Below are 57,671 nucleotides of genomic sequence, written 5' to 3' on the forward strand. Positions count from 1 at the left end.
AAAGCTTCCGTTTGCAGACTTCCATCTTTAACTCCTGGATGAATTCTTTTTTGAGGTACAGAAAGCGCGATCATTTCATAAATATACTGCGCAATATCTATCTCATGTTCACCATGTGGTAAAATCAACAATTCTTCATTATCATTATTGAACTCATCTCCAAAGCGAACAATTAACTTCATTTTTCCCTTTATAGGTAAATCAAAATCTTCGCCTGTTAGATCACAAGGCACATTTACTGTTCCTTTATGTTTGAATTCTAACTCTAACATAGTACTCTTCTTTTCGAAAAGCAACTTGACTTTAATATCTGAACTTTGAAACTCTTCATAATCAAAATTCTTAAAAAAATCATTATTTATCTGATACTCAAAATGGTGTTTTCCTAGTTTTAATCCTACGAAAGGAATTAAAAATTCTTTTGTTTTGCTCATTTCAACATCAATTTGAACAATTCAGTTCTAAAACTAGATATCTGAATTGGGGTGCAAAGATATAAAATTATTATAAATCTAATAATCTTATTCACCTTTTTTTGTTTATAACTGTTTTTCTTTTATTTTAAGAGGTTTTTGGCTAATCTCCTCATACTGATTACGCGAGCGAAAAATATCGATCGCAAGATAGACTGCTTCTTTAAACGAATTGTAATCTGCCATATCTTTTCCAGCAATATCGTAAGCTGTTCCATGATCTGGAGATGTTCTTACTTTATCTAAACCTGCTGTATAATTGACTCCTTTTCCAAAAGACAAGGTTTTAAACGGAATTAATCCTTGATCGTGATACATGGCTACGATAGCATCATATTTCTCGTACTGACCACTTCCAAAAAAACCATCCGCCGGAAATGGCCCAAAAACCATTGTTCCTGAATCGAATATTTTCTTTAATGTTGGTTTTAAAACCAAATCATCTTCTTTTCCAATCACACCACCATCTCCAGCATGCGGATTCAATCCTAAAACTGCTATTTTCGGTTTAACAATACTAAAATCCTGAATCAAAGATTTTCTGATCGTTTCTATTTTTTTAGTAATTAATTCTTCTGTTAAATGAGAAGCCACTTCATTTAAAGGCACATGATCTGTTATCAATCCTACCCTTAAATTATCCTGCACCATCATCATCAGTGCATTTCCTTCTAATTGCTGATCCAGATAATCAGTATGTCCTGGAAATTTAAAATCTTCCGATTGTATATTGTATTTATTTATTGGCGCTGTGACCAACACATCAATTTCACCTTCTTTCAATGCTTTCGTTGCGGCAACGAATGATTTGATCGCATATTCTCCAATCTTTGGATCATTGGTTCCTAAATTAATATCTACTCCTTCTCTCCAAAGATTTAAGACATTTACTTTTCCAGGAATAACCTGCTCCAGCTTATCAACTCCATGAAATTGAACTGTAGAAGCAAAACTTTTTCTAACAAAAGAAAGAATTTTAGCATTTGCAAAAATAACCGGCGTGCATAATTCTAACATACGAGAATCTTCGAATGTTTTCAATATAACTTCGCTTCCAATACCGTTTAAATCTCCTACTGAAATTCCAACAATTATATTTTCTGCTTTTTTATTCATGAGCTCAGTGTATTTATTACTAATTTTGATGTGCAAATTTAGTAAAATAAAACCACAATGTTCACAGGAATTATAGAAACACTCGGCAGGATCCACGAAATTCAGAAAGATCAAAACAATCTTCATATAACAGTTGACTCTTCGATAACACACGAATTAAAAATAGATCAAAGCGTTTCGCATAACGGAATCTGTCTTACAGTAGTAGCCATTAAAGATTCTCTTTATACTGTAACGGCTATTGACGAAACGATCTTAAAAACTAATATTGGCGATTGGAAGGTTGACGATATCGTTAATTTAGAAAGAGGAATGAAGCTGGGCGATCGTCTGGACGGACATATTGTACAAGGTCACGTAGACCAAACCGGAACCTGCATTAAAATCGAAGAAGCAAACGGAAGCTGGAATTATACTTTTGAATACAACAAAGACCTAAACAACATTACTATCGAAAAAGGTTCAATTACTGTAAACGGAGTAAGTTTAACCGTTGTTAATTCTAAAACAAATGAATTTAGTGTTTCCATTATCCCTTATACTTTTGAACACACTAACTTTAAAGATTTCAAAGTTGGAACAAAAATCAACCTTGAATTTGATGTAGTTGGGAAATACATTTCAAGACTGTATTCAATCAACAAATAAGATATTTTTTCTCCACAAAAAAAGCTTCAAATTAATTTGAAGCTTTTTTTGTTTGGTTTCTATAAATTACGGTAGCTCCTAAAGCTAAACCGCCAATTAACAACATCATTATATTCTGATCGATTGGCAAACGCTCACCTCCGCCTCCTATTCCGTCGTCATCTAGATCATCAGTAGCATTTTCAGAACCTGCATTACGAGCCGACGCACCTGGAGGTGGCGGATTATTGTAAGCAGATACAATCGAAATGTTTAATAGTATTAATGCAAATGCTAAAAATGGGGCTTTTAGATTTTTCATAAATTCAAACTGTTACTTGGAGCAGGCTTATAATTATTTTACAAACTTATTTAAATAGAAATTTCGTACAAATTGCATTTTACCTGCAAAATCTTCGACAAAAGTAGAAGTTTTTTAAACAAAAGCAACTTTTAAAACAAAAAACATCCAACAAATTTTAACATTTTCTCTCTTAACCATCTCAATCCCTTTCAGAAAACGTTGTAGACCATAAAAACCTCATTTTCACGACTCTCTACAAATTTTATTTCGTTATAAGAAATTCCTGATTTAAAAAAAAAAACTCTCTTTGTATCTAAAATGAAATCTCTTTTTTTAAATTACGAAATAAATTGTTTTTTGGATCTTTCACAGTCCATTTTCCATGCATTTTATCAAAATTCAAATACTCAAAAGCATAATAGCTCCTTCAATTCTAGCCACACACACTTCTAATTCCTTCTCAATTTGCTTACTCCAAAATCTTAAAACCGTCCAATCTTCTGAAACAAGAAAAGCATTCACTTCTTGATCTCTTTTTATATTTCTTTCAATTTTAGGAATCCAATAGTCACGATTGGATTTAATTCGCAATTGCTGCGTTTCCCAATCTTTTCCATGAAAAAATTCGCTGTCGACAAAAATCGCAAGTTTGTATTTAGCAAAAGTTATATCAGGCCGGCCAAACACTTTTTTATTATTCTTCCGATATCGATGCCCGAGATTCCATAAAGCTTGGGCAAGCCGTACCTCGCCCTTTGTTCCAGTGCTTTTTATGGCCTGCATATTCTTACTCCTTTGAGGAGGAGTTAAATTATCCATCTTAAGATTAAATTTGTTTCTGATAGATAAAGTTACATTATTTTTAAGGAAAGGAGATTTTATTTTGAAAACATCCAAAAACAAAAAAGCCTCTACATTTCTGTAAAGGCTTTCTGTTTCTAAATAAAAGTGGTCCCACCTGGGCTCGAACCAGGGACCACCTGATTATGAGTCAGGTGCTCTAACCAGCTGAGCTATAGGACCGGTTTAGAGGATGCAATATTACTACTATTTTTCATTCACTCCAAATATTTTAAGACATCATTTGAATTTAATTTTAAAACTTTTGTTGAATCCGAAAAACGAAATTGATTTTCAACATCTTATTTAAAAATTAAAATGACATTTTTTTATTTTATTTCTTGGCAAAGCTCCACTAAAACACCATTTGTGTTCTTTGGATGCAGAAAAACGACTAGTTTATTATCGGCTCCTTTCTTCGGAACTTCATTGATCAGTACAAAACCTTCCTTTTTCAATCGGGTGATTTCTGCTTCGATATCATCAACATCAAAAGCGATATGATGAATTCCTTCTCCTTTTTTTTCTAGAAATTTAGCAATCGGACTTTCGGGATTGGTCGCCACCAAAAGTTCGATCTTATTGTTTCCTGTCTGAAAAAAAGAAGTCAGCACTCCTTCGCTTTCTACGGCTTCCATTTTATAAGATGGAACGCCAAGCATTTTTTCGAACAAAACATTGGCGTCGTCAATGTTTTTTACTGCAATCCCGATATGTTCAATCTTATTTACCATCGTTTCAAATTTATTGATTCACATACGTATTAAAATAACCGCATTCCGCAATTACATCCTGATAATATTTAGTATCTGAATAGTCTTTTTTCAAAGCCTTGAATGAGTTCCAAGCTATAAAATTAACCTTATCATCTTGAATTTCCCAATAACTATTTATCGCGCTATATTTTTTGTTGTAATAATCATTACGTTCACATTTCGAAATCAGATACAAACATTTTGCTTTTTGTTCTTTGTTGGATGCCGCTTCAAAAGCTTTTTGATAATACATTTTTGAAACCGAATTATTAGTAATCATTTCTTTCATCGGATTTCTAAACGAATAAGGACTCGATCCGTAACCTACAATACTAATTTCGTAAAATGTTCTTCCGTTTCCAAAATGAGAGATATTATAAAATGCATTTCCAAGCAAAAGACTGTTGGTATAAACATCTTCTTTCTTTGCTAACTTATCCTGCATTTCTTTTATGGTTGTCAAGAAATCCATATAAGTGTATTTTCTTTTTTGATAAGCGACATGATCACAATCGTGGCAATCTTTAATGCTTCCGTTAAACGGATTTCCTAAAAACTTATAATATTGAACTGAGTCGGCTTGTTTCATAAACTCAATTGCCTCTGGGATTTTATTTTTGAAAGTAGCTTGAACTGCTTGAAAATTATTAATGTCTTTTAATTTCAAACTATAAATCCCAGCACCAATTTTCTCGATTTCGGTTTTATTCGATTTCTCCATAAAACTTTTCATAGCCAATAAATCTTTTTCATTATCATAAAATGTGTTTCCACTATTCCAATAACTATAAGGCGATTCACTAAACAATTCCGTCATTACAGGATTTGATTTTGATTTGTATAAAGCAGCCAAATAGTTTTTACTCCATTGCGAAGCATTTTGATAACGGAATTCACTTCCTTTATACGTTTTTGGCAATTCAAAATAAAGCCAGTTCAAATCGGCTAAAACGGTTTTGACATTACTATCATCCAATTTATCTATTTTGCTCATATTATTTACAAAACGAAGCAATCTGATTTGATAACGCGCCAACTCCGTTTTCGGAAGTGTTTTTTCTGCTTTAGTATAATTTTTATCTGCATTAGTATAATCTCCTTTTAAAGTCTGAAGATAACCAATCGCAATATCCCACAAATACGGTCTCTGCGTATTTCCTGCAGCCGAAATTTTAGCAATTAAATCTAAAGCACTATTATCAATTTTTGATTTGTTTTCAGTTTTGTTTTCGGCAATACTCTGTGGTCTTCTCGGCTGGTCTTGACTTCCATCCTTTTGAAACGAATTATTGATTTTTTGTTCTAATGAATTTACCAAACGAGTTCCTAAATAATTTAAATGCTCGCTTTTTGGATCTATTTCATAAATCTTTTCAATGGCTTGTTTTTCATCTTTATAATAACCGTGAATGGCCCAAAGCGCCGCTTTTTCATTATTATTTTTCGCCATTGCTAAAGCTTTTGTCCAATCGGATTCGTTTTTCGGTCGAAAACTATATGCTGTTACCACACGCAATTCTGGACATTTATCAAAAACCTGCGCATACAAATAATTCGAAACCGCATATTTTTTCTGCTTAAAATTGATTCCCGCTACATAAGCCAAAGCACGATAATACAAAGTATTTTTGGCAACAGAACTCTCTGTTTTATTAAAAAAGTCAATCGCTTTTTGTTTGTCATTGCTATAAAAACGAGCTTTCATGGTTAAAAACCAATATCTGTTTTTCAAGAAAGGATCAGACATCGTATTATATACATTTTCGATTGACTGAATCATTTTGGCATCCTTGAACGTTTTCTCCACAACTGGATCATAACTCCAATAATCTTGACCAATAGATACCGTTTCTATTTTTTGAGCCAAATACAAAAACTCGACAAAGTTTTTAATTTTATCATCTTTCAAATTGATCTTTTTTCCCCATTTTAGAGAGCTCTTATTCTCTTTCTTGGTTTTATAAAACACATGAAGATCTTCAATTTCTTCTTTGTTTTTGATTGTATTTTTATCATCAGAATAATAGCTTGGGCGCTCATCTCCGATCAAGAAATAATTTACCGTCGTTGTATCAGCCTTTCCTTTAAGATAATCGGCCCAATCTGATTTTATGTTTTTATTGAAACGAGAATTGTGCTGCGTATCAAAACCAATTCCGTAAAAAATTCCGCCTGATAAAAATAAAGGCGAATAGGATTTGTCTGCAAAAGTTTCAGGCGTAAAATTAGAATTGTAGCCAAAGAAATCCCAATCGTCTCCGCCAGCGCAGGCATAAATGATTCCGTATATCGAAAGTAAAGCAAGGCTAAAACTTAGAAATAACTTGTTCAAAAATATTCTTTTCATAATGGTTTAAATTGAATTCGTCTAAATCGTAAAATATAATTTCGTTTGGTTTTGCAGGCAGATTTTCATCCAAATCTTCTGCCATTTCTTTTAAATCTTTTGTTGCAATTTCTTCTATTTTCAACAGATCGTTTTCTTCATAGAAAATTCCGTTTTTATAATTAGACTTTTTAACTCTAAAAAAAATAGAATGTGTTTTTTCAAAATTTGAATCTTGTAGCAACTCTTTTGTATTCATTTTAGAACGCAGTCCGATTACTTTATTATTTCTAATGTGAACTCCCCAAGAATAAATCGGCAGAGCCAAATCAAGATGAAGCGGATATTTTTTTAAACTACTCAAATATTTTTCAGCGACTTTTTGATCGTAAATTGAATTTAGAGAATCCGATGCAATTGATCCCATATTGTAATACATTAAAACGCCTGAATCGACATTTGGAATTTTTGTCTTTTTAAAATATTTAACCTGATGGAGTCGAATTGTAGCCGAAAGTTTTTTCTTCGAAAGTTTCTTAAAAACTTCTATAAACTTTAAATAATTCTCTTTACTTTTTAATGTCCAATCGCAGTCAATTTGAATTTCCTGACACACAATTTTGTTTTTCGAATTGATTTGTTCTATAAAACCAAACGTTTTCTCTGCCAGCTCATTTACATCTAAATTCGGCTCAAGCATTACTTTATTCTGAATAAAAACGACAGGAACAATCGTAAATCCGTTTAGATTTTCATCAAAGCGTATCGGACTAATTGGAATAGGCTGTTTTGTTTCGGGTTGAAGTCCAATATCAAAATAACGGACATAAAGTTTTTTAACCTGATTATCTTTCAAAACTTCTTTCTCTTTTTCAGAAAATTTGAAGATTGTTTTCCAGTAATAAAAAGAAATAACTGGATTTTCGGTTTTACTGCACGATAGCAGTAAAAAGAAAAATAGAACTGGAAAAATTCGTTTTAACAAAACCTAAAAATTACATTTGAAATCAAAAGTAAGAAATTATGCCGTTTTAAAATATTCGAAACGATAAAAAAACCGAAGAAATACAAAAGTCTTAAATCCTAATAAATGGATAAAAAATTTCAATTAAAGCAAATATAATCGTTATTTTGTGCAATCAAATTTGAAAAACCGTTATGTTGAAAAACGCTCTAAAATACATTTTATTTATAATTCTAATCTCAGTAGTAAGCTGCGCCAAAAGAGGCAGTATTACCGGCGGTTTAAAAGACACACTTGCTCCTGTTTTGATATCAAGTTATCCAGAAAACTACAGTACAAATTTTAAAGGAAATACGATCACTTTGAATTTTGACGAATATATCAAACTTAAAAACACGAATAAGCAATTAATTATTTCTCCGCCTTTTAAAAATGAACCGATAATTACGCCTACTTCGGTTAGTAAATTTATAAAAATTGAAATCCGCGATACTTTACAGCCAAATACAACTTACAGTTTGAATTTCGGACAAGCGATTCAGGACAACAATGAAGGAAATGCATTGAATCAATTTAAATACGTATTTTCTACAGGCCCATATATCGATTCGCTTAAATTGAATGGTAGAATCAAAGATTCATACGAAAAATATGTAGACAACTTTGTTTCTGTGATGCTTTATGAAGTCAACGACAAATTTAAAGATTCTGTTATCTACAAAGAGTTTCCTCGTTATATCACGAATACTTTGGACAGTATGAGAACTTTTCAATTCGAAAATCTGAAAGAAGGAAAATATCTTTTGGTCGCTCTAAAAGACAAAGGCAGCAACAATAAATTCAATCCAAAAGACGACAAAATTGGGTTCTTAAAACATTATATCACGATTCCAACCGACACAGTTTACGAATTAGAATTATTTAAAGAAACATTGCCTTTAAAGACTTTCAAACCTATTCAAGCTTCTGGAAACAGATTATTATTGCCGTATGAAGGAAAACAGAATTTCAAAAATGACAAACCAAAAATCGTCCTTAAAAACGGAAATGAAACCCTAGAAACCATTGTAACACAATTTCCTAAAAAAGATTCGCTTCAGGTTTGGTTTAAGCCTTTAAAAGCCGATTCGTTATCAATGGAAGTTTCAAAAGAAAACTACGACAAGAAATTTTCTTTTAAAATTAAAGCTCTGAAAAAAGATACGCTAAATATCAAAGCGGTGCAAAATGGGCAACTTAATTTTAGAGAACGTTTCACTTTAGAAACCGAAACGCCTTTGGTAAAATTCGACAAATCTAAAATTACATTAGTCAACAAAGATTCTACAGCTGTTGATTTCACAACAGAATATGATGAATTTGACCAAAAGCTATATGTTGATTTTGAGAAAAAACCTTTAGAAAAATACAATTTCACTTTTCTTCCAGGTGCTTTGACTGATTTTTACGAAAAAACCAATGACACATTATCGTATAAATTAACCACCAAAGAATTCGAAGATTATGGAAATTTAATTCTGAATCTGCAGAATGTAAAACGTTTTCCAATTATTGTGGAAATAACCAATAAAAAAGGAGATAATGTATTGGCCAGCGCCTATTCTGAAGGCGAAACCAAAATCACATTTAATTTACTGGTTCCCGAAGAGTTTACTGTCCGTGTAATTTACGATGACAATAAAAATAAAATCTACGACACTGGAAGTTTCTTAAAGAAAACCTATGCAGAAGAAGTATTTTATTATCAAAAAGGCATAGATGTCCGGTCTAACTGGGATGTAGACCAACCTATTGACTTGAGTATACCATTTAATCCAGAGGTCGAGAAAAAACAAGAAGACAAAAAGAAAAAAGAGGCAGAAAAGAAACGGAAAGCTTTTTAAAGTTTAAGTTCAAATTGGTCTCTATCGCCTAGAAAATTCAATTTTCTGCGAGTTTCCAACATTATATTTTTATCCAATTCAGCCACAAAAACTCCCTGAGTTTCTTGTGGCTTTATTATATAATTGCCCCAATAATCGATTAATTGGGTATGACCGTTATGCTCAAAATCATTATCATCAAAACCTACTCTGTTTACTCCAGCAACATAACATAAATTCTCAATTGCACGGGCGCTTAACAAAGTATCCCAAGCATTGGTACGAACTTTTGGCCAATTGGCAACATATAAAATCAGATCATAATTTTCGACATTTCTCACGAAAACTGGAAATCGTAGATCATAACAAATCTGTAGGCAGATTTTCCAATCTAAATAGTCTACAATTACTTTCTGGGTTCCCGAAGTGTAAAATTGATCTTCTCCTGCCAGCGAAAATAAATGACGCTTATCGTAATACTGAAAATCTCCTGACGGAAACACAAAAAACATTCGATTATAAAACGATCCGTTTTCAGTAATAATGACACTTCCTGTTATAGCAGTATTTTTTTGTTTTGCTTTCAGCTTCATCCATTCAAGGGTTTCTCCCTGCATACTTTCAGCAACATCCGAAGCATTCATTGTAAATCCTGTAGAAAACATTTCCGGAAGCACAATCAAATTGATTTCAGAATCGATTTCATTAATTTTTGAGTCGAAATTTTCTCGGTTTGCAGACGGATTTTCCCAAACAAGATCAGATTGAATTAAAGCAATTTTCATATCAGCATATTTTTAGTTAAAGGTAGAAAACATTGACGTAACCTTCATTCATAAGCAAGTATTTTTAACATTATCATTGCAAAAAAAACGCAGTTTTTGCAAAAAAAATGCGAAGTGTAAAAATATTTTATATATTTGGAATTCCAACCACAATTATAACTAACTAAAATCCAACCACAAACCATGAGCATTCTCATACTCACTGCGTGCATTATTTTTTTAATTCTACAGATTGCCTGGTTTAAAATTAATCCGTTTATCGCGTTTATCATTACGTCACTTTTGGCCGCGCTTTTTTTGGGATTGCCAATAGAAACGATTTCTCCTGTTTTGCAAAAAGGCCTAGGTGAAATGCTTGGTTCCATAACTTTAATTATTGTTTTCGGAACTTGCATTGGTAAATTAGCTGTTTCCTCTGGCGCAGCAAAAGTGATTGCCAAAACGGTCATGAATTGGACTGGAAGAAAATATGTTCGTTTGGGTTTAATGATAACTGGTTTCATCATCGGAATTCCGCTTTTCTACAGCGTTGGATTTGTACTTTTAGTGCCGCTGATTTTTTCAGTGGCGCATCAATTTAAATTATCTAAAGTTTATTTAGGAATTCCCATGCTGGCTTCACTTTCTGTTGCACACGGATTTCTGCCACCGCATCCTTCACCAATGGCTTTGAGCAGTATTTTAAAAGCAGATATTGGTTTGGTTTTGATTTACGGAATCATAATCGCGATTCCAACCATACTAATTGCAGGTTTATGGTTTTCAACCCGCTTTAAAAACATCAAAACCGAATCGGATCATGAAATTTTAAATGTCGAAGAAATAACCAACGAAGGTAAACTGCCTAGTTTTGGTTTAAGTTTATTCTCTGCCCTATTTCCAGTTTTTGGTTTAACAATTACGTCTTTATTACCGCTGATTTCAGATAATGAAAAACTAATTTCTATCTGCAAAATCATCGGAGATCCAAGTATCATAATGTTATTATCACTTTTACTCTGCACTTACACTTTAGGAATTAAAATGAACAGAAGCATGTCATCTGTTATGGATGATTATACACAAGCCATAAAAGATGTTGCACTAATTGTTTTAATTGTTGGCGGTGCAGGATGCTTAAAAGAAGTTATGATTGTAAGCGGTGTAAACGAAACTATTGTCGCTACCTTAAACCAAGTTAATATTCATCCATTTTTGCTGGCATGGATTATGGCCGCAATAATTCGTATTTGTGTGGGTTCTGCGACTGCTGCAGGATTAATGACTGCCAGCGTTTTATTACCTTTACTACAATCCAACGATCTCGATCCCAATCTGTTTGTACTTTCTGTTGGAGCTGGAAGTTTAATGTGCTCGCATGTTAACGATCCGAGTTTCTGGATGTTCAAAGAATATTTTAATATCAGTCTAAAAGACACTTTTAAATCCTGGACTGTAATGGAATCTTTGGTTTCTGTTCTGGGAATTGTATTTATATTTATTTTAAACGCTTTAATACATTAAAATCATGAGTTTAAATCCGCAAGAAAAATTCGAAAGTCTTGGTTTATCCCTTCCTCCCGCTCCACAGCCTTTGGGAATTTACAAACCGTATTTGGTAGACGGAAAATATCTATATCTATCAGGTCACGGCCCTGTGCAAGATGATAAGTCATTAATTATTGGACGTATTGGAGAAGACATGGATATCGAAGCAGGAAAATTAGCTGCAAGGCAAGTTGGACTTACTATGCTTTCTACCATTGTAACCAATTTTGGAAGTTTAAGCAAAGTAAAAAGAGTCATCAAAGTTTTGGGAATGGTAAACTGTACTTCAGATTTCTTAAGACATCCTTACGTAATAAACGGTTGCAGTGAATTATTTGCAGAAGTTTGGGGGCAAGAAAACGGAATTGGCGTGAGAAGCGCTGTCGGATTTGGATCTCTTCCTGATAATATTCCTGTCGAAGTTGAAGCGCTTTTTGAATTGTATTAATTAGATTTTTTTAAACACATAGAAACATAGTTTTTTATGCATTTAAGATTAAGCAATAATTAGATCATCAAGCATAGTCTATGTTTTTTCATTCAAAGTGAAACGCCTTTCAACAGTATCCAAATCTATGTTTCTATGTGTTTAAAAAAATATGTTCAACGTAATTACAATTAGCAAAAAAAACAGTAACCATGCAAAAAAACTGGTGGGAAATAAATTCTGAAACTCTTATCGATACTCCGTTTTTAGCAGTTTACGAAGATCGGGTAAGACAAAATATTGAAAAACTTATTTCTTATGTCAAAGGCGACACGCAACGATTGCGTCCGCATATTAAAACGCATAAAAATGCCGAAATTTTAGAGCTTTTTAAAATTTATAATATCAAGAAAATAAAATGCGCTACAATTGCTGAAGCTGAACTGGCTTCCAATCAAAATATCGAAGACATTCTTTTGGCGTATCAACCGGTTGGGTTAAAAGCCGAACGATGGATTTCATTAATTAAAAAGTTTCCTGAAATTCATTTTTCAACCATTGTAGACAATATTAAAACGGCTTCAGATTTAAATGAAATTGCCAAAAGAAACAATCTGATTTTGTATGTTTATTTAGATTTAAATACCGGAATGAACCGAACTGGTTTTTCAATTTCAGAAAATTGGATTGGGTTAATTGACCAAATTTCACAATTAAAAAATATTCAATTTGAAGGAATCCACATTTATGATGGTCATATAAAAGGAAGTGTTGAAGAAAGAAATTTAGAAGCCTCTAAGTCTTTTGAACAAATTATCAATAAAGCAGAAAATTTTAAAGTTGTTGCAGGAGGTTCTAATACTTTTCCTTTTTATGCCTTACAGGAAAATGTAGAATGTAGTCCGGGAACTTTTGTTTTTTGGGATTCTAATTATCAAAATAACTTGCCTGAACAGGATTTTAAGCCCGCATTGGTAATCGTTGGAACCATTATTTCTAAGCCCGCAAAAAACACAATTTGTGTCGATATTGGTTATAAAGCCGTTTCGTCTGAAAATCCGATTGACAAAAGATTGGTTGTTTTAAATGATGAAAATCTGATTCCAACCGCACATTCTGAAGAACATTTGATTTTTGAGAATAACGGCTCATATGAATACCAAATCGGCGATATTATTTACGCTGAACCGTATCATGTCTGTCCGACTGTTGCTTTATATGATACTCTTCAAGTCGTCAATAAAAAACAGCAAATTTATACACAATGGCCCGTTGGTGCGAGAGGCAGAAAAAATACTATTTAATTTTTAATCTGAATTATGTTTATACTAGACGCACATTTGGATCTCAGCATGAATGCGATGGAATGGAATCGTGATCTGAGAAACGATGTTCCAACTTTACGAAACTTAGAAAAAGGAATGACAGACAAACCCGACCGCGAACGTGCGACGGTTTCTTTTCCTGATCTTCGACGCGGAAATATCGGAATTGTTGTTGCCACTCAAATTGCAAGATTCGTAAAGCCAGACAGTATCATTCCGGGTTGGAATTCACCAGAACAAGCCTGGGCGCAAACTCAAGGACAGCTGACTTGGTACAAATCTATGGAAGAAGCCGGCGAAATGACGCAGATTACGGATAAAAAATCGCTTCTAAATCATTTTGATTTATGGAACAATGGAACTCCAAACGATAAGAAACCAATTGGGTATATTTTAAGTTTAGAAGGAGCCGATTCAATTGTAAATATTTCCTATTTAGAAAAAGCATACAATTACGGATTGCGAGCCATTGGCCCCGCACATTACGGCCCAGGAAGATATGCCAACGGAACCGATGCAACCGGAAAAATGAACCAGAACGGAATTGATTTATTGAAAGAAATGGAACGTTTGAATATTATTCTCGATGCGACACATTTATGCGATGATGCTTTTTGGCAGGCTTTGGATCATTTTAACGGAGCAGTTTGGGCAAGCCATAATAATTGCAGGGCTTTAGTTGATCATAATCGTCAATACAGCGACGAGATGATTAAAGCTTTAGTTTCCAGAGGAGCTGTTATTGGCGGTGCTTTAGATGCGTGGATGATGGTTCCGAATTGGGAAAGAGGAATTTCAGATCCGAAGAAAATGAATTGCAGTTTAGAAACCGCTTTCAAACACATGGATCATATTTGCCAGCTGGCAGGAAATGCAAATCATATCGGAATTGGTTCTGATCTGGACGGCGCTTTTGGAACAGAACAATGTCCGTATGATTTAGACACCATTGCTGATTTACAAAAGTTAGTTTTGATATTTAAAAATCATGGTTATACTGATGAAGATCTGAAAAAAATCTTTCATCAAAACTGGATTGATTTTCTGTTAAAACATTGGGATTAAATCACAGTTAGATTAGGAAAGTTCTCTTTGTATAATTTTAGCTTTTTATCATTCGGTTCTTCTTCGGTAATAACATAATTTATCTCAGACAAACTAGCGATTTTCATTTTAAGAACCGTATTTAATTTTTCTGTAATCGTTAAAACCGCTGTTTTTTTAGAAGCCTGAATCATTGCTTTTTTAACTTGTACAGTTTCCCAATCAGAATCAGAATAACCGCCGTCAATGTCTAAAGCATTTGTTCCGAGAACCAAAAGATCTGCTTTTATGTTGGCCAATTGATGAAAAGCTTCTCCGCTCACACACATCTGACTGTATGAAGAAATACTTCCGCCAATCATGATGGTTTTGATATTGGGTTTATCTAAAAGCTGTACAGCTGTTAAAGCAGTAATCGTAAAAACAGTCAAATTAAGATCGTTTGGAATTAATCGGATGAACTCGCGAATAGTAGTTCCTCCATCCACAATTAAAACCATTCCGTCATGAAGAAGGCCGACTGCTTTTTGAGCAATAACCTGTTTGGCTTCGACAGCATAAGTTTGGTTCGATGAAGAATAGTGATATCCTTTGGTCATCGCGCCACCTTTAACTTTAATCAAAAGCGAGTCAGCGTCAAGTTCATTAATATCACGACGAACAGTATCTTCGGAAACACCAAGTTTAGCCGAAAGAGTTTCAAAACTTACACGCGTGTGCAGATTGATCTCTTTTAGAATATGATTTTTACGTTCTTCTTTACTGTAATTTAAAACTTCATTTTCAGTGCCCATGCCGATTGTTTTTTTCTAATTACAAAAATAAACATTTCAATAAATATTTCATCGAAACCAAAAGCGGTATTATCAATAAAATCATTCAAAAACCAGTTTTAAAATCCTTTACCTATCTTTAAAATACCTTTTTACTAAAATTTAAAGTTTTTCTCTTATGAAAAAATTCCTTTTTCTCTTTTTCCTTCTTTCTTTTTCAAATGGAAATGCTCAAAATTCACAGCAGAACATTTCTATAATTCCAGCTCCCAACTTTTATAAATTGACCGGAGACAGTATTCGCATTAACGGAAAAGTTCAGGTGAATTTTATAAATAAAAATTTCAGCGAAAAGGAATCCAAATCGGCAAAAATTTTAGAATCGGCATTAAATGTTCAGGGTTCTTCAAAAAAATCAAATCTGAAAATTGAGTTTAATTCAGATGTAAATTTCAAATCCAAAGAAGGTTATAAAATTGAAATTTCTTCAATTAAAATTTCAGTTTCAGGAAAAGAAGAAGGCCTTTTTTATGCTGTTCAGACTTTATTACAACTTCTTCCAAACAAAATTTCAACCGAAATAAAATTACCTTGTGTAATAATTGAAGATCAACCTCGATATTCTTACAGAGGCTTACATTTAGACGTCTGCCGTCATTTTTTCTCTGTTGCTGTTATAAAAGATTTTATCAGACAAATGTCCAGCTATAAATTAAATAATTTTCATTGGCATTTAACAGACGATCAAGGCTGGAGAATTGAAATAAAAAAATATCCAAAACTGACGGAAGTCGGTTCAAAAAGAGCACAGACTTTAGTGGGGAATAAATTCGAAAGATCACCCTTCTTTTTCGACGGAAATCCGTACGGAGGATTTTATACTCAAGAAGAAATCAAAGAAGTCGTGAAATTTGCCGAAGATAATTATGTGAATGTTATTCCCGAAATAGAAATGCCAGGTCATGCTTCCGCAGCCGTAACAGCCTATCCAAATTTAGCATGTTTTCCAGATCGCAATTATAAAGTCGTAGAATCTTGGGGTGTTTTTGAAGATGTTTTTTGTGCAGGAAAAGACGAAACTTTTACTTTTTTAGAAGATGTTTTGACCGAAGTTTTAGCATTATTTCCAAGTAAAAACATTCATATTGGCGGAGATGAATGTCCAAAAACCAGATGGAAAGTTTGTTCGAATTGTCAAAAAAGAATCAAGGATTTAGGTTTAAAAGATGAACATGAACTGCAGAGTTATTTCATTAAAAGAATTGAAAAATTCCTAAATGCCAATGGAAGACAGATTTTTGGCTGGGATGAAATTCTCGAAGGCGGACTCGCACCAAATGCTGCCGTTATGTCTTGGCGAGGAGAATCGGGCGGAATTCACGCTGCCAAACTGAAACATCCCGTTGTAATGACTCCTGAAAGCACGGTCTATTTTGATTATAATCAAGGATATTCTCCAAACGAACCGCTTACCGTTGGCAGATTAAGTACTTTAGAGAAAGTTTACCATTACAATCCAACTCCTATGGATAGTTTAACTGTTGAAGAGCAAAAATATATTATCGGAGTTCAGGCGAATTTGTGGTCGGAATATTTAACCAGTACTTCAAAATTGAATTATATGCTTTATCCGAGATTTTTCGCTTTGGCTGAAATTGCATGGACAGAAACTCCGAATAAAAATTACAATCATTTTATTCAAAATCAATTACCTTATCATTTAGAAAAATTAGAAGCAGAAAAAAGAATTTATAAAGTCCCAACGCCTTTTGGTGCAGATGAAACAGCTTTAATTGCATCAAGGTATATTTTAGACTTAAAACCAACGATAAAAAAAGGAAAGATTTTTTACACGATTGATGGTTATAATCCTGATGAAACGGCAGCATTACATCAAAATCCTGTCACGATAAATATTCCGAAAGGAGAATATCGAATCATCAAAACCATTCAAATCAGCGAAAGCGGTAAAAGAAGCTCTATCAATAAAATCATTGTCCGCAACCCGGATTTAAAACCTGCACTTGCAATTCAACCCAAGAAAAGCGGATTAAAATTCGAATATTTCACAGGAACATTTAAACAGGTTCAAGATTTAGAACTTTCGAAACCTGTTAATTCCGGAGTTTTAGAAGGTAAAATCAGTGCTGATAAATGGAAAACGAAATTAGAGCGTTATATCGGTTTAAAATTCAACGGATATATCTTTATTCCAGAAACAGGAAATTATACTTTTTCGACGCTTTCAGATGACGGATCGAAGCTTTTTATAGATGATGAATTAATTGTAGACAACGATGGCATTCATTGGATGAATGAAGCTTACGGAGCAGTTAAATTGGAAAAGGGATTTCACAAACTCAACATCAGTTATTTTGATTTAACCGGCGGTACAATTTTAAACTGTTTTATTCAGAAAGAAGGCCAAAAGAAAGAAGAAATTAATGCTTCACAACTTTACTGCGAATAGAAAACAAAAAACGCTTCCAAAATGGAAGCGTTTTTTAATATAATAATTCGGTCTAATTAACCTTTTAAACTTGCTGCTAAATACTCACGGTTCATACGTGCGATATTTTCAAGTGAAATTCCTTTTGGACATTCGATTTCACAAGCTCCTGTATTGGTACAGTTACCGAAACCTTCCAAATCCATTTGGTGAACCATGTTTAATACACGGTCAACTGCTTCAACTTTACCTTGAGGCAATAATGCATATTGCGAAACTTTTGCAGAAACAAATAACATTGCTGAAGAGTTTTTACAAGTTGCAACACAAGCTCCACAACCAATACAAGCAGCTGCATCAAATGATTTATCTGCATCGTCTTTATTAATTGGAATAGTATTCGCGTCAATTGTATTTCCTGAAGTATTTACAGAGATAAATCCTCCTGCATGCTGAATTCTGTCAAAAGAACTTCTATCAACAACTAAATCTTTAATCACTGGGAAAGCTTTTGCTCTAAATGGCTCGATAAAAATCGTGTCACCATCTTTGAACATACGCATGTGTAACTGACAAGTTGTAACACCTCTGTCTGGTCCGTGCGCTTCACCGTTGATGAATAAAGAACACATTCCGCAGATTCCCTCACGACAATCGTGATCAAAAGCTACAGGCTCTTCTCCTTTATTGATTAGATCTTCGTTAAGAACGTCTAACATTTCAAGGAAAGACATGTCTGGTTCGATTCCATCGATAGGATATTCTACAATCCCTCCTTTATCTTGGGCGTTTTTTTGACGCCATATTTTTAATGTAAGTTTCATCTTTTATAAGTTTAAAAGTTTCTAAGCCTAAAATCTCAGAGCCACTAAGGACTAAAGACTAAGGACTTAAATCCTATTTGTAGCTTCTTTGAACTAATTTAATGTTTTCGTAATTAAGAGGTTCTTTGTGTAATACTGCATCACTTGGTTTTCCTTTGTATTCCCAAGCTGCAACGTATGCAAAGTTATCGTCGTCACGAAGTGCTTCTCCTTCTTCTGTTTGGTATTCCTCACGGAAGTGACCTCCACAAGATTCGTTACGGTGTAAAGCATCTTTTGCGAACAATTCCCCTAATTCTAAGAAATCGGCAACACGAGTCGCTTTTTCTAATTCCTGATTAAATTCAAAAGCGCTTCCTGGAACTTTTACATCTTTATAAAACTCTTCACGTAAAGCAGCAATTTCTTCGATAGCCTCAGTTAAACCTTTAGCGTTACGAGCCATACCTACTTTATTCCACATAATTTTACCTAATTTTTTGTGGAAATAATCTACAGAATGTTTACCGTTGTTGTTGATGAATTTATTGATTTGATCTACAACCGCTTTCTCCGCTTCAACGAATTCTGGCAAGTCTGTAGAAATTGTTCCCATTTTAATATCTGGAGCTAAATAATCTCCGATAGTATATGGCAATACGAAATATCCATCAGCTAAACCTTGCATTAAAGCAGAAGCTCCAAGTCTGTTTGCTCCGTGATCAGAGAAGTTAGATTCTCCAATTGAGAAACATCCAGGAATTGTAGTCATTAAGTTATAATCAACCCAAGTTCCACCCATTGTGTAGTGAACTGCTGGGTAAATCATCATTGGTGTTACATAAGGATCTTCGTCAACAATTTTCAAGTACATTTGGAATAAGTTTCCGTATTTACTCTTAACGATATCAGTTCCTAATTTAGTAATTAAAGCTTTGTCATTTTCATTCAATCCTTTTACGTGCGCAGCTTCTTTTCCGTAACGTTCGATAGCTGCTGCGAAATCAAGATAAACTGCTTCTCCAGTTTTATTAACACCAAAACCAGCATCACATCTTTCTTTAGCCGCACGAGACGCAACGTCACGAGGAACTAAGTTACCAAACGCAGGGTATCTTCTTTCTAAGAAATAATCTCTTTCTTCTTCAGATAAATCAATTGCTTTTTTCTTTCCTTCACGAATTGCCTGAGCATCTTCTAATTTTGCAGGAACCCAGATACGTCCGTCATTACGTAAAGACTCAGACATCAAAGTCAATTTAGACTGGTGATCTCCTGAAACCGGAATACATGTTGGGTGAATTTGTGTGTAACAAGGATTTGCGAAAAACGCTCCTTTTTTATGAATTTTCCAAGCTGCTGTTGCGTTACTTCCCATAGCATTTGTTGAAAGGAAAAATACGTTTCCGTATCCTCCAGAACCAATTACTACCGCGTGAGCAGAATGTCTTTCTATTTTTCCTGTGATTAAGTCACGAGCGATAATACCTCTCGCTTTTCCGTTCACGATTACAATGTCAAGCATTTCGTGACGGTTGTACATTTTGATTTTTCCACGACCAATCTGACGGTTCATTGCAGAATAAGCTCCTAACAATAATTGCTGTCCAGTTTGTCCTTGTGCATAGAATGTACGAGAAACCAAAGTTCCTCCAAAAGAACGGTTATCTAAAAGTCCGCCATATTCACGAGCCAATGGCACCCCTTGAGCCACACACTGGTCAATAATATTTGCAGAAACCTCAGCCAAACGGTGAACGTTTGCTTCACGTGCACGGTAGTCACCTCCTTTTACAGTATCGTAGAACAATCTGTAAACTGAGTCACCGTCACCTTTATAATTTTTTGCAGCGTTAATACCTCCTTGTGCAGCAATAGAGTGCGCACGACGTGGAGAATCTTGGAAGCAGAATGCTTTTACGTTATATCCTAACTCAGCTAAAGTAGCCGCAGCCGAACCTCCAGCTAAACCTGTACCAACAACGATAATATCTAAATTACGCTTGTTAGCAGGATTTACTAAATTAATATGATCTTTATAATTTGTCCATTTGTCCGCTATAGGACCATTTGGAATTTTTGAATCTAATGCCATTATAATTGATATTAATTATTGTTTGAAATGATGAAATAAAGCGATAATTACGAAAGCTGCAGGAACTACCACTGCAAACCAGTAACCTACTTTCGCTAAAAATCTAGAGTATTTGTTGTGCATCCCTACTGATTGAAGAGAAGATGCAAACCCGTGCCATAAGTGAAATCCTAAAAGGATGAAAGACACACAGTATAATGCTGTACGAACCGGGCTGTGAAATTTATGAACTAACTCTCCATAATACCTAGTAGCATTTGGCGTTTCACCTGCAATATACTTGTAGGTAACTTCAGGAAACCAAAAATCATAAAAATGCAATCCTAAGAAAGCCAAAATAACCAATCCAGAAATAATCATATTTCTAGAACTCCAAGAAGCGTTTGCAGCTCCATTGTATTTAGCATACGCAATTGGTCTTGCCGCGCTGTTTTGTGCTGTTAGAACAAATCCCATTACGAAATGGAAAATTACCCCGAATGCCAAAACTGGCTGCATTACATATTGAATCAGCGGATTGTATCCCATAAAGTGAGAAGCTTCGTTGAAAACGTCTTCACTTAAAATAGAAATAAAATTTAAGGAAACATGCAGCGCTAAAAACGTGATTAAGAATATTCCCGAAAGAGCCATAGCTACTTTCTTTAAGATGGAAGCATTCAATAGTGCAGATTGTGCCATAAGTGTTTAAGTAGTTTGTTTTAAAAAATTAGACAAAAATAACTCAATTACAAAAGAACTACAACCATTTCGCTGTTATTTATAATGATTTTAAAATAGGCCTGCTCTACGTATTTTTACGTACAAAATTGAAGCCGCTAAAAAATAATTCATTATAGAAAACCTCAAATCACTGCTTTCTAAGCTATACCGAGAAAATTCAATTCTAAGTAGATTACCAAAAATTTATCATATTGTTATTTTATTCAAAGTTTTGATTTGTTTTCTTTAAAAGTTTCATCGCACATAAATTTTGTCTAGGTAAAAAATTGTCATTCCACAACATAGTTTTACCTTTAGCCGCTCAAAAAAATAAGAATGAAAACAGGAATTGATGCTATTTCTTTCGACGTAGCAAACATACATTTACCCATAAAAACTTTGGCAGTTGCCAGAAATATAGAACCCGAAAAATTAGAAAAAGGTCTTGGCTTATTGAAAATGACTTTCCCAGACGTTCATCAGGACGCAGTTGTTTTTGGAGCAAACGCTTTAACCAAATTGATCATTGACAATAAAATTGACTTAAAAGAAATCAGCCGAATCTATGTTGGTACCGAAAGTGGCATTGACAGTTCTAAACCAATCGCTTCTTATTTGATCAGCTTAATGGAGCAGAAATTTGGCGAAGATTCATTAGCAGAATGCGATGTTGTAGATTTTACTTTTGCTTGTATCGGCGGAGTTGATGCGATGCAAAACTGCCTAGATTTTGTAAAACTAAACCCTACTAAAAAAGCAATTGTCGTTACTTCAGATTTTGCAAAATACGATTTGAATTCTGGTGGAGAATATACACAAGGTGCTGGAGCTGTTGCGATGTTAATTGCTGCAGATCCAAAAATTATTGCTTTTGATGATAATTGGGCAACAAGCACAAAAGGCGTTTTCGATTTCTTTAAACCATATAGAACTATATCTAAAGAAGAAATTACCCAAAACACCAACAACGATTCTTGGTTTGATAATTTAGAAGCCGAAATCGAAATCCACAAAGATCAGCCGGTTTTTGACGGACAATATTCGAATCAATGCTATATGGATCGTACGCGTAATGCTTACTTTTCATTCAAAAAATTAAAAAATACTACCGAAACTTTATACAACTCTTGGCATAGTATCGTGATGCATTTACCTTATTCTTTTCAGGGAAGAAGAATGCTATCTGAAATTTATGCTTTAGACAGTGCCGAAAAAATTATTGCCGATGATATTGCACCTGCTGATTATCAGACAAGAATTAAAGAAGTGGCAAAATCCGAAGATTACAGAAGTTTTGTTACCGAGAAATTACAACCTGCAGAATTGGCTTCTTCATTAATTGGAAACCTTTATACAGGCTCTATTTTCATGGGATTATTATCGACTTTGGCTCATTTTTATGATACTAAAAAAGAGGTTGCCGGAACTAAATTCGGTTTCTTAGCTTATGGGAGCGGATCGAAATCGAAAGTTTTTGAAGGAACTATACAGCCAGAATGGAAATCGGCTTTGGAGAATGTGAAGCTTTTTGAAAATTTAGCCGAAAGCGTAGAGATTGATTTCAACACTTATGAAAGTCTTCATAAAAAAGAACAAAAACAAAGTGTTAGAACTCCTAAAAACGAATGGGTTTTAGACCGAATTGAAAAAGAAATTCCAGTTTTAATTGGGGCGAGATATTATAAATGGATTGATTAATTAAATTCCAATCTTTGAAATTCCAAATTCTAAAAAAAAAACCGAAGCATGCTTCGGTTTTTTTTATCCACACAGTTTGTCATTTCGACTGAAAGGAGAAATCTCACTCGAAACTCTACAAAGATTGGCGATTTTGCATGTCGAATTACTAGTGAGATTTCTCCTTTCAGTCGAAATGGCAAGATTGTGCTAAAAAACTTTTACAAAGATCACAGGACGTGAAAATAATTTTCTAATTAACACTTTTCCTAATTAGAAAAGATTATTCTCGTATAAATGAAACCATAGCATCTAAAGTTTCTTTCTGCTGTTGTTCTCTACTGATATCGGCTTTATCATCTCCTAATTGAAATCCATAATAACCAAACTGGCAATGGTTTGCCCCTTCTATTCGCACAAATTTTGTTCCTAGAGGTAATTTCGATTTGTTTTGCATAATAGATCCTTCATCTGCAACTCCGTCTTTTGAACCGTAAATTTTCAAAACTGGAATCTCAATCGCTGCAAGAGAAATATCTCTGGGATGCGAAGTTCCTATTAATATCAACTTATCAATCAATTTAGGATTTTCGTATACAAATTGTGCCGCCATTTTTCCGCCCTGCGAATGTCCTGCCAGAATATAGTTTTTCGAGGTATCTTCAAAAAGATGTAAATCTTTAGGTTTATTATATCCTTTTGATGCAAGTCTCCAAGGCATTTTGATCAAATAAACCTTTATATTTTGATCCGCCAATCTGCGACACAGCGGCACATAAGCTTCTGTTTCCACCATTGCTCCAGGATAAAAAATTACAACGTTTTTAAATTCTTTTTTAGGCTCAAATAAATAATAATCAGAAGTACCTTTTACTTTAACCAAATTGTTAGTTTGTAAAAAAGATTTATCTACACCATCAGATTCATAAGAATAAAACAGCCAAATTGTAAATAGCAAACCTGCCAAGATCCATATTGTCTTTAAAATTTTCTTCAGCTTCCATTTTTTTGTTTTCATATTCAACTGATGTTTTTTAATGAAAATTATTCAGCGTCATCAACTTTATAATGTTGTTTAATTTCTTGAAGAATATCAAATACAACGTCAATATTATTTTCCTTGTATCTTCTTGCCCAAAAACTGTAAACCCAAAATGTACTCACTTTTATGCTGTAATCAGGATCTGGATCGCCTTTTGTATTTTGTTTAATTAAATGCAGCACCTTTTTCGAAGCAAACTTGCTGAGTTCTTCATAATGAAAATCAGGATACTGTGTGTTTTTTCCTAAAACCATTATTTTATAGATTTTATTTAAAGCCACTTCTGGATTTTCAGTTCTATAAAGATCGTTATGACTTTCAATCAAAATATCTACAATAACATTTAGATTGGAATCGTAATAAGTTTCATCTGAAATAAAAGCATAAATCAAAGGACTATAACTATCAAATGTTTTTTGAATTGATTCAGGATTTCGCCCGATCATTTTATCAACCGCCACCAGATCGTCATATCTATAAGAATAAAAACCTGATTCTATTGAGCCTCTCAAATAGCAAATCGATTCCTTTTTGTCCAGGCTCAAGAAATCAGATAAAAAAAATCCGAAAAGCTCCTGAACCTTTGATTTGGTATAGGATTCATCAAAAAGCTCCATAAAATAATCTCCCGTTTCAAGATCCGGAAAACTCATTTTACTAAATCCGTAGTAATCATAATCCGATTCGTTTTCAGCAACCTTACTTTCTACTTTTACAGGGACTACCACTTTTGTAACCTTTTTTTCATTTGAAGGAGTTTCGACATCTTCTTCAAATAAATTTTTCAAAATCCCATATAAACTGTCGCGATTATAGGATTTTACTATTAATGCATTAGTCGAAGCGACAAATAATGCTCCTGCAAAAACAATTACAGAAATCAAAACCATTAAAAATCCTAACAGCTTTGTTATTTCATTAACCGATTTTTTTATGTGCAGTAAAAGACTAATTACCAAACTGGAAACTATCAAAATTGCTAAAGAAATAAAAAATCGATCACTAGAGTCATATCCCGGAATTGCTAAATCCAGATCTGAAACAATTGCCACAATAGAAACTATAAAAGCTAGAATTCCAAAACTGAGATTAATCAAAAAGGAATTTCTCCAAAATTTATCATTTGCTACATTATTGCTTCCCTCAACAATTGTTGAATTGGAATAGAAAAGACCTGCAATCAATATTTGAATCAGTACTGAAAACATCAATAAAATTAAAACTGATGAACCAATCAATAAAACAATAGTTGTTGGAAGACGATTAAAATCGTTTGTGTAATGAAAATCATGGAGCACAAAACTGCCAATCAGGATTACTATAATTTGAAGTATTAATATTGTTTTATAAGACTTTATCATTATTGTGTTTAATTTATATATTTTTTTACTTCATTTAAATTTTAGCAATCTCTTTTGCACGGACAAAAACATCTATCTGAACCTCATTCGGCAACATAAGAAATTTCTCAAAAATATAAACTTTTGGAATGCGTGCGTAAGAAATAGCAAAATAATTTATTGTGAAATAAAGCTTTATTCCTGCTTGTTGTTTTGTTTTTATGTTTTTTAAAATTTAACCGCAATCCCGATAGCTATCGGGATTGCGGTTAAACAACAAAAAATAAATCCTTCTTATGCTGTTCCGTATAATTTTGATTTCCTTTAATTCGGGTGTCTTCGTTGTGCATTCCGTTGGCCATTCCTAACATAAAGGCCGTTATGATAATTATAAATTTTCTTTTTATCCAATAAAGAAGCGGTCGCTTAGATTGCTCCAAACGAGTTTGTTTGTTTTGTTTATACATTTTGAAAATGATAAATGATTAGACATTATTATTTCATCTTATGCTTTGAGATAGCATAAAGCCTCAGAAATAAATTTTCTTAAGCGTTGTATAAACTTTTACTAAAATGTCTTGAAGTGATTATGTCATTTATAAAAACAGATTGATTTATAAATGATATTAGTTCCTGATGAAGCAGATTTAGTAATTTGAGCAGTTTCTTGATTTGAAAAGTAAAGACATTTTCAACATTTAGAAAATTTAAAACAATTGAAAATCGTATTTGATTCCAAGAAACAACCTGCCCAAATTTATAGAAACGAGAACTTTTAAGATCCAATTCCCTTCTTGAAACTACAAATGAAGACTGATAATAATCTGCCGATTTAGATTGAGCATATAAAGCACCATCGCCCACCATCACGACAAAAGTCATTAAAGAGTGCAATTAGATATTTTATGTGTTTTTTCAATTTACTTTTATCAATTTATAAATTACCAGCCTTACTTCAATAATTAAAAATATTACTGTTTTGCAATATCAATTTTTGTTTTTAACAAATCATATAATTTCTTTGTATCATTATTGACCGTTGACCATTCTCCTACTGATTCGTATTCACACATTAAAGTGGTTCGCCTATCTCTTATTTTTACCAAAACATATCCTGCATAACAAGTTGCCATTACATCAGTAAAGGCCGGATTAGTTATTATTTGATGTGTATATTTATAAATACTGTCTCGTTCTGATTCAGTCATTACAAATATTTTCTTTTCAATTGTATCTAATTTATAAGCGGTGGAATAACCATTCCCTCTTATACGTTTTACCTTTTTATAAATCGCCTGCTCAAATGTTGCCGTATCGCTTTCTTTAAAAATAACGATTTTTTGAGTTTTAGTCTGAATTTCAATATCGTCCCACCGTAAATCTTTTTTCTCTTCTTTTTTATTTGAATTACAAGAAAGAGTTATCATTAAAGTCAACGTAAAAAAGATAACAACTGAATATTTAGTCATAATTTTCACTTTTTATAAAATTCCAGACAATATACAAATCCTTTGCTTAATTTATCAAATTATTCTTCACGATTATAAAGCAACAATCCCAATCCTAAAACAAAAATCGCACAACTTAAAACCATCAAAACACCATTTTTCAAAGCAAAAAAAGAAAATCCAACCGCAATTGCACCAACAATTACCATTAAAGATTTTAGAGTTTCTGTTTTTATAAAAGTAAAGGCATGAAGCGCCAAACCAAGAAAAAGCAAAGAAGGCCCAACAGCTATAAATGGATAAAAAAGCAATGGAGAATTGCTAATATGCCGGCTTAGTTCCGCTTTTTCTATTTCATTATTTCCGTAACTTGACATGATGAAATCAATTGTACAAAGTCCGATATGAGCAATAACTCCTAAAGCTGTTAAAACAGAAGCTACTTTATTCATCTTTGTTTTTGGAAATGCATCATTAAAAGACAATAAAAAACAAGCGCCAATCAAATTAAACCAATGCGCAAAATCTATCGATTCGCTTAAACTTGGCAACAGTTTAGAAAAGAATAAATAACTAATTAGAAAAAATAGCAATCCAATCAAGCAACGATGTTTTGTTTTCATAATTTGTTTTTAAAATTGATGAAGCAAAACTAAAATGAAAACTTTCTGCAAAGTCTAATTTTACTGACTTTGGTACGAAATACATTGTTTTAGGGATGAAATTTACAATGCCAGTAAAACTTCTTTATAGTTCTTAGAAACCGGAAGTTCAATTTGAGTCAAAATAATGGTATTTGCATTTCTCCAAGATTTAAAATGCATTGGATTTATTAAATGCGACCGATGGATTTGAACTAAAAAACCAAAATCATCCTGCACTTTTTTGAGCGAAGACCGAATAAGTTTCGACCGAAGTTTATCATTTTCAAGATAAAAAATCTCAACATAATTCTGCGCATTTGAAATGCAGACTAAATCGGCTTTGTTGATTTTTAGAATGTCTAATCTGTTTTCTCCTTTAAATAGTAAAATATCGTCTTTTATCGGAATTAATTTGATCAAATATCTTCTGGCAAGAACAATTACGGGCGTCAAGATCAAAGCGACTTTTATAAATATTATCGAGAAGAATTGGGAAAAAGTATAACCGCCATCTAAAATTGGGCTTTTGTAAAAAGCGAAAACACCAATCAAATACATTAAATAAAAGAGAAAAATAACAAAGATTTCTAAGCTAATATTCCATTTTTCAATTCTCTTATAAAAGCTTTTTTGAACAATTGCCAAAAGACCATAACATAAAAACGCCACAAAACTAAAACCAAAACTTATAAAAAACCAAGCTCTAAAATTTATTGTTCCGTCGTCAAAAGGTTTTATAATGAAAGCGAAAATGAAAAGCCATAACCCAATCAGCAAACCGACTATAAGATTGTGTTTTATGGATATGTTTAACTGCTTCATTTTTACAATACTTTTGTTGCTTCTACTAGGAGACCTAACAGGTTTTAGAAACCTGTTAGGTCTAACATATAATTCATTTTATAAATTTCATCTCCATAATAGGCATGAAACGATTTTTTATGGAAGTTTCAAATTCTCCAATTTTTACAAATCCCATTTTGGCGTAAAATTCCTCAGCATTTGGTTCTGAATCGAGAATTATTCTTTCTATTTTTTCTTCTTTTATTCGGTTTAAAAAATCGAGAACTAAATATTTTCCAAATCCTTTTCCAATATATTCTGGTAATATAAATAAATTATCGAGTTCGATTACTTTTTCATCTTTGAAAACATAAGAATAATATCCAAGAATTAACTCATTATCAACCAATTTAAAAACGTTATGATCCTTAATGTAATCTTGAGAAATGGTTAGATTTTTATCCCATTTCTGAATTTGTTCTTCAGAATATCCCCAATAGGCTTTTTATTTGTGGTTACTTCAATGCTTTTTAGATTATTTTGTTCTGCAAAATTTAAAATCTCATTTAGTAACAACCTTCCAACACCTTGGCCACGATACTTTTGATGAATAAAAAATTCTTGTATTTCGCCAACCAATCCGCAATGATGCAGAAGATTTTGGGTATGAAAGCTAATAAAACCTAAACCTTCTGTTTCGTTTTCTGCAATTAGATACAGATTTTTTGGGTTTGAAATATTTTCATTGAATATCGTTTCGAAAACTTCGAAATCTAAAATTTCATTTTCTAGCTCACAAATTGCTTTGTATACGAAGTCTAGGTCTTTATTTTGGATTTTTCTGATTTTAATATTAAACTTCATAATGTCACAATGTTTTAGATTTCTCTGCAAAGTATTGTAATTGCTATAAAAACAAAACTAAGATATATTGAAATCGGAAATCCAATTCCTAATTCATGTTGCGAAATACCTTTGTAAAAAGGCAGTAATTTCAAAACAATAGCTGTTAAAATTGGAAGTGAGAATAATACCCAAAAAGCAATAAAATTATCAGGAAAAGAAAACAATCTTCTAAGAATAAAATAAGTCAAAATTGTTATTGAAACTAATGGAACTACAAACCATGCCCAACTGGCTTTTATAATAGCCGACATAGCAGATCCAAGTACCAATGTTAATATAAAAACAGTAAATCCGCCAAAAAACAAATAAAAGAATGTTGCCAAATATTGTCCTGATTTTTGTTTCGCAAAAAATCCCACTAAAATAAAAGACAGAATAACCATAAAACCAAAACCAGTCGTTAATCCACGATTGTTTTCTCTATCATATTTTGCCGCTAAAAACATCCAGACCCAAACTAAGAAAAGCGAAACCAATAAAAAAATGGCACTTTGTTTGACTGTTAAATATTTAACATCTGTACTTAATTTCATTTCTTATTAAAAAATTTGCTCCCTCAAGATTACACAATTCTAAATTCAAAACCTATTCAACAGTCAGAAAAATTGTTTTTTTATCCAAGAAAAGATTTACAATTTGTATCGCACAAACTCCGTCTTGTTTTCTACATAAACTAAATAAGATAAAAGAATTTTAAATATCTTTGAATCATGAGCACAGTAAAACCAAAACATATCGGCAGAAACATTAGCCGAATTAGAGAACTGAGAGATATGAAGCAGGAAGCGCTTGCTATTGCAATTGGTACAAACCAGCAATCGATCTCGATTATTGAAGGAAGTGAAAGTGTTGATGAAGAAAAACTAAACAAAATTGCACTTGCTTTAGGAGTTACACCCGAAGCTATAAAAAACTTTTCTGAAGATGCTGTTTTTAATATTATTGGAAATACTTATAATGATGATTCCTCATCTATAAAAAACTATAATTGTACTTTTAATCCATTAGATAAGCTTTTGGAAGCTATAGAAAAGAATGAAAAACTTTATGAAAGATTGATTCAAATAGAAAGAGAGAAAGCTTCTTATTTGGAGAAGTTACTTGATAAGAAATAATCAAAAATATATATTAAAGAAAAACCGATGCTTAGTTCTTAAGCATCGGTTTTTTTATGTTTTGTACTGAAATCCTTAATTAAAACTTCACTATACCAAAGACAAACTAGATTTTCTAATTTATTCAATAACATAAATTAATTTAGGAGCACCAGTATCATGTTCTGCAACAGCTAAATAAAAAGGCTTTTTCAAATTTAATCTCTCGAATACATTTTCTTCATTTGCTCTTTTAAACAATTTATTTATTTCTATTAATGCTGTAGCTTCAAATAGTTCATAAATATTATTTACATCTAGGAAGTCGTCAAAATTATCTTCTTCACCTTGTATATTTTCCGTTAAATGGTATAAAGTTGGAGAAACAAAAGCTGGAAGACAAGAAATATTATCTAGATATTCCATATGATCATCATCGATTTCAAATTCGGATAATTTTCGATCTGAATCATCAAAATCAATGGCAAAAGCCTCTAATTCTCCTCCATACAAACCACCATGCTCAAAATAAATCATATTGAAGCTTTTATCAATAGCGCTATTGTATTTCTGTGCTAGCCAATATTTCTCCATATTAATTTTTAACTCCTCAATCATTACATTTTCATGTTCTTCTCTATTCTGGTTTTTCCATAAATTATAAAATGAATTATATGCTTCATTTTGTGAATCTTCTAAATCTCTTAGAATAATTTCTTTTGCTCGTTTTTCAATTTCCAACAAATTATCTAAAATCAAATTATTAGTTTTTTCCATATATCACTTTAATTTTATAGTACGATGCCAATATACAAAATACCAGAATCTGTAAAATGTTTTTTCTTTTAACTTTATCATAACCGTTCGCGTGAGGGATAGAGGCGGTATCCTTTTATGTAGCGGAGCGGAATAAAAGATATAGCCGATAGCCCGACCCGGAGGGGCACGCCATTATTTAAGATTCTAAGTTGCTGAGATTTTTCAATCTTTGTGGAGTTTCGAGTATGATTGCATCGCCAGTTCGCTATCGCTCGAGTTTCCTTCTTCGAAATGACAAGATTGTGGTTAACTGTGATTTTGAAAAGAAAAAATCTGCCAAATCTGCTAAATCTGTGTGAGACAAAATCGCCAATCTTTGTAGAATTCCGAGTGTGATCTCTCCTTCGTCGAGATGACAATACTATGTAAAAAAACTTTGCGCCTTTGTGCCTTCGTGGCAAAACCAAAACAAATAAGAAAACTTTAATAAATCTATTATACGCCACTTCTTCAAAAATCATTAATTTTGAAATTCGAAGTTCAAAAACGAAATAATTATGAAATATCATCAAATAAACAGCGCACTTTTTGTAAAAAACCGCAGAAAGTTCATGGCTGAAATGAAACCTAATTCTGTTGCAGTATTCAACTCAAATGACATTTACCCAGTTAGTGCCGACAGTACTTTACCGTTTGCACAACACAGAGATATTTTCTATCTGAGCGGTGTAGATCAGGAAGAAAGTGTTTTACTTTTGTTTCCGGATGCGCCTTATGAGCACCAGAGAGAAATTCTTTTTTTAAGAGAAACCAACGATCATATTGCAGTTTGGGAAGGCGAAAAACTGACTAAAGAACGCGCTTTTCAGGTTTCGGGAATTAGAACGGTTTATTGGTTACAAGATTTTCATAAAGTTTTGAACGAAATGATGACGTACGCAGATACGATGTACATCAACACCAACGAACATTACCGCGCATCAGTCGAAACTGAAACTCGTGAAGCTCGTTTTGTAAAATGGTGGAAAGAGCGTTATCCAGCGCATAACGTTGCAAAAAGCAACCCAATTTTACAAAGACTTCGTTCTGTAAAAGAAAGCGAAGAAATCGATTTGATTCAGCATGCTTGTGATATTACAGAGAAAGGTTTCCGTAGATTATTAGGATTCGTAAAACCAAATGTTACGGAATATGAAATCGAAGCGGAATTGGCTCACGAATTTATCCGTAACCGTTCTAAAGGTTTTGCTTATACGCCAATTATTGCTTCTGGAAACAATGCGAATGTTTTACATTATATCGAAAACAATCAGCAATGTAAAGACGGCGATTTAATTTTATTAGATGTTGCTGCTGAATATGCTAATTATTCAAGCGATATGACGAGAACGATTCCAGTTTCTGGACGTTTTTCTGAGCGTCAAAAAGCTGTTTACAAAGCTGTTTTAAACGTTAAAAATGAAGCTACAAAAATGCTTACGCCAGGAACACTTTGGAAACAATACCATATCGAAGTGGGTAAAATCATGACTTCTGAATTGCTAGGTTTAGGTTTATTAGACAAAGCCGATGTTCAGAACGAAAATCCAGAATGGCCTGCTTACAAAAAATATTTCATGCACGGAACTTCACACCACATGGGATTGGATACGCACGATTACGGATTGCTTCACGAACCAATGAAAGCGAATATGGTTTTCACGGTTGAGCCGGGAATCTACATTCCAGCAGAAAAATTCGGAATCCGTTTAGAAGATAACGTTGTGGTTCAGGAAAAAGGAGAACCGTTCAACTTAATGCGAAACATTCCTGTTGAAGCTGACGAGATTGAAACTTTAATGAATGAATAAATAAAAAAGAGGCTGTCCAAAAAATTAGTGGACAGCCTTTTTTTTATCAGTCCTTTCTTTTAAGCCCCAGCGGGGCAAAATATTTATAGAAATTCAATCATGTCGATGCAAAAGAGCTCCAGCGGAGCGAAATATAACAGCGTGGTAAAAAAACATATGTCGCTCCTCCGGAGCTTTATCGGTTCTAATAAATAAATTTTCTATAAATATCTGGCTTCTCCGAAGCTGATTTTCTAAAATCAAAGAAATTGGAGAATACTTGATGAATAAACCACTTACAACTGAAAGTCAACAAGGTTGGCAACCTTAATTATAACCGCAAATTGGGCAAATTTCCGCAAATTAATTTGTGTGAATTTGTGTAATTTGCGGTTTTTAGCTCCGCTGGAGCTTTATCGTTTAAAATAAATAGAATTTCTATAAATATCTGGCTTCTCCGAAGCCTAACCTGATTAAAAACTGATGAATGAATAAACATAAAAAAAGCCCTTAATATTTTTATTAAGGGCTTTTTTAATTTTATGTCTCGTCCTAAAAAAAGTTGACTATAATTAAATAAATTATGTCAATAGAAAGAGAAGAATTAAAAAAAGTATGCGCCCCTAAAATTTACAGTGAGGTCTTCAAAAAACAAGTTGTAAAAGAATTTGAACAGGGTTTGTTCACAAAAGCGGAACTTCGCCGACGTTATAATATTTCTGGAAACAGCTGCATACCGCGTTGGTTAAAAAAATATGGTAAATTTACATATCAAGATAAATTAACCATCGGACGTCCAATGAAAGACCCTCAATCTCAGCGTATAAAAGAACTTGAAGCACAATTGGCTAAAAAAGAGCAGGAATTATTAGTCTTTAAAAAATTTATTGAAATAGCCGAACGTGAGCTAAAAGTCGAAATTGTAAAAAAGTCTGGTTCCAAGCAGTCCAAGAAATAAATCATATCTACAGGATTAGTCCATGTGAAATATGCAGATTGTTTGGATATAGTAAGCAGGCTTATTATAAAAGAAAATCACTTTTATTAAAATCAGATTTAAACCAGGAGAATCTCAGATGTTTAATAATGTCCGTGCGCCAAAAACTTCCAAAAACCGGAGGCAGAAAATTATATTACATGCTTAGGGATGATTTAAAGAAGCATCAAATAAAAATTGGCAGAGACAAATTATTTGATTTTCTACGAGGAGAATATTTGTTAGTTCCTAAAGTTCGAAGATATTATAAGACAACAAATTCAAGGCATTGGATGCGCAAATATCCAAACTTAATTAAAGAAGCAGAGATTAACAGACCCGAACAGATTTGGGTTGCGGATATTACCTATCTTAGAACTAGAGAGAAAACACATTACCTGCATCTAATAACTGATGCTTATTCCAAGAAAATTGTCGGTTACAATTTATCAGATAATCTAATGGCGAGTTCCACATTGGAAGCCTTAAAAATGGCTGTTGCCAATAAAAATAAAGATAGTAATCTGATACATCATTCAGATAGAGGATTGCAATACTGCAGTAAAGAATATACGGAGTACTTAATTAAAAATAATATTCTAATAAGCATGACTCAAAGTTATGATCCTTATGAAAATGCAGTTGCAGAAAGAGTAAATGGTATTTTGAAAGAAGAATTTGGACTGTTTGAAACCTTTGAAGATTTTAAAGCCTTAAAAAAACAGGTTCAGGAATCTATCTTGTTTTACAATCAAATCAGAGTACATTTATCAATAAATATGCTTACTCCAAATCAGGCACATTTACAAAATCAAGTTAAATTGAAAACATGGAAAAAAATAAATCGGAACAAAAGAAATCTTGTTCCGATTTAATTAATTTTATAGTATATAATCTAGTCAACCTTTTTCAGGACAACTCATTATAAATCGGTTATTATCCGATTTTTGAGATTTGTACGTCCAATTGGAATTTACCAGCTGCTTCGTTTTCGTCGATTAAATCAAAAAGTTCTAAAGCTCTTCTAGCATTTTTCTCTTCTTCTCTCTGCTCAGCTACATACCACATCATGAAATCTTCTGTAGCATAATCGTTTTCAGCTCTACATTTTGCGATTACTTTATTCACAGCCTGCGTAACTGCAATTTCATTTTGCAAAGCAATTTCGAATACTTCTCTTAAAGAAGCAAATTCTTGCTGCACTTCTGGGATAGATGGCGTAACTGCAATCCCTCCCATATCTGTAATATATTTGAAAACTTTTAGAAAGTGCTCTCTTTCTTCTTCGGCTTGCTTGTACAAATAAGATGCTGTATTAGCATAACCATTTCTATCCAACCATGCAGCCATAGCTAAATATTTGTTAGAAGCATCGCTTTCTAATTTTGCCTGTAAGTTCAATATATTTTCTACACCTTCAACTAATGAAGTACGTGTTCTAAGTAAATCTTTCATAACCTTTAATTTTTATAGGTGTAAAATTACTAAAATTAAAGGATACAGGCGTAACCCCCTGAAAATTTGGATTTAATCTAAGTAAGAATCTAAATAAGCTCCACATTTACCATATTACAGAGCATAGAATGCAAATTAAGGGTAAATTTAGTACCGTTTAGTAAATCTCTTAGTTGCACGATTTCGCAGATGGTAAGATTTCTGGAAAAATTTCTTTTGGTAGTTTCAATCAGCTGTGCATCCGACTGATCAGATAAGTCATAAAGCATATTCAAAATGTCAACGCTATTCACCTTTCTTTGAAAAATCAAAAAATCTTGAATCTTATAACTTGACACAGTATCAACAAAATTGATGATAATACTATTGGTCAAATCACATTGATAACTGTATCCTTTTTCGGTTTCAAATAATACTTTGGTGGTCAAATCACTAACTAACATTCTGATAAAATATGATAACGGTGCAAAAATATATAATTTAAAGTAATTAAACGCATAATTAAGACTAATTTAAAATAACAAAATTTGTTAATCTATTTAAAAATAGCCTAAGCACACTAAAAACTGTAACATTCTAAGGCATCGTGAGTCTAATTTTGAAAACAAATAACTAAGAAATTATGCAAGCGCACGAAATAGATTATCAGATTTTTGGAGAAGAAATGCAGTATGTGGAGATCGAATTGGATCCGCAGGAAATTGTTATTGCCGAGGCTGGCAGTTTTATGATGATGGAAAACAACATCCAGATGGAAACCATTTTTGGCGATGGTTCTCAACAACAAGGTTCAGGTTTGTTTGGCAAACTTTTAAGCGCTGGAAAAAGAGTACTTACCGGCGAAAGCTTATTTATGACGGCATTTTTAAACCAAGGCAATACTAAAAGTAAAGTATCCTTTGCATCACCTTATCCCGGAAAAATTCTTCCAATTGATTTAACTGAATTTCAAGGCAAATTTATCTGTCAAAAAAGTTCATTCTTATGCGCTGCCAAAGGTGTTTCTGTTGGAATAGAATTTTCTCAAAAACTAGGACGTGGTTTATTTGGCGGTGAAGGTTTCATCATGCAGAAAATTGAAGGAGACGGAATGGCATTTGTACATTCAGGAGGAACAATGGCAAAAAAAGTATTAGGTCACGGGGAGGTTCTAAAAGTAGATACAGGATGTATTATTGGTTTTACCAAAGATGTCGATTATGATATTGAATTTATTGGCGGGATCAAGAATTCAATTTTTGGAGGTGAAGGATTATTTTATGCTACTTTAAAAGGCCCGGGAACGGTTTATATCCAATCGTTGCCTTTCTCTAGATTAGCAGATCGTATTATTGCCTCTGCACCAAGATCTGGAGGTAACAGCCGTGATGAAGGAAGTCTTCTTGGCGGATTAGGAAATCTTTTGGATGGCGATAACCGATTTTAATTTATAAAAAAGGGCAGTTCTTTCGAACTGCCCCCACTAACACCTAACCAAAAGTGCACTTAATATCCATTATTCCCAAATTCTTTGGCATTTGAAATGGCATCCAAAAATGACCTTGGAATTGGTCTAACGATATGTTTTCCATCAACAAAATTTGTCCCAGCAATTGGATTGGTCTGATCTAAATAGGTTTTAGTTAATTTTCCCGTACGTTTTAAATCAATCCATCTTGTATGTTCGCCAGATAATTCTCTTGCTCTTTCTTTTAAAATAAAATCAATATTCATCTGACCGCTTGACACTAACATTTCATTTTCTCTTGATGTCAAAGCGGCTCTTTTTCTTAAAGTATTTACATAAGTCGAGGCTTTACTTTGATCACTATTTAAAATAGCGGCTTCCGCTGCAATCAAATACACTTCGCCCAAACGAATTATCGGAGTATCTCCTAACCAATATTGATTACTTTGACAGTACAACGTTGCAGAGAATTTTCGCATCGCTGGAAATATATTAATCAGATTGGGATCATTTGGATACATTGCAGGATCTTTGTATTTATTGGTTCCAGGTTCGAAGAGATCGCTCGGATCAGCAACTAAAACAGGCATTTTACTTTTAACCACAGGATCGATATTCCAATTTGGAGTAAAAACAGCCAACCCTTCATCATTATTCATGTTAATTTGCTCCTCTATTCTTTGAGAATAAAAATTAACCGATGGAATTGCCTGTGCTAAAGTATTTTTAATGGTGTAACCTACTACAGAAGGATCTTTTTTGTAAGCAGTCGCCATTGTTTGTGTAATCGTTTTATTAGCTGCTGCATAAAACTTAAAAGTAAATGTTTCTGCAAAACGAGTATCTGCTGGCGATGGCACTGGCGAAAAAACTTCTGTCAATAAATATTTACTTGGTCTTAGCATTCGGCTGTTGGCTCTTCCGTATAAAATGCTAGTTGCCCCAGCTCCCCATTCAGCTCCTCTTGTTGCTAAATCAGGCAAATAATATTGCCTTGTTCTTCCTCTGTTGTAGCCTTCAGGATTAAGTCCGCCTGGGTCAATTCCCTGTGTGAACAGGAATTCTGTGTTTTTCTTGTTATTGTTGCCATCCCACAGTTTGCTAAATCCTGATTTCGTATTATCACTCAAATACAAAGCGGTATTATATTTTGCTGCGTTATTGATTAATTCTTCAGCAGTATCCAAAGCTAATTTTGCATATTCTGAAACATCTCCTAATCGTGTTCGCTGCAGATATACTTTCGCTAATAAACCATACGCTGCTTTCTTAGCTACTCTTCCCTGTAAAGTTTGCTGCACAGGAAGATGTATGCAGGCAAATTTTAAATCTTCGATAATTAAATCGTAAAACTCTCTTTCAGAACTTCTTACAGGTGAGTTATCTGCTCCTTCAATAATCGATGATTTGGTTCTTAAAACCACACCTCCAAATTGCTCTACTAATATGAAATTACTGAAAGCTCTTAGAAAATAAGCTTCAGCTAATTTTGAATTCATTTCCTCTGTAGAAGAATACCCTTTTACATCTTTTGCATAATAAATTGCCGTATTGCAAAGATTGATAGTTGTGTATGCTGTTCCCCAAATTACTTTAATATTACCATCGTCTGGATTTAATTGACTTGTGTATTGTGTATAACCAATTCCGCTAGTACCAACATTTTCCCAAGAATCTGTTCCAGCTTCTGTAGGCGCTATATAATCTACCTTTCCGTGAAGAAAATAAAGATTCTCGTAGCAGCTGTTAATTAATCCTTCAAATCCTGGTCTTTCGCTATAGGACTTATCCAAAGAAACAGTTGTAAGATTTTTTTCGTCTAAACTGCATGATTGCAAACCAACCATCAAAGACATTAAGACAATTACTGATTTTATATTGATATACTTTTTCATAATACTATAATGATAAATTAAGACCAAAAACAACTTGTTTAAATAATGGAAATGAATCTGACCCTCCACTTTCTGGATCTACATTTTTCAACAAATGGCTTCGGCTAAAAACAAAAGGATTGTAAGACGTTGCATAAAGTCTCATTGAACTTATCCCTGTTCTTTTAAGGAAATCTTGCGGCATCGAATATCCCAAAGTAATATTTTTGATTTTGATATAAGAGGCATCCACCAATTCTAATGAAGATTGAAACTGTGTATTAAAACTACCGCCCGGTCTAGGAAAATCGTTTGTCGGATTGTCTTGTGTCCAATAACTATACGTTTCTGGTTGTGCTTCTTTGTTCCAATATCCTAAAACCTGAGCACGCATCATACCGCCATATCTTCCGTTTACAAATACCGTACAATCAAAATTCTTGTATTTGAATGTGTTTTGAAAACCAAAGAAATAATCTGGAACATTGTTTCCTACGATCATTCTGTCTTTTGTAGAATAAACGTGTACACCATTATCCGATACTCCATTAGCATCAACTTGTGGAACTGTTTGCAATTTTATATCTCCCGGTTTAGCACCATACAAAGCCGCCTCAGTTTCTTGACCCAATTGCCAGATTCCTATTTTTTTATAATCATAAAATACACCTCCTGCAGCTGGAGTCTGTCCAATGAAAAGGCCTTCTGAAATTAATTCGGCAACCGTTAAATTTCCTAAATCAATGTTCGTCAACTTTTCTGTAGCGTGCGTGTAAGTAAAAGATGTATTCCATTTGAAGTTTTCGGTATCAATATTTTTAGTATTAATAGAAAGCTCAAAACCTCTATTCTGAGAAGTCGCAATATTCGAAGTCTTTTTATAAGGTGTTTTAGCATCATAACCACCTGAACTGGTTGGCAGACGACGATCCCATAAAATACCATCTGTATTGGTCCAATAATATTCTGCTACAAGATCGACTCTGTTATGTAATACCGAAACATCCAAACCTAAGTTCGTATTTGTCGAACGTTCCCAAGTTAAATCCGGATTCGAAATATGCTCTGTAGGCACGTACATTGGTAAAGCCGTACTACCTCCAAGAGAAAGACTGCTTGTTTTAGTTGCAGTTCTGGTCAAACTAGAATACGGATCAATATTTGCCGATCCTGAAATACCGTAACCTAATCTTAGTTTTAAGTTATTCAACCATGAACTCGTTCCTTGCATAAAGCTTTCATCACTGATACGCCAAGCCAATGATGCAGATGGAAAAGAGGCCCATTTATTGCCTTCGGCTAAAGGAGAAACTCCGTCCCATCTATTCGTTAACTGAAACAAATATTTCCCTTTAAAACTATAATTAAAACGTCCGGCAAAAGACATTCTGTTAAACTGGCTGTAAGTATTCATTCTCGTAGTAAGATTTTTTACAGCTCCCATATTATAAAACTGGAAATCATCATAATCAATACCGTTACCGCCCATATAAGTTCCTTCTGACCTACTGTCTGCCCAAGAGGTAATTCCTGTCAAACCAAAATCATGATCTTTACCTAGCTTAAAATTATAATTCAGGATATTTTCCCAGATATAACTGTACCCCAAAGTCATATTATAAGTCGCCTCACTTGCTGTTCTTCCTTCGGACAATAAATTGTATGAATTTTTATTCTGGAAAGTTCCTGCTCTGCCTCCTGAAAATCGCGTTCCTAAATTAGATCTTAACTTCAGGTTTTTAGAAAATTCAAATTCCATATAAGGATTGAACTGTACATTATAACTTAAAGATTCATTAGCAAAAGCACCCGGATAATTATTCGCCAAAATGCTAATATTGTTGGGATCTCCTTCTATCGGATAAAGATTTACAATGCCGTTTTCGTCAAATGGAACTCCTAAAGGATAAACGCTGTAGGCCTTATTAATTCTACTGTTTGTAGTGCTGTTTTTACGATAGTTTAAAATCAGTTGAAAACCTGTTTTAAATTTATCACTGAATTTAATATCAACTCCTCCTCTTGAATTAAAACTGTTTACTTTATCATTTTGATAGATTCCTTCTTCACCAACATAACCTAAAGAGAAATATCCCTGAACTTTTTCAGATCCGCCTCTCATAAAAAGGTTATGATTTTGCTGCGTTCCTACCTGTAAAGTTTCATCAATCCAGTTTACATACTGTCCGTTTTCGATAGCTGCAATGGCAGATGCGTTTAAGCCTAAATCGGTTAAACTTGTAGCCTGATATCCGTTGTCTAAATAAAATCGGTCGCGTTTGTAACTTAACCATTTATCACCTGTAAGCGGCGCCGGGAAAGAAGAGAAACCATTTAATCCAAAATAGCTGTTAACATCTATTTGTGTTTTTCCAGCTTTTGCTTTTTTAGTGGTAACAATAATAACTCCATTCGCTCCCGAAGAACCATATATTGCTGTTGACGAAGCATCTTTTAAAACATCGATGCTTTCAATATCATTCGGATTTAAATTATCAATACTTGAAGGAATTCCATCCACAATATATAACGGATCCTGACTAGCCGTAAGAGATCGGTTTCCTCTTAATAATACTTTTGGAGAAGTTCCTGCTTTTCCAGATCCACGCTGAATATCCAAACCCGAAACTCTTCCCTGAAGTGCTTCCATCGGACTTAAAACCGGACTCAAAACAATATCAGACGATTTTACTGTTGCTACAGCTCCTGTCAAATCTTTTTTCTTTACTGCTCCATAACCTACAATTACGACTTCATTTAGTGCCGAATTTTGCTCGCTTAAAATCACACTCAAAGATTTACTTTGACCGACAGTTACTTCTTTATTCTCAAATCCTATAAAAGAAAAAACTAAAACACTATTGGTTCCGTTTACACGAATTGTAAACTTTCCGTCTAAATCAGTTGATACTCCATTTTTAGTTCCTTTTTCATTAACATTCGCACCCGGTATTGGCAGATTTCTGGAGTCTGTTACAACTCCTGTGATTTCAATTCCTTGTTCAACTACAATATTCGGAAACGCACTTTTCTCTGGTAGATTTACCTTCTTTTTTTTCTTTACCAATATAATCTGGCGATCGGCTACACTATAAGAAATGTCAGTATCTTTAAATACTTCTTCTAATATCGCATCGATTTTCTGCTTCTTAACATTAAGGGTTATCTTTCTGTTCAAGTCAATTATACTGCTTTCAAAAAGAAATCTGTATTCTGAAACAGACTCGATTTTATTAAACAGCTTCTCAACTGAAGTATTTTTTACATCTAATGTCAGCTTTGTATTTTGTGAATAGACGCTCGCTTGAATTCTCATCAACGAAAGCATCAATAATAGTGTGGTTAGTTTCATTCTTAGGCTGATTACAGGCAAATAAGGACTGAGCCAATTCCTTTTAATTATTTTTTTCATAATTTTGGATTGATTTTAAATGATTTAATCTCGATACATCGTTTGAAATACATTACTAAATCGGAAAATACTGGTACTATTTTCCGATTTTACTTCTTGTATTTCTTTAAAAAATTACATCCTCTTCATACGTTTTGGTTTTTGGTTGGTTAGTAAATAGTTAGTTTATTTTTATCAGTTCCCCTTCTTTTTTATAAGTGAACCCCATTATTTTACTCATTGTTTCCAATACCTTATCTATACTTTCAATATTTTTATTGAAGCTGGCATTAAATTTTTTATCCAAAATATCTTGTCTGTTATTTTCAATCTTTACATTGTAAGTTCGTTCGAGCTTGATAACGATATCTTTAAAAGCTGTTTTTCTAAAAACAATTTCACCATTAATCCATTCTGTGTAAAAACGAGTATCTACTTTTTCGACAGCGATTTCTGTTTCTTCCTTATTCCAAGATCCTTTTTCACCTGGTTCAAGCATTGCTTTTTTATTGTTTTTATCCGATAAACTAACCGAACCTTCGACCAATACTGTATTAATATCTTGGTCTTCTTTGTATGAACTCACGTTAAATTTTGTTCCTAAAACCTTTACATCGACACCTCTTGTTTTTACAATAAATGGATGTGTTTTGTCTTTTGCCACATCAAAAAAAGCTTCTCCTTCTAAAACTACTTCCCTATTATGTCCTTTAATAAATTGGACTGGGTATTTTAAAGAAGAACCTGCATTCATACTTACCGAAGTTCCATCCGACAACTTTATTTTAAAGGTTTTACCATAAGGAATTTTAATCTCATTGTAAACCAATTTATTAATCGCTTTATCCGAACGATAATTAATTTCATTTTCTTTCTGAGAAGCCACTACTTCTCCATTTTTCTTAATTATTTGTTGTTCTCCATTAGGATTTAAAACCTGAATATCTCCATTTTCCAAGACCAACTGAATAGCATCTGAAGGAACCTCTGGCTTTGATTGTTTACCAGTTTTATATTGAATAAGATAAACCAATCCTAAAAGACAAATAAAAATTGCCGCGTACTGATAAACATTTCTCCAGTTAATTACGACTGACTTTTTATTTACATTTAATTTTCCTTCCAGTTCTTCCCAGTTTTCATCAGTATCTATCGATTCTGCATACGATAATGCTTCTTCCAGTAAACCATTACTTTGAAGGTTTTGTATTAAATCCTGTTCTTCCGGAGATAAAGATGCTATTGTAGTAGCATCAACATTTCCTTTGGACTTTATTTCCCTTAGGACGTTAATCAATTTTGAATTTGGAGTCATTTGTTTTTATATAGTGTTTCTTACATGTTAGAAAAAAATATTTTTAGGGTGACAACAAATCAATATTTTTTGATTTTTTTTACACATTACAAAAAAAAACTAACTTTTTATTTTACATTTGACACAATGTAATCCATTACAAACGAATAAATGATATTTGGAGATGCTGAATTATAAAGATTTTAAAACATTTGAAACCTTATACAAAGAACACTTTGTCTTTTTTTCATTGGTTTCGTTTAACATTGTAAAGGATAAAGATGTAGCAAAAGACATTGTTCAGGATTTTTTTACTTACCTCTGGGAAAAAGAAGAAACACTAAATTTCAGCATTTCGTTTAAAGCCTATGGTACAAAAGCAATTAAAAATCTAAGTCTTCAGTATTTAGAAAAAACCAAAACAATCAGCCTGCAAAACACCAAAATTGTTACACCTAAATCTGAAGAGCAGACAGCATTTGAGAATACAGAAGAGAACAAAAAACCAAAAATTCAAACTTTAATAGATAAAATTCCTCAATCCAGAAGAGAAATTTTTATATCCCACGTTGTCGAAGGATTGAGTTATGCTGAAATCGCAGAAGACCACAATATCTCCATAAATACTGTAAAAACACAAATGAAAAGAGCTTATGCTTCTTTACGAGAATCTCAAAATCTCTCTCAGTTAAAATTCATACTGTATTTTATATGGCTAATAAAATAGCGTATTTTTGCTATTTAAAATATCCGTTTTGAATCACACTTTATACAAAAACACCAAAATATCTTTTTCCGACGCTGGAAAAGGAAACACAATTATTTTCCTTCATGGTTTTCTCGAAAACAAAAAAATGTGGAAAGACTATGTTGCTTTTTTCTCCGATAAATACCGCATTATTACAATTGATTTACTAGGACATGGCGAATCAGATTCTCTAGGTTATGTTCATGAAATGGAAGACAATGCGAATGCAGTAAACAAAGTTTTAGAACATTTAAAAATTGAAAAAGCCACAATCTTAGGACATTCAATGGGCGGTTATGTAGGTTTGGCTTTCGCCGAATTATTTCCACAGAAAATCCAAAAATTAGTTTTACTGAATTCCACTTCTAAAGAGGACAATCCCGAGAAAAAAATCAACAGAACTAGAGCTATAAAAGCAGTAAAACAAAATTATGTCGCTTTCGTAAGTCTGGCAATAGCCAATTTATTCAGCGAAAACAACAGAACCCGATTAGTAGACGAAATTGAAAAAGTAAAAGCCGAAGCTTTAAAGACACCTTTACAAGGAATCATAGCTTCATTGGAAGGAATGAAAATACGAAAAGACCGCGAATGGCTTTTACAAGAAAATCGTTTTCCCGTTTTATTAATCTTAGGAAAAAAAGATCCGGTTCTAAATTACGAAGACAGTCTTTCTCAAATTGAAGATACAACAGCAGAATTAGTTTCTTTTGAAGACGGCCACATGAGCCAAATCGAGAATAAAGAAGCCTTAAAAACTGTTTTAGCAGATTTCTTCGAATAAAATCCCATTTCACAAAATCAAAAAAGGCCATTTCAGACAGAAAGTCGAAATAGCCTTTTTTTTCTTTGTTGGGGGCAAAAAAATCGTTATAATTTGGTGATAATATCTTTTTTATATCTTGACAAAACTGCTCTTGTTAAACCAAGATTTGCTTTATTAGAATCTACAGCCAAATAGATAAAATATCTTCCATCGTCAGAAAGATCAATAATATGAATTTGATCCGTAAGTGTAATTAAAATATCATTAATTTTTTGATCTAATCCTAAAGCTCTAATAGCATTCAATTTTGCTTTAACAACTTCTAAATTGTAAGCAGACGCTAATTCTGGATCAAAATCTGATTTTGCAGTAAGCGAGCAATAAGACATTCCTGTTTCAACTTCGGTTACTGAAACGGCGATAAATCCGTTAATATTTTCTTTTAGATCGTTTTGAAAGTTTTGTAAAAAATCTGACATATTTTATTAAAGTTTTAAGTTTACAATTAATTGCTGAAAACGGTATCCATTTTACGAAGTAAAAGTCCCATTTTACTCAAATCCTTAGAAAGTAACGCGATGCAGTTATCTTCTTCGTTTTTAATAGCAACGACAATTCCGTCATTATTTTTAATCATAACTTGTTTAAGATCACCGTTATTTACGTCTTCCGACATTTCAAGGCACATCTTTAAGATCATTCCGATCATAGCTGCAACATTTCCGTCGTATTCTAAATTAACAGACTCGTTTAAGATTCCATCAATATTAAAACTCAATCCAGATTCTGCTCCAGTCTCTTGTACTAGTGTTTGTAAATCAATCATATTCTTTTATTTGTCATGTTTTTGGAAGGGTCAAAGATATTTCAATCTTTAACAATTGCGCGATAAACACTTGTTAAAAAAAATACAGATATAACAGACTGACTCACTTTTATTTATCATATAATTAATCTCATTTTTTTGCAAAAAATCTGCAATAAAAATTAACATTAAAAACATATTATATTAAAATCGTAACATTTCGTTTCATAAAACTCAATTCTAAAATTAACATTTGCAGAATGTTGCATTTACAAAATGTTTTTATATAGATTTGCAAAAAATTTTTATTTATGAAAACTGTTGACGAATTACGCTTTGACCTAAATGTAAAACTGGAGAAGTTTAGAAGATTTCGTATTGAAAACGGACATATCAATGATACGGCTTCTGGAGAAAAATCTAAAAAAGGTTTCTTCAAAAAAATATTCAGCTAAAAGCTCTTTAAAAAGCCGAACTTCATAAAAAGTTCGGCTTTTTTATTGATTTAATGACAATAACCGTTTTCTATTTTGTTTAGCGACCACCAATAAAATTGTCCTGTTTGCGGACAAATAATTCAGAACAGTTCTACTTTATTGTGACTGGTTTTATTTTATAATTTTTAAGACTAAAAAAATAATTCATATTTTTTCTTCAAAAGGAATACCTACATCAAATATTTCACCAAGCAGATTAGCAATTTCATCTAAATAAGAATTCAGTATTTGTGTAGTTACAACGTTATTTAATTCTTTCTCTTCTTTATACCCAAAAGGCAAAAAACCAGATTTTAAATTTTTAAACGAAATGATCCCTACCTCAATAGGTAAATTGCCAGCTTCTTTTTCAAACATAAAGGCATACGCCAAAACTTGGATAATTTTATCATTTTTAAGCTCTTGTGTCAACCCATTCCATGTCTTCAACACTACATTCGACTTCTCTACTTTTCCCGTCTTATAATCGATAATTCTAATTTTTCCATCACGTTGCTCAATTCTATCCACATTTCCTTTAATTAAAACAGGAAAGGGCAGTTTCGGATGAACAAATTCACGTTCAAATGTCTGTTCCAAAGCTATAATCTGAATCGCTTCATTATTTTTCACAGACTCCAATTCCATCCTCAAGAAATTAGAAACATTTCGTTTTGCGACTTCAAAAGCCAAAAGATTTCGCCCTTTTTTAATTTCTCCCTCTTTATAAACTAATTTAAACTGTTTTAAAACTTCATCATCCAACAGTTTAAAGCAATTTAAAAGATCATTCTCCGAAATAAATTTACCAACAAAAGGCTCATACAAAGCTTTTAATGTCTCATGTATAATTGTTCCCAAAGTATTCAAAGCAATATTCTCCTCCACTTCTTCAACTTCACGAATTCTTAGTATTTTCTGGAAATAAAACTCAATCGGATTTCGAATATAACTCGTCAATGCAGATGGCGAAAAACCAGTTATCGCAATTTCCCTTAAACGCTCCATAACCAATTCCGATTTTGGAACTGAAATAGGTTCATGCGCCACATTAGGCAGAACTGGATTGTAAATATCAAAAGTTAGATTATGCCTTCTTTGTTTCTCTACTTCCAACTGTGTAATAAAACGGCTTCTTTCACCAGCATCCAATCCATCGTTTTCAGTATTATAAATCAAATAGATATTTTTTGCTCTTTGAAGCAGATGATAAAAGTGATAGGTATAAATCGCATCTTTCTCTTTAAAAGTTGGAAGTCCCAATTCTCGTTTCACGTCGTAAGGAATAAATGAATTCTGTGATTTTCCAGCTGGAAATTTACCTTCATTCATCGATGTAATAATAACCGTTTCAAAATCAAGAACCCTACTTTCCAAAACCCCCATAATCTGCAGACCACGCAATGGCTCACCCTCAAAAGACACTTCAGCCAAATCAATAATCTGCTTGTAAATCGCATGAAGCGTATCAATATTATCAATATGATGATGTTTAGAGTAATAATTTATAAGTTTATTAATTACCTTAAAGACACCATATACAAATGCTTTTGCAATTTTTTCTTCTTCATTATCATTACTGAAATGATCTTTTACAGCAATCAATAACGCTGAAATATTATTCAATACAGCAACAGAACCTTTTTCCCATTTTTCAAACAAAAGAGTAAAAAATTTGGATTGATCCGGATGAAGCTCTAGAATTTTTTGATATGTAATAAAAGTATAATTATTCTCTTTGATGATCCTAACTAATGCTTGAGTACCAGCATAAGGCTCCACCAAAGGATGCGTTAAAATATCCAACACATCTTTATAATAAAAAACATAACTACTTCCTTTTCTCGAAAGTGCATTGGTATGCATTTTAAACAATTTGGCAACCAAAATCTGAGACGGATTATTCTTACCCGAATAACCCATTGTAATATTTAAAGCTCCTACAGAAGAAGGAAGTGAATACAAAACCGGAACCAGCAAATTCTCTTCTCCCAACACAACAGCTACTTTGTCCAAAGATGCATTTGGATTTTCATTGATTAAATCCTCAATGATACTTCCCGCCAATTTTGCCTGTCCAATTGTTTTAGGAGTTCCAATAACCTGAATGTTTTTTGACTGCGAAAAATCATCTGCAATCCATTCAAAAGGATGCCCTTTATAATGTTTCCAACTTTCTTTAAAACGTCTTAAAAAAAGTCCGGCATCATGATAAGGGTCATTCAAAAAAGTTTGATCTGCATCCCAAAATATTTTAGCTTGGTCTAAAGCAAGGAGATGCTGTACTATTTTTTCCTCAGCTGCATTTAAAGCATTAAATCCGGCAAAAATAAAAATGCGATTCCCAATAGTATTAGAGAAATGATTCAGATTATTTACCGCTTCCCGATACACCAAACCTTGATAACCGATAGATTTAAATAACAAATGATTATATAATGACTCGTAGTAAGAAGGAAGTAATTTCCAAAAGTCAATATAATTTTCGAGAAGTTTTGTTTTCTGATCTACTTCCAGCCCCCACTTTTTTATATCTTCAATATCTTTCAAGTAAGACAAGACATGAGAAGGATCTAAAAGATAGCGGTCAATTTCATTAAAATCCTGCAATAGCGTTTTGGCCCAATTTGCAAACAATTCAAACGACTGCTGATTTTTCTTTTCTGTAATAGACAAATAAACTTCGTAAAACTCAAACAAAAGCTCAATCGAATCAACAGAACGAATAGATGCAACGTTCTGTACAAAGTCTTCAATACTTGTAATTTCTGGGGCAATTATTGTTTTATCCGTTGTATTTTTAAGCGCTTCAATTAAAAAAACTTTTGCCCTTTTATTAGGAAGAATTATAGTTACTTGAGAAAGTTTTTCAGCATAATCCTGAATTACAACACCAGCCAGCTTTTGAAGAAAAGTATCATTTATCATAGTATAAAAATAAAAAAAGCCATTCAATTAAGAATGGCTTTTCATATTTATTTAGGAACTAAATTATAGTTTTCCTTGGTATTTAGAACCAATGTGTCTAATTTCAGTTCTTCTGTTTTGAGCTTTACCTGCAGCAGTTTTGTTACTTGCAACTGGTTGAGAAGATCCAAATCCTTTAGCTTCTAAGTTTTCTGGATTAACTCCTCTTTCAACTAAAGCGTTTAATACAGCGTTAGCTCTATCTTGAGAAAGTTTATCGTTTACTTTAGCAGAACCTGTACTATCTGTGTGTCCTTCAATAGAGAATTTCGCGTTTGGATAGTTTTTAAGGATTTCTTTAATAGCATCTAATCTAGCTGGAGTTTCTTTGTCACCAGTTTTGAAAGTAGCTTTTCCTGAGTTGAAGTAGATTGCTCTAGCTTGAACTTTAAGATCTTCTAATGCAGCTGAAGTTACTTCTGGACATCCTCTGTTACTAGCAGGCCCTGGAACTGTAGGACAGTCGTCATCTTTGTCGATAACACCATCTTTATCAGCATCTAAGAATGGACAACCACCATTTTCTTTAGGACCAGCAACTGTAGGACATTTGTCATCTTTATCAGCGATTCCGTCACCGTCAGTATCAGGACAACCTTTTAAAGCAGCTAAACCAGCAACATCTGGACAAGCGTCATCTTTATCAGCGATTCCGTCTCCGTCAGTATCAGGACATCCGTTTAATGCAGCTAAACCAAATACATCTGGACAAGCGTCAGAAGCATCAACGATTCCGTCTCCGTCAGTATCAGGACATCCGTTGAATTGTTTTAAACCAGCAACATCTGGACAAGCATCATCTTTGTCATAGATTCCGTCTCCGTCAGTATCTTTACCTCCGAATTTGAAAACTAAACCTGCAGTGTGTTGGAAAACTGATCTATCAAGAGGCTTAGCATCATTAGCAGCTACAGCCCATTTGTATCTTGTAGCTAATTCTAAACCAATAGCATCTGTAAACCAGAAAGTAACACCAGCACCTGGGTTAACAGTTCCAAAACTGTTATCTCCGAAGAAAGTATAACCCCCACCAACAGATAACGAAGGATCAATCACTTTAGATTTGATTAATTCTTGGAAGCTGTATTTGATAGTAGCATCAATTCCGTAGTACATTAAGTCACCAGGATTTGTTACAACGTTTCCTCTTGAATCATGACCTGCAGCAGCTGGGTTGAAAGTAACCAATTTATCAATTTTGTTTACAGATCCTTGTAAACCAACAGAGAAACCGCTACCTACATATCTGTTTACACCAATGTAAGATAAAGAAGGAAGAATATTCCAGTTGTCTTTTACTGCGAATGGCTGAGAGAAGTGCTGATCAAAAAATCCACTTCCTGAACCTGAACTAGTCCTTGTATCCACAGCATTAACCCCAAAAGAGATCGCCCATGGATTGTTACTGTCTTGCGCGTGAGCATTTAAACCCATCGCCATCAATACAGCAACTAAAAGTTTGTTAAGATGTTTCATACTTAATTTTTTTAATTACAATTTAGTTAATTACAAGCAAAAGTAACACCAAATTTTTTAAATACAAAATGAAATGTTAAAAAAAACCTACAAAAATTTGACCAAAGTGGTAATTATATAACTTTTAACATTTTACCGACAACTGTAAAGGCTTCTATGGCTTTATCCAAGTGTTCCTTTTCATGCGCCGCAGACAGTTGAACGCGTATTCTAGCCTTATCTTTCGGGACTACCGGAAAGAAGAATCCAATCACATAAATTCCTTGTTTCAAAAGCTCGTTTGCCATCGTTTGTGATAATTTCGCATCGTATAACATAACTGGAACAATAGCCGAATCTCCATCTATAATATCAAAACCAGCTTTTTTCATGCCTTCTTTAAAATAGTTGGTATTCCACTCTAATTTATCACGAAGTGTGGTATCTTTTTCTAACAATTCGAAAACTTTTATAGAAGCACCAACAATAGAAGGAGCCAAAGAATTTGAAAACAAATAAGGTCTTGAGCGCTGACGAAGAATTTCAATGATTTCTTTTTTAGCCGTTGTATATCCTCCCATTGCTCCTCCAAGTGCTTTTCCGAGAGTTCCTGTAATAATATCAACACGCCCCATAACACCTTTTGCTTCAAGAGTACCTTTTCCTGTCGCACCAATAAAACCAGCAGCATGACATTCGTCCACCATAACCATCGCGTCATATTTATCTGCCAAATCACAGATTTTATCAAGTGGAGCAACTAGACCATCCATAGAAAATACACCGTCGGTCACGATTAATTTAAAACGTGCTCCTGCTTCATTTGCTTTAATCAATTGCTGCTCTAAATCTTCCATATTGTTATTCTCATAACGATAACGCGCCGCTTTACACAAACGAACTCCATCAATAATAGAAGCATGATTTAAACTATCCGAAATAATCGCATCATTTTCACCCAACAAAGGCTCAAAAACACCTCCATTTGCATCAAAAGCAGCAGCGTACAAGATAGTATCTTCTGTGCCATAAAAATCAGCAATCTTTTTTTCTAGTGTTTTATGAATATCTTGTGTTCCACAGATGAAACGAACAGACGACATTCCGAAACCATGAGTATCCAATGCATCTTTTGCAGCCTGCACCACTTCTGGATGCGACGAAAGTCCTAAATAGTTATTGGCACAAAAATTTAAAACCGTTTCTCCTGTTGAAATTTTAATTTCAGCACCTTGAGGAGACGTGATAATTCGCTCCTTTTTAAAAATTCCATTTTCTTCGATTGTCTGCAGCTCGCTTTGCAGATGCTCTTTAATTTTACCGTACATTTTTCACCTATTTAAAACGTTAAAAATTAACAACTTAACAAAAATAAAGCTTCGTTATTTCTTTAACATCTGATTAATTTTTTCACAAATTTACCACTTCAATTTCCGACCCAATATACACCAATGCCTTTTTTAACACTTTGTATCCTAAATCTTCAATTGCATCTTGATATTCTTGAATTTGCTGCTGATATTTTGCATTAACAGCTCCAGTTTTATAATCCAACAAAAACGCTTCCTTACTTTCTAAAAAAACAACTCTGTCTGGCTTTAAAATTCTTCCTTCTTTCTGAACAATGGTCTGTTCGTTTAAAACCGTATGACTTCCATCAAAACAGACTGCCAATTCAGGATGATTTACAATTTCACTTAACGTATTCAAAACCTGATCGCCCTGATCATAAGTTACCAAGCCATTTTCCAGTGCTTTTGTTACCGCCAAATCAATATCTGACTTATCTTTTACAAAAGCCAAAATTTCATGCACAACATTCCCATAAGAAATTGCTTCCTGCTGGTGCGTTCCCCACATTAAAGCTTCTCGCTGGGCAATTTTTATGTTTTTCGGATTTAAAACTTCTTTTACTATCGGAATTGATTTTACCAAATCGACAGTTTTAGAGGCTTTCGAAAGCCTCGTTTTATCACCGAATTCATAATTTAATTTTGTTTCATCATAAACTCCTTCATTAATTAAAAATTTAATAAAAAAAGAAGCCATATTATTTGGATACTCCCCATCTTTTCTTGCCTCAAGAGACTGAGAAATCACATACAATTGTTCTTCAGCACGAGTTAATGCAACATAAAGCACATTGATATTATCCAGCAATTCTTCCTGTTTTTTCAAATTAAAAACTGCCGATGCACTTTCTCCAAAACTTTCCACAACACTGCTGTTATCTACAAGTGCTTTCGGAACTCCTAAATCAACTTCGTCTGTATCCAACCATAGTTTATCTTTTGGTTTACGATTATAATCTTCGTCTGCAAAAGGCATAATTACAACTGGAAACTCCAATCCTTTTGATTTATGAATGGTCATAATACGAACTGCATTATTCCCCTCTGGCGACGGAATACTATATTTCTCTCCATTTTTATCCCAAAAAACTAAAAAATCTGCCACGCCCGACTGATTCCTGATGTCACGTTCCAAAACAATATCCAGAAAAAATTGAACATAAGCATTACCTTCTGACGGAAGAATAAATTTAGAAATTATAATCTCCACTGCTTCGTATAGAGATTTCTTTCGAACATCTTTAAAAGAAAAAGAAACATCAAAAGTCAAAAGCCAGTCTTCAAATTCTTTTTCTATTTTATGATTCATTCCCATCGCAATGAAATCATGAATTGGCATTGCCAAATCTTTGGTTGAAGATAAAAAGTGAAGGAAATTTGCTTTTGATTCTAAATCAGCACTATTACTCAAATAACGTAGTAAATGAACAATCAACCGAACTTCTGAAGCATTTTGAACCATCAAAGTCTCAGAAGACAAAAGAGGAATTCCCTGCTCTGTTAAATAATTTGCAATTGCAATTCCCTGACCTCTTTTACGAGTTAAAATCACAATATCTTTATATTCGAATCCTTGCTTTACAACTTCATGAATTGTATTTAAAGTTGCCAAAACATACAAGTCAGATTTTTCAACCGTTTCTTCTTCATCCGCAAATTCATTTTTTTCTGCAACAGGAAGAAAAGAAATATTGACATACCCCCCTTTTTTCGAGTTTGTATTTTGAAAACTGTGATTCTCATATAAATCTTTATAATCTTCATTCGAAAACTCAGCAGAAATGAGTTTAAAAAAAGCATTATTAAATTCAATTACTTCACTGTAACTACGGTAATTTGTATTTAAATGTCTAATCTGTTTATCCGGATTATTGAATGGATTTACCTCTTTGCTTAATTCAATAAATTGCTCTGCTTTACCTCCGCGCCAGCGATAAATGGATTGTTTCGGATCACCAACAATCATCAGAGTTCCTTTATTCCCGAAATCATCTAAACCTGAAAGCGAGTTATCTATTAATGGAATTAAATTCTGCCATTGCATCTCGGAAGTATCCTGAAATTCATCAATAAAAAAATTACGATAACGCTCTCCCAAACGCTCATAAATGAAAGGCGCCGGCTGATTCTGAATTTCTCGGTGAATAATGGCATTAAATTCAGAAATAGACAAAATGTTTTGTTCTGACTGAATTTTCGACAATTCATTACTAACCGTATTCAACAAAGAAAGCGGTGTGATATTTTTCAAGAAAGCTTTATAAAAATCCCTTTTTTCAAAGTTTTGATAAACCTCTTTCAAAATCTGAAGCAGTTCAGGAATAATATTTTCTATTAAGGCTTTGTCTTTTGCCGTTTTATTAATCACAATATCTTCAAACTCATGAAAAGTTTTATTCTTCGGATTGAATCTTCCGTCACGAATCCCTTCTAAATGATTTGGAAAAGTTCCTCTGGAAAATGATTTCAGATCGATTCCGTTTTTATCAATCAATTCAATTGCTTTGACAGCCAGCCCTGCATTTGTATCTTCCAACTCTTTGCAAAGCGCCTGCATCTTCTTTTTAATCTCAACAAACTCTCCAATCGTTTTATCCTGAAAATGCAGAATCTCATTCCGATTGTTTTCATTTAAAACCAATCTTCCAGTATCGAGAATCTCGCGCGAAATATCCCAGCTTTTATCATCATCGGTTTTTTCCATTGTAAAATCGATGAGCAGTTTGGTCAGCGTCTCATCTTCTCCTGCCTGTGCAATAATGGCATCAACCGCTTCAACCAACAAATTCTCTGTATCCAAAGTAACTTCAAAAGTCATCGGAAGATTTAAGTCATGCGCAAAAGCGCGTATGACTTTGTGCGTAAATTTATCAATAGTCGAAATATCAAAAGCAGCATAATTATGAATTAAGTGTTTTATGATCTGCTGTGATTTTGTTTTAAGCTTAATGATTGAAAGTCCAGTTTCTCGAGACAAATCTTCCATTAAATCAACCGCCTTTGAAGAGGGATCGTCTTTGGCGAATTCAGACAGATTGCCAACAATACGGCTTTTCATTTCATGAACTGCCTTATTGGTAAATGTTATGGCAAGGATATTTCGGTATGCATCATTTTTTGGCGAAGAAAGAATAATCTTTAAATATTCTTTAACCAATGTATACGTCTTTCCAGATCCTGCAGAAGCATCATAAATAGAAAAAGACGGACTTTGCATAATTTGATTTTTTTGTATCGTAAAAATAACACAATAAAATTAAATCCCAATAATGAAAAATTCCAAATTCTAACATCTGTTTGCTGCGAATGCCTCAAATATTAGAATTTGGAATTTTGAAAATTTTAGATTTTTTAAATTTATGCGTGTTTTGGAAATGCTTTTTTATTGAAGACCAAAAGTATACCTACTCCGGTAGATATTGCCATATCGGCAACATTAAAAATAGCATTAAAAAAAGCAAAGTGCTTTCCTCCGAAAATAGGAAGCCACGTTGGAAGATTACCTTCCCAAATAGGAAAATAAAACATATCTACAACCAAACCATGAAACCAAGTTCCGTATGGAGCTGGAGAAAAGATTGTAGCCAAATTATGCGTACTGTCGTCAAAAATAACTCCGTAGAAAACAGAATCGATAATATTTCCTGCCGCACCAGCAAAGATTAAAGCAATAGCAACTATTAAATAAGTAGATTGGCTTTTCTTCACCACATCAGAAAGCCACCAACCGATTCCGAAAACCGCAAAAATTCTAAAAACAGTTAAAATCAGTTTTCCATATTCTCCTGGAATCTTTGTCCCCCAAGCCATACCTTCATTTTCGATAAAATGAATTTTGAACCATTCAGCCCCCATCACTTTTACCTCTTCACCAAGAACGAAATTTGTCTTGACATAAATTTTAGAAAGCTGATCTATAATTAAAACTAGGAATATAAGGAAATACGCTTTTCGTAATGACATTTTATTATTTTTTGATGGGCAAAAATAGCAATTAAATCAAAAAAAACGCTCCCAAGGGAGCGTTAATTGTTTTTTAATAAACTAAACTTAGTTTATCTGCTAATGTAAAGCCAGGGATTCTATTTTTGCACAGGCGCTTTCGCAGCTGTTTTTGCTGGACTGTCGGAGAAAAAATCTGAGATAGATTTGAATATCCCTTTACTTTCTTTTCCGGCAGCAAGCTTCTTCGCTTCACCTTTTTTAACATCTGCTTTAAATTTGATGCGCAGTTTTTCAAAATCTTTCATTCTGCGCTCTACGTCAGAGTTTACTTCCTTGAATTTCAATACTTTAGCCATAATGTAAGTTTTTTACAGTAAATAATTTAAATTATTAACGATTTGGTACTACAATGATACATAATTTAATTTATATTTGTTAAACAAAATTAACACTTGTTTAGGATGATTCAAGATTAATTTTAAAACCAAATACCAAAAAAAACTAAATTTAACATTCCTCCCTAAATCCTACAAAATCATGAATGAAATCACAACTACACTGAATGACTTTCTTGTCAGCACAAAATCCACAGCAGCATTAATCTTAAACGGAAAAGGAAAACTAATCACTTCCTTAAACCTTGATTACGGAGACAGTATCGCCGCTATGAGCGCCGCAATCTTATCAATGAGTGAAAAATTCTTAATTGATTTAGAAAAAGGCTCTTTAAAACAATTGTATCTAAAAAGCGCCGAAGGCGTTATTGTTGGAAACAAAATCAGCGGTTCCAATTTTATCGTTGCCTTTTCAAAAGAAGGAAGTAACCTAGCATTACTAATGCGTTCAACAGAAGAAGTTTCTGCTGAACTAAGTAAAAATTCCCTACTGAAATAACATACATCTATTAACAAACAAACCCACATCACTATGAGTAATGACTTTTTAAACGTGTTTTTAAATGAAATGAAAACTAACGTAAACGGCTTTATTGCTGTCGCTGTAACAGAGATTGAGTCTGGATTAAGCTTTGGAAATTTAACAGTCGATCCAGGTTTTGACCCAGAACTTGCCGCAGCTTATAACCTCGAAGTTGTAAAAGCAAAACTAAATGCCGTAAAAGCACTAGGTCTAAACCAGGATATTGAAGATATTTTGATTACACTTTCGAATCAAATTCACATTATCGATATCTCTCCAAATAAAAAATTCATGATCTACTTAGCTGCAGATGCATCAAAAGCTAATTTAGGTATGACGAGAGCTATTTTAAGAAAACACAAAGCTGATGTTGAAAAAAATCTAGCTTAATAACTTTACTTTTCTTTACTGTTGAACTGTCTCTAACCAAGACAGTTCTTTTTTTTTGCACAGTCTCAGACTAATACCTTTTCATTCTTACAAAAAAATACAGGCATTTTTGAAAGCAAATTTTAGAAACATAAACATTTTCTTTCAAACCAAAAACACGGGAAACTAAGACAAATCATTAAAACATTAAACAAAAAAAAACGCCCCTAAAAGGAGCGTTTAATTGGAGTTTATTTTTATTATCTCTGCAAGTTTTTAGCTTCGATACTCATTGTTGCATGAGGAACGATTTTAAGCCTTTCCTTGCTAATTAATTTACCTGTTACTTTGCAAATACCGTATGTTTTGTTTTCAACACGGAAAAGTGCGTTTTTTAAGTCACGAATGAATTTCTCTTGTCTGATAGCCAACTGAGAGTTCGCTTCTTTAGACATGGTCTCACTTCCTTCTTCAAAAGCTTTAAAAGTTGGAGAAGTATCATCAGTTCCGTTATTCAAATCGTTCATATAGGCACTTTTGATCAAATCAAGATCTTCTTGCGCTTTTTTAATTTTTGCTTGGATTATCTCTTTGAACTCTGCTAAATCTGCATCAGAGTATCTTGTAATTTCATCTATCATGTTTATCTATTTTGAAATTAATATCATTGTTTTAATATCATCAAACTCAATTTCTGTGCCGTTTTCTAAAGTG

55 protein-coding genes and 1 tRNA gene (2 of these 56 running past the window's edge) are annotated in these 57,671 nt (G+C 33.3%); 17 read left to right on the plus strand and 39 right to left on the minus strand.

Going from position 1 to position 57,671, the window contains the following annotated elements:
* Positions 1–434 carry the 5' portion of a YceD family protein gene (locus P2W65_RS03300; RefSeq protein ID WP_179001928.1) on the minus strand. It extends 109 nt beyond the left edge of the window, so 434 of the gene's 543 nt are visible here — the first part of the coding sequence; it begins with the start codon at positions 432–434; its stop codon lies off the left edge, out of view.
* A gap of 105 nt (positions 435–539) precedes the next feature.
* Entirely contained in the window at positions 540–1,589 is a 1,050-nt protein-coding gene (gene pdxA, locus P2W65_RS03305; protein ID WP_289663537.1) for a 4-hydroxythreonine-4-phosphate dehydrogenase PdxA, read from the minus strand.
* 57 nt (positions 1,590–1,646) lie between these two features.
* Here pdxA and P2W65_RS03310 point away from each other — a divergent pair, with 57 nt between their 5' ends.
* On the plus strand, positions 1,647–2,237 hold the full coding sequence (locus tag P2W65_RS03310) for a riboflavin synthase (RefSeq protein ID WP_289663538.1): 591 nt from the start codon (positions 1,647–1,649) through the stop codon (positions 2,235–2,237).
* A 31-nt stretch (positions 2,238–2,268) separates the two neighbouring features.
* Here the strand turns inward: P2W65_RS03310 and P2W65_RS03315 are convergent, their stop codons facing one another.
* The 6 genes from P2W65_RS03315 to P2W65_RS03340 form a co-directional block, all read right to left on the minus strand.
* Positions 2,269–2,538 carry a hypothetical protein gene (locus P2W65_RS03315; protein ID WP_289663539.1) on the minus strand — a complete coding sequence of 90 codons (270 nt, stop codon included), beginning with the start codon at positions 2,536–2,538 and terminating at the stop codon, positions 2,269–2,271.
* 381 nt (positions 2,539–2,919) lie between these two features.
* Positions 2,920–3,339, minus strand: a complete 420-nt coding sequence (locus tag P2W65_RS03320; protein WP_289663541.1) for a very short patch repair endonuclease — start codon at positions 3,337–3,339, stop codon at positions 2,920–2,922.
* Between the two features lie 130 nt (positions 3,340–3,469).
* Positions 3,470–3,543 (minus strand) — tRNA-Ile (locus P2W65_RS03325).
* Between the two features lie 146 nt (positions 3,544–3,689).
* Positions 3,690–4,094 (minus strand): methylmalonyl-CoA epimerase, encoded by a 405-nt coding sequence (gene mce, locus P2W65_RS03330; protein ID WP_289663542.1) that lies wholly within the window; start codon positions 4,092–4,094, stop codon positions 3,690–3,692.
* A 10-nt stretch (positions 4,095–4,104) separates the two neighbouring features.
* A complete protein-coding gene (locus P2W65_RS03335; RefSeq protein ID WP_289663543.1) occupies positions 4,105–6,462 on the minus strand; it encodes a hypothetical protein in 2,358 nt (785 codons plus the stop codon).
* A complete protein-coding gene (locus P2W65_RS03340) occupies positions 6,422–7,426 on the minus strand; it encodes a hypothetical protein (RefSeq protein ID WP_289663544.1) in 1,005 nt (334 codons plus the stop codon). The genes P2W65_RS03335 and P2W65_RS03340 overlap by 41 nt, the downstream gene beginning before the upstream one ends.
* A gap of 173 nt (positions 7,427–7,599) precedes the next feature.
* Between P2W65_RS03340 and P2W65_RS03345 the strand changes: the two genes are divergently transcribed.
* Positions 7,600–9,288, plus strand: a complete 1,689-nt coding sequence (locus tag P2W65_RS03345; RefSeq protein ID WP_289663546.1) for an Ig-like domain-containing domain — start codon at positions 7,600–7,602, stop codon at positions 9,286–9,288.
* On the opposite strand, the gene P2W65_RS03350 is transcribed toward P2W65_RS03345, so the two are convergent.
* A complete protein-coding gene (locus tag P2W65_RS03350; RefSeq protein WP_289663547.1) occupies positions 9,285–10,052 on the minus strand; it encodes an amidohydrolase in 768 nt (255 codons plus the stop codon). The genes P2W65_RS03345 and P2W65_RS03350 overlap by 4 nt on opposite strands.
* A 183-nt stretch (positions 10,053–10,235) precedes the next feature.
* Here P2W65_RS03350 and P2W65_RS03355 point away from each other — a divergent pair, with 183 nt between their 5' ends.
* The 4 genes from P2W65_RS03355 to P2W65_RS03370 all read left to right on the plus strand — a co-directional run bounded on the left by P2W65_RS03355 (position 10,236) and on the right by P2W65_RS03370 (position 14,396).
* Positions 10,236–11,555: a GntP family permease gene (locus P2W65_RS03355; RefSeq protein ID WP_219071542.1), complete on the plus strand. Its 1,320-nt coding sequence runs from the start codon at positions 10,236–10,238 to the stop codon at positions 11,553–11,555.
* A 4-nt stretch (positions 11,556–11,559) separates the two neighbouring features.
* Complete coding sequence (locus P2W65_RS03360; protein ID WP_179004296.1) at positions 11,560–12,027, plus strand: RidA family protein; 468 nt, start codon at positions 11,560–11,562, stop codon at positions 12,025–12,027.
* A gap of 191 nt (positions 12,028–12,218) precedes the next feature.
* Positions 12,219–13,310 (plus strand): D-TA family PLP-dependent enzyme, encoded by a 1,092-nt coding sequence (locus P2W65_RS03365; RefSeq protein WP_289663549.1) that lies wholly within the window; start codon positions 12,219–12,221, stop codon positions 13,308–13,310.
* 15 nt (positions 13,311–13,325) lie between these two features.
* Positions 13,326–14,396, plus strand: a complete 1,071-nt coding sequence (locus tag P2W65_RS03370) for a dipeptidase (protein ID WP_289663551.1) — start codon at positions 13,326–13,328, stop codon at positions 14,394–14,396.
* Here P2W65_RS03370 and P2W65_RS03375 read toward each other — a convergent pair.
* Complete coding sequence (locus tag P2W65_RS03375) at positions 14,393–15,169, minus strand: DeoR/GlpR family DNA-binding transcription regulator (RefSeq protein WP_289663553.1); 777 nt, start codon at positions 15,167–15,169, stop codon at positions 14,393–14,395. The two genes, P2W65_RS03370 and P2W65_RS03375, sit on opposite strands and share 4 nt — an antisense overlap.
* A 157-nt stretch (positions 15,170–15,326) precedes the next feature.
* Here P2W65_RS03375 and P2W65_RS03380 point away from each other — a divergent pair, with 157 nt between their 5' ends.
* A complete protein-coding gene (locus P2W65_RS03380) occupies positions 15,327–17,618 on the plus strand; it encodes a family 20 glycosylhydrolase (protein WP_289663554.1) in 2,292 nt (763 codons plus the stop codon).
* Positions 17,619–17,674: 56 nt separating this feature from the next.
* Here the strand turns inward: P2W65_RS03380 and P2W65_RS03385 are convergent, their stop codons facing one another.
* The 3 genes from P2W65_RS03385 to P2W65_RS03395 form a co-directional block, all read right to left on the minus strand.
* Entirely contained in the window at positions 17,675–18,421 is a 747-nt protein-coding gene (locus tag P2W65_RS03385; protein WP_289663555.1) for a succinate dehydrogenase/fumarate reductase iron-sulfur subunit, read from the minus strand.
* A gap of 73 nt (positions 18,422–18,494) precedes the next feature.
* On the minus strand, positions 18,495–20,495 hold the full coding sequence (locus tag P2W65_RS03390; protein ID WP_289663556.1) for a fumarate reductase/succinate dehydrogenase flavoprotein subunit: 2,001 nt from the start codon (positions 20,493–20,495) through the stop codon (positions 18,495–18,497).
* 15 nt (positions 20,496–20,510) lie between these two features.
* On the minus strand, positions 20,511–21,176 hold the full coding sequence (locus tag P2W65_RS03395) for a succinate dehydrogenase cytochrome b subunit (protein WP_179004282.1): 666 nt from the start codon (positions 21,174–21,176) through the stop codon (positions 20,511–20,513).
* 357 nt (positions 21,177–21,533) lie between these two features.
* Between P2W65_RS03395 and P2W65_RS03400 the strand changes: the two genes are divergently transcribed.
* Complete coding sequence (locus P2W65_RS03400) at positions 21,534–22,895, plus strand: hydroxymethylglutaryl-CoA synthase family protein (protein ID WP_289663557.1); 1,362 nt, start codon at positions 21,534–21,536, stop codon at positions 22,893–22,895.
* Between the two features lie 262 nt (positions 22,896–23,157).
* On the opposite strand, the gene P2W65_RS03405 is transcribed toward P2W65_RS03400, so the two are convergent.
* From P2W65_RS03405 to P2W65_RS03450, 10 genes are all read right to left on the minus strand, one after another.
* On the minus strand, positions 23,158–23,892 hold the full coding sequence (locus P2W65_RS03405; protein WP_289663559.1) for an alpha/beta hydrolase: 735 nt from the start codon (positions 23,890–23,892) through the stop codon (positions 23,158–23,160).
* Positions 23,893–23,918: 26 nt separating this feature from the next.
* Positions 23,919–25,277, minus strand: coding sequence for a hypothetical protein (locus tag P2W65_RS03410; RefSeq protein ID WP_289663560.1), 1,359 nt, complete (start codon positions 25,275–25,277; stop codon positions 23,919–23,921).
* Positions 25,278–25,525: 248 nt separating this feature from the next.
* On the minus strand, positions 25,526–25,723 hold the full coding sequence (locus tag P2W65_RS03415; protein WP_289663561.1) for a hypothetical protein: 198 nt from the start codon (positions 25,721–25,723) through the stop codon (positions 25,526–25,528).
* A gap of 79 nt (positions 25,724–25,802) precedes the next feature.
* Positions 25,803–26,138, minus strand: coding sequence for a hypothetical protein (locus P2W65_RS03420; protein ID WP_289663563.1), 336 nt, complete (start codon positions 26,136–26,138; stop codon positions 25,803–25,805).
* A gap of 89 nt (positions 26,139–26,227) precedes the next feature.
* Positions 26,228–26,725 carry a hypothetical protein gene (locus P2W65_RS03425; protein ID WP_289663564.1) on the minus strand — a complete coding sequence of 166 codons (498 nt, stop codon included), beginning with the start codon at positions 26,723–26,725 and terminating at the stop codon, positions 26,228–26,230.
* A gap of 59 nt (positions 26,726–26,784) precedes the next feature.
* Positions 26,785–27,327 carry a hypothetical protein gene (locus tag P2W65_RS03430; RefSeq protein ID WP_289663565.1) on the minus strand — a complete coding sequence of 181 codons (543 nt, stop codon included), beginning with the start codon at positions 27,325–27,327 and terminating at the stop codon, positions 26,785–26,787.
* Between the two features lie 102 nt (positions 27,328–27,429).
* The gene (locus tag P2W65_RS03435) at positions 27,430–28,170 is read right to left on the minus strand and encodes a LytTR family DNA-binding domain-containing protein (RefSeq protein WP_289663566.1); all 741 of its coding nucleotides are present in this window, start codon (positions 28,168–28,170) and stop codon (positions 27,430–27,432) included.
* A 73-nt stretch (positions 28,171–28,243) separates the two neighbouring features.
* Positions 28,244–28,606, minus strand: coding sequence for a GNAT family N-acetyltransferase (locus tag P2W65_RS03440; protein ID WP_353511556.1), 363 nt, complete (start codon positions 28,604–28,606; stop codon positions 28,244–28,246).
* The gene (locus P2W65_RS03445; protein ID WP_289663567.1) at positions 28,582–28,995 is read right to left on the minus strand and encodes a GNAT family N-acetyltransferase; all 414 of its coding nucleotides are present in this window, start codon (positions 28,993–28,995) and stop codon (positions 28,582–28,584) included. Before P2W65_RS03445 ends, P2W65_RS03440 begins: the two co-directional genes overlap by 25 nt.
* A gap of 14 nt (positions 28,996–29,009) precedes the next feature.
* A complete protein-coding gene (locus P2W65_RS03450) occupies positions 29,010–29,570 on the minus strand; it encodes an LTA synthase family protein (protein WP_289663568.1) in 561 nt (186 codons plus the stop codon).
* Between the two features lie 177 nt (positions 29,571–29,747).
* On the opposite strand from P2W65_RS03450, the gene P2W65_RS03455 reads away from it, so the two are divergent.
* Complete coding sequence (locus P2W65_RS03455) at positions 29,748–30,152, plus strand: helix-turn-helix domain-containing protein (protein WP_289663569.1); 405 nt, start codon at positions 29,748–29,750, stop codon at positions 30,150–30,152.
* A gap of 120 nt (positions 30,153–30,272) precedes the next feature.
* Here P2W65_RS03455 and P2W65_RS03460 read toward each other — a convergent pair whose 3' ends face one another.
* Positions 30,273–30,908, minus strand: a complete 636-nt coding sequence (locus tag P2W65_RS03460) for a hypothetical protein (protein ID WP_289663570.1) — start codon at positions 30,906–30,908, stop codon at positions 30,273–30,275.
* Positions 30,909–31,447: 539 nt separating this feature from the next.
* On the opposite strand from P2W65_RS03460, the gene P2W65_RS03465 reads away from it, so the two are divergent.
* Together P2W65_RS03465 and P2W65_RS03470 are read left to right on the plus strand one after the other, a co-directional pair.
* A complete protein-coding gene (locus tag P2W65_RS03465; protein ID WP_289663571.1) occupies positions 31,448–32,740 on the plus strand; it encodes an aminopeptidase P family protein in 1,293 nt (430 codons plus the stop codon).
* 562 nt (positions 32,741–33,302) lie between these two features.
* A protein-coding gene (locus tag P2W65_RS03470; RefSeq protein ID WP_289658758.1) for an IS3 family transposase occupies positions 33,303–34,570 on the plus strand; the annotation gives its coding sequence in 2 pieces (ribosomal slippage) (positions 33,303–33,642 and positions 33,642–34,570; 1,269 coding nt in all).
* A gap of 61 nt (positions 34,571–34,631) precedes the next feature.
* Here P2W65_RS03470 and P2W65_RS03475 read toward each other — a convergent pair.
* Positions 34,632–35,150 (minus strand): ferritin, encoded by a 519-nt coding sequence (locus tag P2W65_RS03475; protein ID WP_184159361.1) that lies wholly within the window; start codon positions 35,148–35,150, stop codon positions 34,632–34,634.
* 89 nt (positions 35,151–35,239) lie between these two features.
* Positions 35,240–35,593: a hypothetical protein gene (locus P2W65_RS03480; protein WP_091494488.1), complete on the minus strand. Its 354-nt coding sequence runs from the start codon at positions 35,591–35,593 to the stop codon at positions 35,240–35,242.
* 179 nt (positions 35,594–35,772) lie between these two features.
* On the opposite strand from P2W65_RS03480, the gene P2W65_RS03485 reads away from it, so the two are divergent.
* Positions 35,773–36,576, plus strand: coding sequence for a TIGR00266 family protein (locus tag P2W65_RS03485; RefSeq protein WP_073410371.1), 804 nt, complete (start codon positions 35,773–35,775; stop codon positions 36,574–36,576).
* Between the two features lie 59 nt (positions 36,577–36,635).
* Here P2W65_RS03485 and P2W65_RS03490 read toward each other — a convergent pair whose 3' ends face one another.
* The 3 genes from P2W65_RS03490 to P2W65_RS03500 form a co-directional block, all read right to left on the minus strand.
* Entirely contained in the window at positions 36,636–38,492 is a 1,857-nt protein-coding gene (locus P2W65_RS03490) for a RagB/SusD family nutrient uptake outer membrane protein (protein ID WP_289663574.1), read from the minus strand.
* Positions 38,493–38,496: 4 nt separating this feature from the next.
* Positions 38,497–41,883, minus strand: a complete 3,387-nt coding sequence (locus P2W65_RS03495) for a TonB-dependent receptor (protein WP_289663575.1) — start codon at positions 41,881–41,883, stop codon at positions 38,497–38,499.
* A 160-nt stretch (positions 41,884–42,043) separates the two neighbouring features.
* On the minus strand, positions 42,044–43,177 hold the full coding sequence (locus tag P2W65_RS03500; protein WP_289663576.1) for a FecR family protein: 1,134 nt from the start codon (positions 43,175–43,177) through the stop codon (positions 42,044–42,046).
* Between the two features lie 163 nt (positions 43,178–43,340).
* Here P2W65_RS03500 and P2W65_RS03505 point away from each other — a divergent pair, with 163 nt between their 5' ends.
* Both P2W65_RS03505 and P2W65_RS03510 read left to right on the plus strand, forming a co-directional pair.
* Positions 43,341–43,883 carry a sigma-70 family RNA polymerase sigma factor gene (locus P2W65_RS03505; RefSeq protein WP_289663577.1) on the plus strand — a complete coding sequence of 181 codons (543 nt, stop codon included), beginning with the start codon at positions 43,341–43,343 and terminating at the stop codon, positions 43,881–43,883.
* Positions 43,884–43,911: 28 nt separating this feature from the next.
* Positions 43,912–44,688 (plus strand): alpha/beta fold hydrolase, encoded by a 777-nt coding sequence (locus P2W65_RS03510; RefSeq protein WP_289663578.1) that lies wholly within the window; start codon positions 43,912–43,914, stop codon positions 44,686–44,688.
* A gap of 86 nt (positions 44,689–44,774) precedes the next feature.
* On the opposite strand, the gene P2W65_RS03515 is transcribed toward P2W65_RS03510, so the two are convergent.
* Together P2W65_RS03515 and P2W65_RS03520 are read right to left on the minus strand one after the other, a co-directional pair.
* Positions 44,775–45,149, minus strand: a complete 375-nt coding sequence (locus tag P2W65_RS03515) for a hypothetical protein (RefSeq protein ID WP_289663579.1) — start codon at positions 45,147–45,149, stop codon at positions 44,775–44,777.
* A 26-nt stretch (positions 45,150–45,175) separates the two neighbouring features.
* The gene (locus tag P2W65_RS03520; protein ID WP_289663580.1) at positions 45,176–45,496 is read right to left on the minus strand and encodes a roadblock/LC7 domain-containing protein; all 321 of its coding nucleotides are present in this window, start codon (positions 45,494–45,496) and stop codon (positions 45,176–45,178) included.
* Positions 45,497–45,786: 290 nt separating this feature from the next.
* Here P2W65_RS03520 and P2W65_RS03525 point away from each other — a divergent pair, with 290 nt between their 5' ends.
* Positions 45,787–45,930, plus strand: coding sequence for a hypothetical protein (locus P2W65_RS03525; protein WP_179004248.1), 144 nt, complete (start codon positions 45,787–45,789; stop codon positions 45,928–45,930).
* 186 nt (positions 45,931–46,116) lie between these two features.
* Here the strand turns inward: P2W65_RS03525 and P2W65_RS03530 are convergent, their stop codons facing one another.
* The 6 genes from P2W65_RS03530 to P2W65_RS03555 all read right to left on the minus strand — a co-directional run bounded on the left by P2W65_RS03530 (position 46,117) and on the right by P2W65_RS03555 (position 56,026).
* Complete coding sequence (locus tag P2W65_RS03530; protein WP_289663582.1) at positions 46,117–48,879, minus strand: PD-(D/E)XK nuclease family protein; 2,763 nt, start codon at positions 48,877–48,879, stop codon at positions 46,117–46,119.
* A 63-nt stretch (positions 48,880–48,942) separates the two neighbouring features.
* Positions 48,943–50,394 carry an OmpA family protein gene (locus tag P2W65_RS03535; RefSeq protein WP_289663584.1) on the minus strand — a complete coding sequence of 484 codons (1,452 nt, stop codon included), beginning with the start codon at positions 50,392–50,394 and terminating at the stop codon, positions 48,943–48,945.
* A 113-nt stretch (positions 50,395–50,507) separates the two neighbouring features.
* Positions 50,508–51,701, minus strand: coding sequence for a glycine C-acetyltransferase (gene kbl, locus P2W65_RS03540; protein ID WP_091494468.1), 1,194 nt, complete (start codon positions 51,699–51,701; stop codon positions 50,508–50,510).
* A gap of 82 nt (positions 51,702–51,783) precedes the next feature.
* Entirely contained in the window at positions 51,784–54,942 is a 3,159-nt protein-coding gene (locus P2W65_RS03545) for a UvrD-helicase domain-containing protein (RefSeq protein ID WP_289663586.1), read from the minus strand.
* A 140-nt stretch (positions 54,943–55,082) separates the two neighbouring features.
* Positions 55,083–55,688 (minus strand): lipoprotein signal peptidase, encoded by a 606-nt coding sequence (locus P2W65_RS03550; RefSeq protein WP_289663587.1) that lies wholly within the window; start codon positions 55,686–55,688, stop codon positions 55,083–55,085.
* Between the two features lie 119 nt (positions 55,689–55,807).
* On the minus strand, positions 55,808–56,026 hold the full coding sequence (locus P2W65_RS03555) for a hypothetical protein (protein WP_289663589.1): 219 nt from the start codon (positions 56,024–56,026) through the stop codon (positions 55,808–55,810).
* Positions 56,027–56,207: 181 nt separating this feature from the next.
* Between P2W65_RS03555 and P2W65_RS03560 the strand changes: the two genes are divergently transcribed.
* Together P2W65_RS03560 and P2W65_RS03565 are read left to right on the plus strand one after the other, a co-directional pair.
* Complete coding sequence (locus P2W65_RS03560; protein WP_091494460.1) at positions 56,208–56,564, plus strand: roadblock/LC7 domain-containing protein; 357 nt, start codon at positions 56,208–56,210, stop codon at positions 56,562–56,564.
* 33 nt (positions 56,565–56,597) lie between these two features.
* The gene (locus P2W65_RS03565) at positions 56,598–56,978 is read left to right on the plus strand and encodes a hypothetical protein (protein ID WP_091494458.1); all 381 of its coding nucleotides are present in this window, start codon (positions 56,598–56,600) and stop codon (positions 56,976–56,978) included.
* 239 nt (positions 56,979–57,217) lie between these two features.
* Here P2W65_RS03565 and P2W65_RS03570 read toward each other — a convergent pair whose 3' ends face one another.
* Positions 57,218–57,598 (minus strand): TraR/DksA family transcriptional regulator, encoded by a 381-nt coding sequence (locus tag P2W65_RS03570; RefSeq protein WP_012022792.1) that lies wholly within the window; start codon positions 57,596–57,598, stop codon positions 57,218–57,220.
* 6 nt (positions 57,599–57,604) lie between these two features.
* On the minus strand, positions 57,605–57,671 hold the 3' end of the coding sequence (gene ileS, locus P2W65_RS03575) for an isoleucine--tRNA ligase (RefSeq protein WP_289663591.1). The gene runs 3,335 nt beyond the window's last position; only the last 67 of its 3,402 coding nucleotides appear in the window; its start codon lies off the right edge, out of view; its stop codon occupies positions 57,605–57,607.

Source organism: Flavobacterium panacagri (genome assembly GCF_030378165.1).
Taxonomy (GTDB): domain Bacteria; phylum Bacteroidota; class Bacteroidia; order Flavobacteriales; family Flavobacteriaceae; genus Flavobacterium; species Flavobacterium panacagri.

Excerpts from the sequence above, each read along its gene's own strand:
- pdxA (WP_289663537.1), bottom strand. The coding sequence starts at position 1,589 with ATGAATAAAAAAGCAGAAAATATAATTGTTGGAATTTCAGTAGGAGAT.
- P2W65_RS03310 (WP_289663538.1), top strand. The coding sequence starts at position 1,647 with ATGTTCACAGGAATTATAGAAACACTCGGCAGGATCCACGAAATTCAG.
- P2W65_RS03315 (WP_289663539.1), bottom strand. The coding sequence starts at position 2,538 with ATGAAAAATCTAAAAGCCCCATTTTTAGCATTTGCATTAATACTATTA.
- P2W65_RS03320 (WP_289663541.1), bottom strand. The coding sequence starts at position 3,339 with ATGGATAATTTAACTCCTCCTCAAAGGAGTAAGAATATGCAGGCCATA.
- mce (WP_289663542.1), bottom strand. The coding sequence starts at position 4,094 with ATGGTAAATAAGATTGAACATATCGGGATTGCAGTAAAAAACATTGAC.
- P2W65_RS03335 (WP_289663543.1), bottom strand. The coding sequence starts at position 6,462 with ATGAAAAGAATATTTTTGAACAAGTTATTTCTAAGTTTTAGCCTTGCT.
- P2W65_RS03345 (WP_289663546.1), top strand. The coding sequence starts at position 7,600 with ATGTTGAAAAACGCTCTAAAATACATTTTATTTATAATTCTAATCTCA.
- P2W65_RS03350 (WP_289663547.1), bottom strand. The coding sequence starts at position 10,052 with ATGAAAATTGCTTTAATTCAATCTGATCTTGTTTGGGAAAATCCGTCT.
- P2W65_RS03355 (WP_219071542.1), top strand. The coding sequence starts at position 10,236 with ATGAGCATTCTCATACTCACTGCGTGCATTATTTTTTTAATTCTACAG.
- P2W65_RS03360 (WP_179004296.1), top strand. The coding sequence starts at position 11,560 with ATGAGTTTAAATCCGCAAGAAAAATTCGAAAGTCTTGGTTTATCCCTT.
- P2W65_RS03365 (WP_289663549.1), top strand. The coding sequence starts at position 12,219 with ATGCAAAAAAACTGGTGGGAAATAAATTCTGAAACTCTTATCGATACT.
- P2W65_RS03370 (WP_289663551.1), top strand. The coding sequence starts at position 13,326 with ATGTTTATACTAGACGCACATTTGGATCTCAGCATGAATGCGATGGAA.
- P2W65_RS03375 (WP_289663553.1), bottom strand. The coding sequence starts at position 15,169 with ATGGGCACTGAAAATGAAGTTTTAAATTACAGTAAAGAAGAACGTAAA.
- P2W65_RS03380 (WP_289663554.1), top strand. The coding sequence starts at position 15,327 with ATGAAAAAATTCCTTTTTCTCTTTTTCCTTCTTTCTTTTTCAAATGGA.
- P2W65_RS03385 (WP_289663555.1), bottom strand. The coding sequence starts at position 18,421 with ATGAAACTTACATTAAAAATATGGCGTCAAAAAAACGCCCAAGATAAA.
- P2W65_RS03390 (WP_289663556.1), bottom strand. The coding sequence starts at position 20,495 with ATGGCATTAGATTCAAAAATTCCAAATGGTCCTATAGCGGACAAATGG.
- P2W65_RS03395 (WP_179004282.1), bottom strand. The coding sequence starts at position 21,176 with ATGGCACAATCTGCACTATTGAATGCTTCCATCTTAAAGAAAGTAGCT.
- P2W65_RS03400 (WP_289663557.1), top strand. The coding sequence starts at position 21,534 with ATGAAAACAGGAATTGATGCTATTTCTTTCGACGTAGCAAACATACAT.
- P2W65_RS03405 (WP_289663559.1), bottom strand. The coding sequence starts at position 23,892 with ATGAAAACAAAAAAATGGAAGCTGAAGAAAATTTTAAAGACAATATGG.
- P2W65_RS03410 (WP_289663560.1), bottom strand. The coding sequence starts at position 25,277 with ATGATAAAGTCTTATAAAACAATATTAATACTTCAAATTATAGTAATC.
- P2W65_RS03415 (WP_289663561.1), bottom strand. The coding sequence starts at position 25,723 with ATGTATAAACAAAACAAACAAACTCGTTTGGAGCAATCTAAGCGACCG.
- P2W65_RS03420 (WP_289663563.1), bottom strand. The coding sequence starts at position 26,138 with ATGACTTTTGTCGTGATGGTGGGCGATGGTGCTTTATATGCTCAATCT.
- P2W65_RS03425 (WP_289663564.1), bottom strand. The coding sequence starts at position 26,725 with ATGACTAAATATTCAGTTGTTATCTTTTTTACGTTGACTTTAATGATA.
- P2W65_RS03430 (WP_289663565.1), bottom strand. The coding sequence starts at position 27,327 with ATGAAAACAAAACATCGTTGCTTGATTGGATTGCTATTTTTTCTAATT.
- P2W65_RS03435 (WP_289663566.1), bottom strand. The coding sequence starts at position 28,170 with ATGAAGCAGTTAAACATATCCATAAAACACAATCTTATAGTCGGTTTG.
- P2W65_RS03445 (WP_289663567.1), bottom strand. The coding sequence starts at position 28,995 with ATGAAGTTTAATATTAAAATCAGAAAAATCCAAAATAAAGACCTAGAC.
- P2W65_RS03450 (WP_289663568.1), bottom strand. The coding sequence starts at position 29,570 with ATGAAATTAAGTACAGATGTTAAATATTTAACAGTCAAACAAAGTGCC.
- P2W65_RS03455 (WP_289663569.1), top strand. The coding sequence starts at position 29,748 with ATGAGCACAGTAAAACCAAAACATATCGGCAGAAACATTAGCCGAATT.
- P2W65_RS03460 (WP_289663570.1), bottom strand. The coding sequence starts at position 30,908 with ATGGAAAAAACTAATAATTTGATTTTAGATAATTTGTTGGAAATTGAA.
- P2W65_RS03465 (WP_289663571.1), top strand. The coding sequence starts at position 31,448 with ATGAAATATCATCAAATAAACAGCGCACTTTTTGTAAAAAACCGCAGA.
- P2W65_RS03475 (WP_184159361.1), bottom strand. The coding sequence starts at position 35,150 with ATGAAAGATTTACTTAGAACACGTACTTCATTAGTTGAAGGTGTAGAA.
- P2W65_RS03480 (WP_091494488.1), bottom strand. The coding sequence starts at position 35,593 with ATGTTAGTTAGTGATTTGACCACCAAAGTATTATTTGAAACCGAAAAA.
- P2W65_RS03485 (WP_073410371.1), top strand. The coding sequence starts at position 35,773 with ATGCAAGCGCACGAAATAGATTATCAGATTTTTGGAGAAGAAATGCAG.
- P2W65_RS03490 (WP_289663574.1), bottom strand. The coding sequence starts at position 38,492 with ATGAAAAAGTATATCAATATAAAATCAGTAATTGTCTTAATGTCTTTG.
- P2W65_RS03495 (WP_289663575.1), bottom strand. The coding sequence starts at position 41,883 with ATGAAAAAAATAATTAAAAGGAATTGGCTCAGTCCTTATTTGCCTGTA.
- P2W65_RS03500 (WP_289663576.1), bottom strand. The coding sequence starts at position 43,177 with ATGACTCCAAATTCAAAATTGATTAACGTCCTAAGGGAAATAAAGTCC.
- P2W65_RS03505 (WP_289663577.1), top strand. The coding sequence starts at position 43,341 with ATGCTGAATTATAAAGATTTTAAAACATTTGAAACCTTATACAAAGAA.
- P2W65_RS03515 (WP_289663579.1), bottom strand. The coding sequence starts at position 45,149 with ATGTCAGATTTTTTACAAAACTTTCAAAACGATCTAAAAGAAAATATT.
- P2W65_RS03520 (WP_289663580.1), bottom strand. The coding sequence starts at position 45,496 with ATGATTGATTTACAAACACTAGTACAAGAGACTGGAGCAGAATCTGGA.
- P2W65_RS03525 (WP_179004248.1), top strand. The coding sequence starts at position 45,787 with ATGAAAACTGTTGACGAATTACGCTTTGACCTAAATGTAAAACTGGAG.
- P2W65_RS03530 (WP_289663582.1), bottom strand. The coding sequence starts at position 48,879 with ATGATAAATGATACTTTTCTTCAAAAGCTGGCTGGTGTTGTAATTCAG.
- P2W65_RS03535 (WP_289663584.1), bottom strand. The coding sequence starts at position 50,394 with ATGAAACATCTTAACAAACTTTTAGTTGCTGTATTGATGGCGATGGGT.
- kbl (WP_091494468.1), bottom strand. The coding sequence starts at position 51,701 with ATGTACGGTAAAATTAAAGAGCATCTGCAAAGCGAGCTGCAGACAATC.
- P2W65_RS03545 (WP_289663586.1), bottom strand. The coding sequence starts at position 54,942 with ATGCAAAGTCCGTCTTTTTCTATTTATGATGCTTCTGCAGGATCTGGA.
- P2W65_RS03550 (WP_289663587.1), bottom strand. The coding sequence starts at position 55,688 with ATGTCATTACGAAAAGCGTATTTCCTTATATTCCTAGTTTTAATTATA.
- P2W65_RS03555 (WP_289663589.1), bottom strand. The coding sequence starts at position 56,026 with ATGGCTAAAGTATTGAAATTCAAGGAAGTAAACTCTGACGTAGAGCGC.
- P2W65_RS03560 (WP_091494460.1), top strand. The coding sequence starts at position 56,208 with ATGAATGAAATCACAACTACACTGAATGACTTTCTTGTCAGCACAAAA.
- P2W65_RS03565 (WP_091494458.1), top strand. The coding sequence starts at position 56,598 with ATGAGTAATGACTTTTTAAACGTGTTTTTAAATGAAATGAAAACTAAC.
- P2W65_RS03570 (WP_012022792.1), bottom strand. The coding sequence starts at position 57,598 with ATGATAGATGAAATTACAAGATACTCTGATGCAGATTTAGCAGAGTTC.